The sequence below is a fragment of the Cognatilysobacter segetis genome, from assembly GCF_004359965.1.
GTDB classification, from domain to species: domain Bacteria; phylum Pseudomonadota; class Gammaproteobacteria; order Xanthomonadales; family Xanthomonadaceae; genus Cognatilysobacter; species Cognatilysobacter segetis.
Genome location: NZ_SMRQ01000025.1, coordinates 1 through 42,536, shown reverse-complemented (window position 1 = coordinate 42,536; position 42,536 = coordinate 1). Strand labels below are relative to the sequence as shown.

41 protein-coding genes and 1 pseudogene are annotated in these 42,536 nt (G+C 71.3%); 25 read left to right on the top strand and 17 right to left on the bottom strand.

Going from position 1 to position 42,536, the window contains the following annotated elements:
- Positions 1–1,080, bottom strand: a 1,080-nt coding sequence (locus E4F61_RS07275; RefSeq protein ID WP_133479011.1) for a YihY family inner membrane protein, incomplete at its 3' end; no start/stop codon positions are given.
- Positions 1,081–1,098: 18 nt separating this feature from the next.
- On the opposite strand from E4F61_RS07275, the gene wrbA reads away from it, so the two are divergent.
- From wrbA to E4F61_RS07260, 3 genes are read left to right on the top strand one after another with little or no spacing between them, the layout of a single operon-like run.
- Positions 1,099–1,758 carry an NAD(P)H:quinone oxidoreductase gene (wrbA, locus tag E4F61_RS07270; RefSeq protein WP_425480120.1) on the top strand — a complete coding sequence of 220 codons (660 nt, stop codon included), beginning with the start codon at positions 1,099–1,101 and terminating at the stop codon, positions 1,756–1,758.
- Positions 1,755–2,081 carry a DUF2069 domain-containing protein gene (locus E4F61_RS07265; protein WP_133479009.1) on the top strand — a complete coding sequence of 109 codons (327 nt, stop codon included), beginning with the start codon at positions 1,755–1,757 and terminating at the stop codon, positions 2,079–2,081. Before wrbA ends, E4F61_RS07265 begins: the two co-directional genes overlap by 4 nt.
- A 51-nt stretch (positions 2,082–2,132) precedes the next feature.
- On the top strand, positions 2,133–2,621 hold the full coding sequence (locus tag E4F61_RS07260; RefSeq protein ID WP_133479008.1) for an asparaginase domain-containing protein: 489 nt from the start codon (positions 2,133–2,135) through the stop codon (positions 2,619–2,621).
- A gap of 100 nt (positions 2,622–2,721) precedes the next feature.
- On the opposite strand, the gene E4F61_RS07255 is transcribed toward E4F61_RS07260, so the two are convergent.
- Both E4F61_RS07255 and sufT read right to left on the bottom strand, forming a co-directional pair.
- Positions 2,722–4,941 (bottom strand): M4 family metallopeptidase, encoded by a 2,220-nt coding sequence (locus E4F61_RS07255; protein ID WP_238382837.1) that lies wholly within the window; start codon positions 4,939–4,941, stop codon positions 2,722–2,724.
- A gap of 474 nt (positions 4,942–5,415) precedes the next feature.
- Positions 5,416–5,973 (bottom strand): putative Fe-S cluster assembly protein SufT, encoded by a 558-nt coding sequence (gene sufT / locus E4F61_RS07250; RefSeq protein ID WP_133479007.1) that lies wholly within the window; start codon positions 5,971–5,973, stop codon positions 5,416–5,418.
- 99 nt (positions 5,974–6,072) lie between these two features.
- Here sufT and E4F61_RS07245 point away from each other — a divergent pair, with 99 nt between their 5' ends.
- On the top strand, positions 6,073–6,507 hold the full coding sequence (locus E4F61_RS07245; RefSeq protein WP_133479006.1) for a hypothetical protein: 435 nt from the start codon (positions 6,073–6,075) through the stop codon (positions 6,505–6,507).
- Here E4F61_RS07245 and E4F61_RS07240 read toward each other — a convergent pair.
- Entirely contained in the window at positions 6,473–7,900 is a 1,428-nt protein-coding gene (locus E4F61_RS07240; protein ID WP_133479005.1) for an NAD(P)(+) transhydrogenase (Re/Si-specific) subunit beta, read from the bottom strand. The genes E4F61_RS07245 and E4F61_RS07240 overlap by 35 nt on opposite strands.
- The gene (locus E4F61_RS07235; protein WP_133479004.1) at positions 7,897–8,196 is read right to left on the bottom strand and encodes an NAD(P) transhydrogenase subunit alpha part 2; all 300 of its coding nucleotides are present in this window, start codon (positions 8,194–8,196) and stop codon (positions 7,897–7,899) included. Before E4F61_RS07235 ends, E4F61_RS07240 begins: the two co-directional genes overlap by 4 nt.
- 148 nt (positions 8,197–8,344) lie before the next feature.
- Between E4F61_RS07235 and E4F61_RS07230 the strand changes: the two genes are divergently transcribed.
- The 4 genes from E4F61_RS07230 to E4F61_RS07215 are packed head-to-tail and all read left to right on the top strand — an operon-like array spanning position 8,345 to position 10,109.
- Positions 8,345–8,755 carry a hypothetical protein gene (locus tag E4F61_RS07230; protein WP_133479003.1) on the top strand — a complete coding sequence of 137 codons (411 nt, stop codon included), beginning with the start codon at positions 8,345–8,347 and terminating at the stop codon, positions 8,753–8,755.
- Positions 8,752–9,309, top strand: coding sequence for an RNA polymerase sigma factor (locus tag E4F61_RS07225; protein WP_133479002.1), 558 nt, complete (start codon positions 8,752–8,754; stop codon positions 9,307–9,309). Before E4F61_RS07230 ends, E4F61_RS07225 begins: the two co-directional genes overlap by 4 nt.
- Complete coding sequence (locus tag E4F61_RS07220) at positions 9,306–9,689, top strand: hypothetical protein (RefSeq protein WP_133479001.1); 384 nt, start codon at positions 9,306–9,308, stop codon at positions 9,687–9,689. Before E4F61_RS07225 ends, E4F61_RS07220 begins: the two co-directional genes overlap by 4 nt.
- 3 nt (positions 9,690–9,692) lie before the next feature.
- Complete coding sequence (locus E4F61_RS07215) at positions 9,693–10,109, top strand: DUF3106 domain-containing protein (protein WP_133479000.1); 417 nt, start codon at positions 9,693–9,695, stop codon at positions 10,107–10,109.
- Between the two features lie 21 nt (positions 10,110–10,130).
- Here E4F61_RS07215 and E4F61_RS07210 read toward each other — a convergent pair whose 3' ends face one another.
- Positions 10,131–11,246 carry an NAD(P) transhydrogenase subunit alpha gene (locus E4F61_RS07210; protein WP_133478999.1) on the bottom strand — a complete coding sequence of 372 codons (1,116 nt, stop codon included), beginning with the start codon at positions 11,244–11,246 and terminating at the stop codon, positions 10,131–10,133.
- 225 nt (positions 11,247–11,471) lie between these two features.
- Entirely contained in the window at positions 11,472–13,829 is a 2,358-nt protein-coding gene (locus E4F61_RS07205) for a DUF1631 family protein (protein WP_162301440.1), read from the bottom strand.
- Between the two features lie 129 nt (positions 13,830–13,958).
- Between E4F61_RS07205 and E4F61_RS07200 the strand changes: the two genes are divergently transcribed.
- Genes E4F61_RS07200 through galE form a run of 4 tightly spaced genes read left to right on the top strand, consistent with a single transcriptional unit; the run spans position 13,959 to position 17,100 of the window.
- The gene (locus E4F61_RS07200; protein WP_162301439.1) at positions 13,959–14,537 is read left to right on the top strand and encodes a nitroreductase family protein; all 579 of its coding nucleotides are present in this window, start codon (positions 13,959–13,961) and stop codon (positions 14,535–14,537) included.
- The gene (locus E4F61_RS07195) at positions 14,537–15,478 is read left to right on the top strand and encodes a 5'-3' exonuclease (protein WP_162301438.1); all 942 of its coding nucleotides are present in this window, start codon (positions 14,537–14,539) and stop codon (positions 15,476–15,478) included. The genes E4F61_RS07200 and E4F61_RS07195 overlap by 1 nt, the downstream gene beginning before the upstream one ends.
- A 30-nt stretch (positions 15,479–15,508) precedes the next feature.
- Complete coding sequence (locus tag E4F61_RS07190; protein WP_133478995.1) at positions 15,509–16,096, top strand: NUDIX hydrolase; 588 nt, start codon at positions 15,509–15,511, stop codon at positions 16,094–16,096.
- A gap of 32 nt (positions 16,097–16,128) precedes the next feature.
- Positions 16,129–17,100, top strand: a complete 972-nt coding sequence (galE, locus tag E4F61_RS07185) for a UDP-glucose 4-epimerase GalE (protein WP_133478994.1) — start codon at positions 16,129–16,131, stop codon at positions 17,098–17,100.
- A 60-nt stretch (positions 17,101–17,160) separates the two neighbouring features.
- Here the strand turns inward: galE and pip are convergent, their stop codons facing one another.
- The 4 genes from pip to E4F61_RS07165 all read right to left on the bottom strand — a co-directional run bounded on the left by pip (position 17,161) and on the right by E4F61_RS07165 (position 23,131).
- Positions 17,161–18,105 carry a prolyl aminopeptidase gene (pip, locus tag E4F61_RS07180; RefSeq protein ID WP_133478993.1) on the bottom strand — a complete coding sequence of 315 codons (945 nt, stop codon included), beginning with the start codon at positions 18,103–18,105 and terminating at the stop codon, positions 17,161–17,163.
- A gap of 71 nt (positions 18,106–18,176) precedes the next feature.
- Positions 18,177–18,992, bottom strand: a complete 816-nt coding sequence (gene prmC, locus E4F61_RS07175) for a peptide chain release factor N(5)-glutamine methyltransferase (RefSeq protein WP_133478992.1) — start codon at positions 18,990–18,992, stop codon at positions 18,177–18,179.
- 26 nt (positions 18,993–19,018) lie between these two features.
- A complete protein-coding gene (locus E4F61_RS07170) occupies positions 19,019–20,239 on the bottom strand; it encodes a GGDEF domain-containing protein (protein WP_133478991.1) in 1,221 nt (406 codons plus the stop codon).
- Positions 20,240–20,446: 207 nt separating this feature from the next.
- Entirely contained in the window at positions 20,447–23,131 is a 2,685-nt protein-coding gene (locus tag E4F61_RS07165) for a M1 family metallopeptidase (protein WP_133478990.1), read from the bottom strand.
- Between the two features lie 203 nt (positions 23,132–23,334).
- Here E4F61_RS07165 and ahpC point away from each other — a divergent pair, with 203 nt between their 5' ends.
- The 4 genes and pseudogenes from ahpC to E4F61_RS07145 all read left to right on the top strand — a co-directional run bounded on the left by ahpC (position 23,335) and on the right by E4F61_RS07145 (position 27,236).
- Positions 23,335–23,898: an alkyl hydroperoxide reductase subunit C gene (ahpC, locus tag E4F61_RS07160; protein ID WP_133478989.1), complete on the top strand. Its 564-nt coding sequence runs from the start codon at positions 23,335–23,337 to the stop codon at positions 23,896–23,898.
- 130 nt (positions 23,899–24,028) lie between these two features.
- Positions 24,029–25,615: an alkyl hydroperoxide reductase subunit F gene (gene ahpF / locus E4F61_RS07155; RefSeq protein WP_133478988.1), complete on the top strand. Its 1,587-nt coding sequence runs from the start codon at positions 24,029–24,031 to the stop codon at positions 25,613–25,615.
- Positions 25,616–25,654: 39 nt separating this feature from the next.
- Positions 25,655–26,588 (top strand): annotated as a pseudogene (locus E4F61_RS07150) (LysR substrate-binding domain-containing protein).
- 6 nt (positions 26,589–26,594) lie between these two features.
- On the top strand, positions 26,595–27,236 hold the full coding sequence (locus tag E4F61_RS07145) for a hypothetical protein (protein WP_133478987.1): 642 nt from the start codon (positions 26,595–26,597) through the stop codon (positions 27,234–27,236).
- 4 nt (positions 27,237–27,240) lie between these two features.
- On the opposite strand, the gene msrA is transcribed toward E4F61_RS07145, so the two are convergent.
- Positions 27,241–27,900, bottom strand: a complete 660-nt coding sequence (gene msrA, locus E4F61_RS07140) for a peptide-methionine (S)-S-oxide reductase MsrA (protein ID WP_133479013.1) — start codon at positions 27,898–27,900, stop codon at positions 27,241–27,243.
- Positions 27,901–28,017: 117 nt separating this feature from the next.
- Entirely contained in the window at positions 28,018–28,281 is a 264-nt protein-coding gene (locus E4F61_RS07135; RefSeq protein WP_133478986.1) for a putative signal transducing protein, read from the bottom strand.
- A 71-nt stretch (positions 28,282–28,352) separates the two neighbouring features.
- Here E4F61_RS07135 and E4F61_RS07130 point away from each other — a divergent pair, with 71 nt between their 5' ends.
- From E4F61_RS07130 to E4F61_RS07110, 5 genes are all read left to right on the top strand, one after another.
- Positions 28,353–30,098: a glutamine--tRNA ligase/YqeY domain fusion protein gene (locus E4F61_RS07130; RefSeq protein ID WP_133478985.1), complete on the top strand. Its 1,746-nt coding sequence runs from the start codon at positions 28,353–28,355 to the stop codon at positions 30,096–30,098.
- 23 nt (positions 30,099–30,121) lie between these two features.
- Positions 30,122–30,625, top strand: a complete 504-nt coding sequence (locus tag E4F61_RS07125; protein WP_133478984.1) for a hypothetical protein — start codon at positions 30,122–30,124, stop codon at positions 30,623–30,625.
- Between the two features lie 5 nt (positions 30,626–30,630).
- On the top strand, positions 30,631–31,206 hold the full coding sequence (locus E4F61_RS07120) for a nucleoside deaminase (protein WP_133479012.1): 576 nt from the start codon (positions 30,631–30,633) through the stop codon (positions 31,204–31,206).
- Positions 31,206–32,306 carry a 23S rRNA (cytidine(2498)-2'-O)-methyltransferase RlmM gene (gene rlmM, locus E4F61_RS07115; RefSeq protein WP_133478983.1) on the top strand — a complete coding sequence of 367 codons (1,101 nt, stop codon included), beginning with the start codon at positions 31,206–31,208 and terminating at the stop codon, positions 32,304–32,306. Before E4F61_RS07120 ends, rlmM begins: the two co-directional genes overlap by 1 nt.
- A 114-nt stretch (positions 32,307–32,420) precedes the next feature.
- Positions 32,421–33,359, top strand: a complete 939-nt coding sequence (locus tag E4F61_RS07110; protein WP_133478982.1) for an EF-hand domain-containing protein — start codon at positions 32,421–32,423, stop codon at positions 33,357–33,359.
- An 89-nt stretch (positions 33,360–33,448) separates the two neighbouring features.
- Here the strand turns inward: E4F61_RS07110 and E4F61_RS07105 are convergent, their stop codons facing one another.
- Positions 33,449–34,621 (bottom strand): FAD-dependent oxidoreductase, encoded by a 1,173-nt coding sequence (locus tag E4F61_RS07105; protein WP_133478981.1) that lies wholly within the window; start codon positions 34,619–34,621, stop codon positions 33,449–33,451.
- Positions 34,618–35,865 (bottom strand): 2-octaprenyl-6-methoxyphenyl hydroxylase, encoded by a 1,248-nt coding sequence (ubiH, locus tag E4F61_RS07100; protein WP_133478980.1) that lies wholly within the window; start codon positions 35,863–35,865, stop codon positions 34,618–34,620. The genes E4F61_RS07105 and ubiH overlap by 4 nt, the downstream gene beginning before the upstream one ends.
- Positions 35,866–35,955: 90 nt before the next feature.
- Here ubiH and E4F61_RS07095 point away from each other — a divergent pair, with 90 nt between their 5' ends.
- From E4F61_RS07095 to E4F61_RS07085, 3 genes are all read left to right on the top strand, one after another.
- Positions 35,956–36,531: a hypothetical protein gene (locus E4F61_RS07095; RefSeq protein ID WP_133478979.1), complete on the top strand. Its 576-nt coding sequence runs from the start codon at positions 35,956–35,958 to the stop codon at positions 36,529–36,531.
- Positions 36,531–37,088 (top strand): cob(I)yrinic acid a,c-diamide adenosyltransferase, encoded by a 558-nt coding sequence (locus E4F61_RS07090; protein ID WP_133478978.1) that lies wholly within the window; start codon positions 36,531–36,533, stop codon positions 37,086–37,088. Before E4F61_RS07095 ends, E4F61_RS07090 begins: the two co-directional genes overlap by 1 nt.
- Before the next feature lie 135 nt (positions 37,089–37,223).
- On the top strand, positions 37,224–38,171 hold the full coding sequence (locus E4F61_RS07085; protein WP_133478977.1) for a histone deacetylase family protein: 948 nt from the start codon (positions 37,224–37,226) through the stop codon (positions 38,169–38,171).
- 484 nt (positions 38,172–38,655) lie between these two features.
- On the opposite strand, the gene E4F61_RS07080 is transcribed toward E4F61_RS07085, so the two are convergent.
- Together E4F61_RS07080 and E4F61_RS07075 are read right to left on the bottom strand one after the other, a co-directional pair.
- The gene (locus E4F61_RS07080; RefSeq protein ID WP_133478976.1) at positions 38,656–39,996 is read right to left on the bottom strand and encodes an aminopeptidase P N-terminal domain-containing protein; all 1,341 of its coding nucleotides are present in this window, start codon (positions 39,994–39,996) and stop codon (positions 38,656–38,658) included.
- Between the two features lie 73 nt (positions 39,997–40,069).
- Positions 40,070–40,618 carry a UPF0149 family protein gene (locus E4F61_RS07075; RefSeq protein ID WP_133478975.1) on the bottom strand — a complete coding sequence of 183 codons (549 nt, stop codon included), beginning with the start codon at positions 40,616–40,618 and terminating at the stop codon, positions 40,070–40,072.
- A 123-nt stretch (positions 40,619–40,741) separates the two neighbouring features.
- Here E4F61_RS07075 and E4F61_RS07070 point away from each other — a divergent pair.
- On the top strand, positions 40,742–42,536 hold a 1,795-nt coding region (locus E4F61_RS07070), incomplete at its 3' end, for a ligand-binding sensor domain-containing protein (RefSeq protein WP_202908967.1).

The following is a 42,536-nucleotide window of genomic DNA, read 5'->3' as shown; positions in this document are numbered from 1 at the left end:
GTCGCGCGCGAGCAGCCATTCGCCGTCCTCCGCCCGCCGCACCACGTTGATCACGCACAGTTGCGCCAGCATCTGCTGCACCAGCGCGTCGGTCAGCATCGGCTCGTTGCGCAGGATGTCGTCGGCATGCAGCCCCTTGCCGGAATGGCGCGCCTCGTCGAAGCGGGCGAGCAGGCGCAGCAGGCCGTACATCTCGTAGCCGTTGGGCAGTCGCTGGCTCACCGGCTGGTACCGGAAGGCCGAGAGCGAGGCGGCGAACGACGCGCCGAGCAGGATCGCCAGCCAGCCGACGTAGATCCACAGCATGAAGATCGGAATGATCGCCAGCTGCTGGTAGATGCGCGCATAGCTGTTGAAGCTGCCGAGGTAGACGCCCATGCCCCATTTCGCGGCCTCGAAGCCGAACGTGGCGAGCAGCGCGCCCGACACGGCATGCCGCCACTTGACCGTGCGGTGCGGCACGACGCGGTAGATCGTCGCGAAGGCGGCCACCTCGATCATGATCGGCGCGAGCTGCAGCATCGCCGACTCGACAACGTGCCCGGCGCGCGTCGCGAACAGTGCCAGTGCGAAGAACCGCGCCGACAGGGCCAGGCTCGCCGCGGCCAGCACCGCGCCGAGCGTCAGCACGGTCCAGTACACGAGGAAGCGCCCGAGCTTCGGGCGCGCGGCTTTCACCCGCCAGATGTTGTTGAAGGTCGTCTCGACGCTCGTCAGCGTGACCAGCACGGAGACGACCAGCGCGACCACGCCGGTGGCGGTCAGCTTGCCCTTGTTCGCCGCGGCGGTCTGCAGCAGGTAATCCTGGGCCGAGCGCGCCGCGCCCGGCACGTAGTTGGAGAAGATGTAGTCGGCGAGCTGGCTCGAGAGCGGGCGCATGGCCTCGAAGGCCGAGAGCACCCCGAACACGACCATCGACAGCGGCACCAGCGCGAACAGCGTGGTGAAGGACAGCGCGCCCGCGGCCTGGAACAGCTCGTCGTCGAGGAAGCGCCGGCCGAGGAACCGGAAGAAGGCGATCGCCCGCGCGCGGTCGCGAAGGCGCGGGCTCAGCAGGCTGATCAGGTAGGGCAATTCCATCGCGGGGCAGCCTACCCGATCGACCGGCAGGCCGGCGTCGGCGCGGGGGCGGGCTATCCTGTCGCGCCTTCCGCCGCGGTGACTGCGATGCCCGACGTCCTGATCGTCTACTACAGCCGCAACGGGTCGGTGGCGCGCCTGGCGCGTCACGTGGCACGCGGCGTGGAGGAAGTCGACGGCATGCAGGCGCGACTGCGCACCGTGCCCCCGGTGGCGCCCGTCACCGCGACCGCCGCGCCCCCGGTGCCCGACGAGGGCGCGCCCTACGTCAAGGCCCGCGACCTGGAGGAATGCGTTGGCCTGCTGATCGGCAGCCCGACGCGCTTCGGCAACATGGCCGCGCCGCTCAAGCACTGGATCGACGGCCTCGGCGGCGACTGGGCGAGCGGCACGCTGGTCGGCCGGCCCGCGGGCGTGTTCACGTCGTCGTCGACGATGCACGGCGGCCAGGAGTCGACGCTGCTCTCGATGATGCTGCCCCTGCTCCACCATGGCTGCGTGATCGCCGGCATCCCGTACACCGAGCCGCGCCTGAGCACCACGCGCAGCGGCGGCACCCCCTATGGCGCGAGCCACGTCGCCGGCGTGCGCGACGACGCGACCGTCGACGACGACGAGGCCTACCTGGCGCGGGCGCTCGGCCGGCGCGTGGCGATGCTCGCGGGGAAGCTGGCATGAGCGCGCGGCAGTGGCTGGTGATCGCGCTGCTCGCCCTCGTCGTGCTGTTCGGCGCGTGGTTCGTGCCGCGTGGCGAGACCGCGGCGTTCGTCGTGTTCGGGTTGCCCGCACTGGCCTTCGCGTTCGCCGCGCTCCGGCGGCGCCGCACGGCGGGCTTCTGGTCGGGCGTCTTCGCGTTGCTGTGGTTCAGCCACGGCGTGATGGTGGCCTGGACGCGCCCGGACGAGCGCGGCTTCGCACTGGCGGAGGTCGCGTTGTCGCTGGTCGTCGTGGCGGTGGCGAGCCTGCCCGGCCTGCGCGCCCGCTTCGGCCGCCGTCGCTGAGCCATACGGGGCGCGGCCTATAATCCGCGTCCCGACACGCTGGACCGCGCCATGGATTCGCTCTGCATCGTCACCACCGGCGGGACGATCGACAAGATCTACTTCGACGACAAGTCGGACTTCCAGGTCGGCGAACCGCAGATCGGGCGCATCCTCGAGGAACTCGGCGTCGCGTTCCGCTTCAACGTGATCCCGATCCTGCGCAAGGATTCGCTGCACATCACCGACGCCGACCGCGAGCTGCTGCGCGCGACCATCGCCGCGCAACCGGCGCGGCACGTGCTGGTGACGCACGGCACCGACAGCATGGTGCAGACGGCCAACGTGCTGGCCGCGCTGACGGACAAGACGATCGTGCTGACCGGTGCGCTGAACCCCGCGCGCTTCCGCGGCTCGGATGCCGAGTTCAACATCGGCACCGCCGTCGGCGCGGTGCAGTGCCTGCCGCCCGGCGTGTACATCGCCATGAACGGGCGCATCTGGAACCCGTCGAAGGTGCGCAAGAACGTCGAAGCCAACCGCTTCGAAGCGCTCGACTGACGGCGCCCGCCGGCATCGCCGCAACGAAGAAGACCCCGGCTCGCGCCGGGGTCTTTCGTTGTGCGGGAAGCGCGCCGGGCGGACCCGGCGCGCGCCACCATCAGTTGATGGTGCCCTTCAGCGTGACACCCGAGTACGCCGCGTAGGCGCGGACGTTCACGTAGTACGTACCCGCCGTCGGCGCATTGAACGTGCAGGTCTCGGCATTGCCGCTCAGGTACGGACGGCAGCTGTACGAGCTGGTCGTCGGCGCCGAGCCGAGCTTGACGTACATGTCCGCGTCGCCGGTACCGCCGGAGATCGTGAACACGACGCTCGTCTTGCCCGCCGGCACGCTCAGCGTGTAGTTCGCCGACACGCCGCCGGACGCGACCGACGGCAGCGTGACCGGCACGCCGCTGGTCAGCACGGTGCCGCCACCACCGCCACCGCCGGTGGTGTAGCTGCCCTTGAGCGTGACGCCCGAGTACGCGGCGTACGCATGCAGCAGCACGTAGTACGTGCCCGCGGCCGGCGCGGCGATCGTGCAGGTCTCGGCCGTGGCGCTGCCTTCGGACTTGCAGGTGTAGCTCGTGGTGGTCGGGTTGGAGCCGGCCTTGACGTAGAGGTCGACGTCGCCCGAACCGCCCGACGTGGTGAAGGTCAGGTTCGAGGCGCCCGACGGCACCACCAGCGAGTAGTACTTGTCGCTGCCCGCGGCGCCCGAAATGTTGCTGATCGGCGTGCCGTTGGTCATCGACGTCGTACCGCCACCGCCGCCACCACCCGCGCAGCTCACGCCGACGCCGCTGAAAGCCGCCGTGACGTCGGCCTTGTTCAGGCCCAGGTCGGTCGCGGCCGTCTCGACGCCGCAGGCGCCGGAGTTGAACGTGCTGCTGGCCGTCCAGTACAGCGCGTTGGCGCGGGCGAACACCTTGAACGCCGTCGGCACGCTCCAGCCCGCCGTCTTCGACAGGGTGCAGAAGGCCTTGTTGTAGACGCCCGACGAGTTGTGCACGTCCATGCTGCTGGTGTAGTTCGCAGCGTTGTCGATCGACGCGCCATCGGCGGTCGGGTTGCACATGTAGCGCAGCGCGCCGGTCGACTTGAAGATCTCGGTGCCGACGTTGAGGTCGGCCGAACCCTTCCAGTAGTACTCGGTCGCCTCGCCGCCCATGTCGGAGAAGGCTTCGTTCATGCCGCCCGACTGGCCGGAGTAGGTCAGGTTCGAGTGCTGCTCGGTGAAGCCGTGCGAAACCTCGTGGCCGGCGACGTCGGCGCTGACCAGCGGATAGAACGTGCTGGCGCCGTCGCCGAACGACATCGTCGAGCCGTCCCAGAACGCGTTCTCGTAGCTCGACGAGTAGTGCACGCGCATGACCAGCTGGAAGCTCAGCGCGTTGTAGCCGGTGTACGCCGGGTACATGTTGGTGATCACGCCACCGAAGTAGTGCGCGTCGTTGATCGGCGAGTACGCGCCGTTGATGGCCTTGTAGGTGTTGCGCGGGCAGGTGTACGAGAACGCGGTGGTGCCGCTGGTGCCCCCGTTGAGGTTCACCGACTTCACGTTGGCGTTGTTCATCGTGCAGGTGCTGCCCGATTGCGTGACGTCGAGGTAGCCATAGCGGCCGCCCGAACCCCACTCGTACTGGCCGGTCTTGGCGTTGCCGCCCGGGCCGGTGCCGACCGCGGCGGTCGTCAGGCCTTCCCACTTCTTCAGCACCGTGCCGGTATCGGCATCAACGATGACGAACGGACGCGACGGCGCGCCGCCGTTGGCGTTGTCGGCGACGAACGACGTGACGTAGGCGCGGTGCGCGTGGCCCGCGTCGTCGACGTAGATCATCAGGTCCGACTTCTCGTTGCGCGTCTGCTTCGTGGTCAGGCTCTGGCCGAGGCCGACGCGCTTGCCGATGGCGAGCGCCTGGTCGCGCGAGAACTTCACCGCGCCCGCCGGCACTTCGGCGGCCAGGCCGTCGACCTTGCGGCCGAACATGTGCTTGATCGCGCCGCCCTTCTCGCTGACGACGATGCTCTCGCCGAACACCGGCACGCCGCGGAAGGTCTGCTGGTAGCGGTAGTGGGCAGTGCCGTCGCGGTCCTGCACGAAACCGATCTGGTTCAGCGCGGACAGCGAGTCGATGCCCAGCAGCTCGGCATGGCGCTCCTTGGCGACGGCGGCGACGCCGAGGGTCGCGGTCGCGGCCTGGTACTGCTGGCCGAGCTTGGCGACCGACACCTTGTGGAGGTCGGTACGGGTCGCGGCGCCCGCGCTGCCGGCGGCAAGCGCGACGACGAGCGGGGACAGCGCCATCAGATACAACGAACGGGAGTTCGACATCGGGACGAGATCCTTGAGGGAGGTGCGCCGGGTTGACGGCGAAGCGCCGGGGCTCTGGCGTTCTGGGAGCAACCCGGTCGGGGACGGGCGCGATCCATCCGCGCCCGACACCGACGTTGCAACCGCCGGCGCCGGATCGCACGCGATCGTCGAAAAAAATTTGGCCGGTCCGACCAGTGGTTTACGTTACGTAAACTTAGTCGTTGATTTTCAAGGACTTTCGGTCCGCGCTCCGCGTTGGGCGCCGTCCGGGACGATGGTCGGCTTACTGCAGCGCAGCAAGGAATTGCGTCAAAACCGTGTCCGGAAGCTCACTATTTACGCGTTAGGCCCGTCCAGCCGACGACCGCGCGTCGGCGCAGCGCGGTGGAAACGGGTCGGAGAGTCGTGCGCGAAGGCGGAGCGGGCCGGGGGCGGGCCTGGCGGGCGCGCGCAATCCAGGCATGGCGGCCGCGCCGCGAAGCGGCCGCGGGATCAGAGCATCCCGGTTTCGAGCCGGGCGACCTCGGACATCATCGAGCGGTTCCACGGCGGGTCGAAGACAAGCTCGACGTCCGCCTCGGCCACGGTCGGGATCAGCTCGACCTTGTCGCGCACGTCGGCCACGAGCACGTCGCCCATGCCGCATCCGGGCGCGGTGAGCGTCATCTCGATGTCGACGCGCCGCTCGCCCGGCCGCTCGGGATGGGGCAGCACGTCGACGCGGTAGACGAGCCCCAGCTCGACCACGTTGATCGGGATCTCCGGATCGAAACAGGTGCGCAGCTGCTGCCAGACGAGCTTCTCGACCGCCGCATCGTCCGCGCCTTCCGGCAGTTCGAGCGGCGCCGGCGGCTCCTTGCCGATCGCGTCGGCGTCGCGGCCCGCGATCCGGAACAGGTTGCCCTCGACGAAGACGGTGAAGCTGCCGCCCAGCGCCTGCGTGATGTAGCCGACGCTGCCGGCCGGCAGGGTGACGTCCTCGCCCTGCGGCACGAGCACGGCGGCGCAATCGCGCTCGAAGCGGACGGGTTCGCTGGATCGGGAATACATCGGCTGGAAGGCACCTCGTAACTCGGACCATTCTAGTCCAGTTTCATGGCCCGACCCTGTCCGGCAGCTATCCTGTGCGGCCGCTCGATGGATGCGCCCATGCCCCCTGCCCGACCCGCGCTCGCCTGGCTGCTGCTGCCCGTGGTCGTCGCCGGCTTCGCGGCGATCTGGACGCTCGCGGCGCTGTATTCGGGCCACCAGTGCTCGTTCATGGCGGTGGTCGGCGCGGTCGACGTGCTGTGGGTGCTGTCACTGGCGCCCGCGCTGCGCACCGGGCCGCGCGCGGCGGTGGCCACGGTCTCGACGCTGGTGCTGGTGCTGCTGGCCAACTGGGCGATCATCGCGATCAACGTCGGCGCGCCCCTCGGAACGGCGCCGCTGGAATCGATGGCCAAGCTGGGCCCGCACCACGCGCTGACGCTGGCGGGCCTCGCGAACAGCTGGGTGGATGCCATCTGGATCGCGCTCGCCGTCGGCGCCGCGATCGGCGGGCCCGTGATCAGTGCCCGCCGTCGAGTGCTTTCAGCTCGCTGACCAGCGCCGCCGCCATCTCGGCACCGTCGCCGAACAGCATCCGCGTGTTGTCGGCATAGAAGAGCGCGTTCTCGATGCCGGCGAAGCCGGTGCCGCGGCCGCGCTTGATGACCACCACGTTCTTCGCGTCGACGACGTCCAGGATCGGCATGCCGTAGATCGGGCTCGCCGGGTCGGTCTTGGCCACCGGGTTCACCACGTCGTTCGCCCCGATGACCAGCGCGACGTCGGTGTTCTTGAACTCCGGATTGATGTCGTCCATGTCGGCGATGAGGTCGTACGGCACGCCGGCTTCGGCGAGCAGCACGTTCATGTGGCCCGGCATGCGGCCCGCGACGGGATGGATGGCGAACTTCACCTTGACGCCGCGATCCATGAGCTTCTGCGTCAGCTCCCAGATCTTGTGCTGCGCCTGCGCGACGGCCATGCCGTAGCCCGGCACGATCACGACGCGCTCGGCATAGCCCATCAGCGCCGCGACATCGCCGGCTTCGATGGGCTTCTGGCTGCCGGTGATCTCCTTGGCTTCGCCGCCACCGCCGAACGAACCGAACAGCACGCCACTGATCGGGCGATTCATCGCCTTCGCCATCAGCCGCGTGAGCAACATGCCGGCGGCGCCGACCATGGTGCCGGCGATGATCAGCGCCTCGTTACCGAGCACGTAGCCTTCGAACGCCACCGCGAGGCCGGTGAACGCGTTGAACAGCGAGATCACGACCGGCATGTCGGCGCCGCCGATCGGCAGCGTCATCAGCACGCCGACCAGCAACGCGCCGACGAAGAACGCGACGATCGGCACCAGTCCGTACGAGGTACCGTCGACGTTGTGCCCGAGCCACAGGATCGCGAGCACGCCCGCGGCGAGCGTCGCGAGGAACAGCAGCGCGTTGAACGCCTGCTGGCCCGGGAACGTGTAGCGCTTGTCCATGCGCCCGTCGAGCTTCGCCCAGGCGACGACCGAGCCGGACAGCGAGATCGCGCCGATCAGCGCGCCGATCACCGCCAGCGCCACGGCCGTGCGCGACCCGGCCGGCTCGCCGGCATCGAGCCGCAGCAGCTCCACCGCGCCGATCGCCGCGGCCGAACCGCCGCCCATGCCGTTGTAGAGCGCGACCATCTGCGGCATGTCGGTGATGGCGACCTTCTTGCCGGACACCCACGCCGCGGCCGTGCCGATGACCAGCGCCAACACGATCAACGGCAGGTTGTGCAGCCCGGGCAGCAGGAACGTGGCAGCCGTCGCGATGAGCATGCCCGCGCCCGCCCAGCGGATCCCGCTGCGCGCGGTGACGGGCGAGGCCATGCGCTGCAGGCCCAGCAGGAACAGCGTGGCGGCGACCAGGTAGCTGACGGCGGCGACCAGCACGCGCGCATCGACCGCGCCGCTCACGCCTTCTTCTCCGGCTTCTTCGAGGCCTTGAACATGTCGAGCATCCGCTCGGTCACGACGTAGCCGCCCGCGGCGTTGCCCGCGCCCAGCAGCACGGCCACGAAGCCGATCGCCTTTTCGAGCGTCGTGTCGGCGTGCCCGAGCACCACGATCGCGCCGATCAGCACGATGCCGTGGATGAAGTTGCTGCCCGACATCAGCGGGGTGTGCAGGATCACCGGCACCCGCGAGATGATCACGTGGCCCGCGATCGCCGCGAGCATGAAGATGTACAGCGCCACCATCCCGTCCGCCATGCTCCCCTCCGTCATGCCCGTGGGGTCATCATAACGACGGCTGAACCCGGCGGTATCCGCGTCAACCGGGGCGGTTCCGGCGCGTTCCCTACCGTGCTGCGCAGTGCATCCCGGGACGCCGGGTCACCTCGACCAAGGAGAGACCGCCATGACCCGCCTCATCGCCTACGCACTGCCCGCCCTTCTTGCCCTGCTGCCGATGGCGCAGGCCCAGGCCGCGACCGACCGCGGCGACCGCGTCGAACACCGCCTGGATCGCCGCGGCGACCGCATCGACCGTCGCCTCGATGCGCGGGGCGCGCATCTGGACCGCCACTTCGACCGCAAGGGCGACCGCATCGAGCACCGCTTCGACGCGCGCGCCGCCCGCGCCGATGCCGCCGGCCACGAGCGCCTGGCCGACCGCCTGCGCCGCGACGGCGACCGGGCCGATGCCCGCTTCGACCGCAAGGGCGACCGCCTCGAGCAGCGATACGACCGCCGCGGCGATCGCATCGATGCGCGCCTGGACCGCAAGGGCGATCGTTTCGACCGCCGCTGGGATCGCCGCCACGGATGAATGCCTCGATGGCGCAGGCCCTGGCGACGCCGGGCGGGACCGATGAGCCGCAGACGCTCGATGCGTTCCTCGCATCCGTCTCGGCCCGTGCGTTCCGCTTCGCCGAACTGGGCCTGCGCCACCGCGAGGACGCACTCGACGCCGTGCAGGACGCGATGGTGAAGATGCTGGGCTACCAGCAGCGTCCGGCTTCGGAATGGACGCCGCTGTTCTGGAGCGTGCTGCGCAGCCGGATCATCGATCTGCAGCGCCGCCGCACGTTCCGCCTGAAGTGGCTGGCGCCACCGCCGGCGGACGACGAGGGACCGGTGGACTGGGCGGATCCGGGGCCGGATCCGTCGCGAACGCACGACTCGCGCGAGTCGTACGAGCGTCTCGCCATGGCCCTGCAGCGGTTGCCCGCGCGCCAGCGCGAGGCGTTCACGTTGCGGGTGCTGGAGGAACTGGACGTCGGCACGACCGCGCAGGTGATGGGCTGCAGCGAAGGCTCGGTCAAGACACATCTCTCGCGGGCGCGCGACGCCCTGCAGAAGCAACTGGAGGATTTCCGATGAGCCACGACGACGGATTCGATGCGCGCCTGCGCGGCGTCCATGCGCAGTCGCTGGACCAGCTGTCGCCACGCGTGCAGGCGCAGCTCGCGCAGCGCCGCCGCGCGGCGCTCCAGGGCGCCGCGCCGCGCCGGTCCCACGGGCTGCTGCCATGGGCCGGCATGGCCACGGCCGGGCTCGCGCTCGCGCTGGTCGTGCAACTGAGGCCACCGGCGTCGGCGCCGTCCGTGCAGACGCACGTGGCGACGTCCGCACGCCCGGCCGCGGCGGTCGATACGCGCATGGCGGCGCGCACCGATGTCGACGCGATCGCCCCCGACCTGTCCGAAGACCCCGAGTTCTACCTGTGGCTGGGCGACGTACGCCCGCCCAATGCGGAGTGACCCATGAAGTACCTGATGCCCCTCGCCTTCGCGTCCCTGCTCGCCGTCGCCGCGCCGTCGCAGGCGCAGTCCACGTCGGCGCTGCCCGACTGGGACCGCCTCACGCCCGCGCAACGCGAGCTGCTGATCGCGCCGATCCGCGATCGCTGGAACGCCAACCCCGCTTCGCGCGAACGCATGCTGTCGCACGCCACGCGCTGGAAGGCGATGACGCCCGAGCAGCGCGCCCAGGCGCGCCGTGGCATGTCGCGCTGGCAGGGCATGTCGCCGGCCGAGCGCGCGAAGGCGCAGGACGCGTTCAAGCGCTTCCGGCAGATGTCGCCCGAGGAGAAGAAGGCCATGCGCGAGAAGCTGCGGACGATGACGCCCGACCAGCGCCGCGAGTGGCTGAAATCGCAGTCCGTGCCCGCCGGTCGCTGACGCGCGCGGCGTCGCGGCCGCTCACGCGGCCGCGGCGGCCTCCACCGGCGCGCGCTCGGGCCACACGGTGCGCGCGAGCAGCTCGTCGCTCCAGTCGAACGTCAGCGCGCCCTGGTCGAGGAACAGGCTGACGAAGTTGAGCACGTTGCGCGCGTACATCTCGCTCGCGTGCACCGCGCCCATGCTGGCGAGGCCGAGCGGGCCGGCCACGGTGACGCCGCCAACGTCGACCGTCTCGCCCGGCACCGTCGCCTCGCAGTTGCCGCCGCTCTCGGCCGGCAGGTCGAGGATGACGCTGCCCGGCTTCATCCCGGCGACCATCGCCGACGTCACGATCTTCGGCGCCGGCCGGCCCGGCACCGCGGCCGTGCACACCACCACGTCGACCGAGCCGAGATGCGCGCCGAGGCGCTTCTGCTGCTCGGCGCGCTCGTCGTCGGTGAGTGCGCGCGCGTAGCCGCCCTCGCCCGCCGCACTGACACCGAGGTCGAGGACCCTGCCGCCCAGCGATTCGATCTGCTCGCGCGTTTCCGGGCGCACGTCGAACCCCTCGACCTGCGCACCCAGGCGCTTGGCGGTCGCGATGGCCTGCAGGCCCGCCACGCCGGCGCCGATCACCAGTACCTTCGCGGGTCGGATCGTGCCGGCCGCGGTCGTGAGCATCGGGAAGAAGCGCGGCGCCAGCGTGGCTGCGATCAGCACGGCCTTGTAGCCCGCCATGCCCGCCTGCGAACTCAGCACGTCCATCGACTGCGCGCGCGTGGTGCGCGGCAGGCGTTCGAGCGGGAAGGCGACGAGGCCGCGGTCGCGGATGCGCGCGGCGCGCGAGTCCGACGCCTGCGGCGCCAGCAGGCCGACCACGACCGCGCCCGGCTTCAGCGCGTCCAGCACGTCGTCCGGAGGCGATTGCACCGCCAGAAGCACGTCGCTGCCGGCGATGATGCCGGCGGGCGGCTGCGACGTCGCGCCGGCTTCCGCATAGGCGGCGTCGAGGAATCCCGCAGCCGCGCCGGCACCGGGCTCGACGACCACGCGTGCGCCGCGCGCCACCAGCTTCCGTACCGTCTCGGGCGTGGCGGCCACGCGCCGTTCGCCGGGCGCGCGCTCGCGCAGGATGCCGACCGTCACTGCCGTCATGCGAATGCTCCGTTAGGGCGTCGTCGCATCCTATGCCATGCCGCCGGGCGTGGGCGGCGCGCGATCCAGCGTCCGGTCGACGGCCCGATGGATCGCAGCGCGGTCGGAGGGCGATCGCGAACGGGCTTCGCGGGCGGCGTCGACGCACGCCGCGCCACGTGCGCCGGTTGCCAGAACGGAAAAGCCCCGCCGGAGCGGGGCTTTGTCTGCGACTCGACCAAGGCGTCAGCCCGCGCTGCGGATCTGCACCTTCAGTTGCTCCATCGCCGCCTCGAAAGGCGACTGCCCGGCCGCGATCACCAGCCGGCCATCGGCCGCCAGCACCGCCAGTTCCTCGACGCTCGCGGCGAGCACGCGCATGCCGCGACGGTTCACGAGCAGCAGGCGCGAGGTGAGCGGGCTCACCCACGCGACCTTCGCCGACACCGGCTCGCCCTGCGCGTCGGAGAGGCGCAGCCATGCGCCGACTTCGAGCGCGCGGATCTTCGCCACCCAGTGCGGATCGGCGTGCAGCGTGTCGGTGCCGCCGGCGAGCCAGAGGCGGCTCTCCTGTTCGGGCTCGTCGCGGACCGGCGGCGGCATCGGCCGCACGCGGCGCGAGGCATCCGGATCGGCCAGGCCGCGCACGATGCCCGCGAGCCCGTGGCTGGCCGCGGTGGCGTCGAGGCCCGACGAGGCGAGGCATTCGGTCAGCGGTTCCTCAAGCGCGAGCAGTTGGCGCACCAGCGCATCGCCCTGGGCGCGCGCCGCCAGACCGTCGGCGTCGGCGAGCGCATCGCCCATCGCGATCGCCTCGCGGAAACGCACCGAGTCCTCGCCGTCGCGCAGCAGCGTCTGCACCAGGTGGTGGCGCCACGGCGTGACCAGGAAATCGCCGACCGCCTGCGTGAGCGGCGTCTGCGCCAGTCGTCGCTGCAGCACGACGTCGGCGCGCATGCGCGCCTGACCGAGGCGCTCGCGGCCGTAGCTGGCCTTCGCCGCGCGCTGCTCCTGCAGCTCGACGCGGCGACGCTGCTGCGACAGCAGGTCCTCGAGTTCGGCGTAGGCCATCTCGAAGACCGACAGGTCCTCGTTGAACTCGGCCACGATGCGCTGCGACACGGCGGACGCACGTTCCAGAAGCTCGCGCTCCTGCGGCGTGCTGCCGTTGTTGTCCTCGCAGGCCTCGGTCAGCGCGTCGAGCAGGCGACGCGCCGGGTGCGAGCGTTCGACGAACATCGAATCGTCGGCGATGGCCACCTTCAGGTAAGGCAGCACGAGCCGAGCGTAGACGCGGCGGGCGCGGTCCTGCAGCGCGTGCGTGCGGAACAGCGACTCGAACAGGAGCGCGACCATGTCGACCGCGTCCTCGTCGTCCGCCGACAGCGCGGTGTATTCGGGATGCATGCCGAGGCGGCGCGCGCCTTCGGCGAGGTAGCCGCGGATCGCCTCGGAGAGCTTGCCGGTGGACCCGAGCGCGCGCGCGAAGATGTCCGGCGGCTCGGCCTGCAGGACCGACGCGATGCTGCTGAGTTCACGCGGCTGGAATTCGCGCAGCGTCGGCGACCCGCCATAGCCACCGCCGGCACCGGCCCCGAGCGGCGCACCGCCCATGCCGCCCGGCATGCCAGCGGCGCTGCCCGGATAACCGGGCATACCGAACGGCAGGCCGACCGGTGCTTGGGACAGCGAGCGCACGCCCCCGTGCTGGCGTTCCATCCGCCACAGGCGGAGCTGCTCGCGCAGCGGCTCGAGCTCGGTGGAATGCCGCTGCAGGCCATCGCCGATCGAACGGGCGAGCGGTGCCTGAGGCGGATAGTTCGGCGCCTGGGGCGCGAAGGACTGCGGCGCGAACGGCTGCGGCGCGGCGTACGCCGGAGCGACCGGCGGCGGCGCCTGCAGATACGGCGTCTCGATGACCGGCGGCGCAGCGGGCGCGGGCGCGGGCTCTTCGCGGTCGAACTTCGCGATCGCGGCCGGCGACCACGCACTCACGCCGTAACCGGCGCGGTTGAGCACGGCGCCGAGGTTCGGATAGAGCGCATCGAGCAACGGCACGAGCTGCTGCTGGAACTGGCGGAACAGCAGCCGTCCGAGCGGCTCGGACACGCCGGCGTTGCCGATCGCACCGATCAGCGTCGCGCAGAGGCGGCTCGGCGACACCGGGTTCGGCCCCGCGGGCACGCGCATGGCGAGCGCGAGCTCCTCCATCTGCGTGCGCATCGCCTGCAGCTGCGTTTGGTAACGCTTGTCCAGGATCTCGGTGAGCGCCTGGGCCTGCAGGTGCAGGTCGATCATTTCCTCATCGATCAGCCCGAGCGTCACGCCGGCGCGGATGAACGGGTTGCGGAATTCGTCGAAGCCCTGCGCGATCTGCTGCCGGAACGTCATCGTGTCGGACGCGCTGCGGGCGCGCAGCACGTTCAGGCCGGCGAGCTCGTGGTACGCGTCGGGGCCGGCTTCCGCGAGTTCGCGCTCGGCGCCGATGTACAGCACGGTCGGAAACGTTCCGAGCCGCTCCACCGCGAGCCGCTTCAGGGCCTCGAGCACGCGCGACGGATCCAGGCGCGAGTCGTTTCCTTCATCGGGGAACTGGCTGATCACGGTGCGGCTCCTGCAGTGTCGCTGCTGACGCAGGTTCGACTGGAAAGGCAGCATAGTGGCAATGTGCGTCACTTCCTGCCTTTTCGCATCGATCTGTGAGCCATGTCCCAAGCGACTGAAACGGGGCCGATGAACGGCCGAAACACCGCGCTGGACGTGCTCGATGCACGACGTTCGGTACCTGCCATGCAGTTGTGTGAACCCGGTCCCGATCCGGAGCAGCTGCTGCGGATGCTCCGCTCGGCGGTGCGTGTTCCCGATCACGGAAAGCGGGTGCCCTGGCGCTTCATCCGCATCGCGGGCGAGGCCCGCGCCGCGCTTGGCGACCGCCTGGCCGCGCGCAGCCGCGAGCGCGACCCGCAGGCCAGCGATGCCGCCGTCGAGAAGGATCGCCAGCGCTTCCAGCACGCTCCGCTGGTGCTCACGGTGGTGGCGGACCAGGGCGAGGATCCGAAGATCCCGGCCAGTGAGCGTCTGCTCAGCGCGGGCTGCGTATGCTTCGCGCTGCTCCAGGCCGCGCAGGCCCTTGGTTTCGGCGCCACCTGGCTGACCGGCTGGGCCGCCTACGATCCCGAGATCCGCCGCCTGCTGGGCGTGGCCGACGACGAGGTCGTGGCCGGCTTCATCCACATCGGATCGATGCGCCAGTCCGTGCCCGAGCGCGACCGGCCCGATCCCTCGCTGCTGCTGACCGACTGGATTCCCTGATGACCGACGCGTCGACGACGCCCCGCACCGTCTACCTCGTCGACGCGAGCGTGTACGTGTTCCGTGCCTGGCACTCGATGCCCAACGAGTTCACCGACGCCGAGGGCTGGCCGACTAATGCCGTCCACGGCTTCGCGCGCTTCCTGCTGGAGCTGCTGGAGCGCACGTCGCCCGAGCACATCGTGGTGGCGTTCGACGACGCGCTCGACACCTGCTTCCGCAACCGGCTATACCCCGCCTACAAGGCCAATCGCGACCCGGCGCCGGACGACCTCAAGCGCCAGTTCGCCGCCTGCCGCGAGCTCTGCGTCGCGATGGGCATGACCGTGCTCGCGCATACCGATTACGAGGCCGACGACCTGATCGGCAGCGCGCTGCATGCCGCCCGCGCGCACGGCTTCCGCGGCGTGATCGTGTCGGCCGACAAGGATCTCTCGCAGCTGCTGGGCGATCACGACGAGCAGTGGGACTACGCGCGCGGCCAGCGCTGGGGCGCGGCCGGCGTGCCGGCACGCCACGGCGTGCGGGCCGACCAGATCGCCGACTACCTCGCGCTCACCGGCGACGCGATCGACAACATCCCGGGCGTGCCCGGCATCGGGGCCAAGACGGCCGCCGCGCTGCTCGCGCATTTCGGCACGCTCGACGACGTGCTGCGGCGCGTCGAGGAAGTCCCTTACGTGTCGTCGATCCGCGGCGCCGCGCGTGCCGCGCAGCAGCTGCGCACGCATCGCGAGCAGGCGCTGCTGTGCCGCGAGCTCGCGACGATCGTGCTGCATGCGCCCTGCGAAGGCGCCGACGTGCATTTCCGTCGCGGCGAGCCGCGCCGCCAGCCGCTGCTGGATCTCTGCGAGCGGCTGCGCTTCGGGCCGCTCACGCGACGTCGCATCCACGCCGCCTGCGGAATCGATTTCATGCCCGCCGCATCCGCCGCGGTCTAGCATGGCGACCGGATCCGCCGCCCGCCGCCCATGACCGACGATCGCCACGCACCGCTCACCACGCTCCACGAAGGCAAGTGGCTCCGGCTCGTGCAGCGCGGCCGCTGGGAGTACGCGGAGCGCGTGCACGGCCAGGGCATGGCGGTGATCATCATCGCGGCCACGCCCGACGACGAGGTGCTGTTCGTCGAGCAGTTCCGCGTCCCGTTGGGCCGCAGGACCATCGAGATGCCGGCCGGACTCGTCGGCGACGAGCGCGACGACGACACCCTGGCCGAGGCCGCGCGGCGCGAACTGGTCGAGGAGACCGGCTGGGAAGCGTCGAAGGTGGACGTGTTGCTGGTCGGGCCGACGTCGTCGGGCATGAGCAGCGAGCGCATCGCGTTCGTGCGCGCCACCGGCCTGCGCCGCGTCGGCGAAGGCGGCGGCACCGAGGACGAGCAGATCACAGTGCACCACGTGCCGCGCGCCGAAGCGCCGGCCTGGCTGATGCGCAAGCACGCGGAAGGCTACGAGGTCGACCTCAAGCTCTGGGGCGGGTTGTGGATGCTCGATCGCGAGCCCGACGGCCGACCCATCGACGCATCTTCGCAACGGGCTGACGACGCCGCCGCCTAGAATCGCGCTCCCCACACGGAAGCGACTCCTCCATGCACATCCTGGTCTGCGGCGGCGCCGGTTACGTCGGCTCGCATGCCTGCCTCGCGCTTGCGCGCGCCGGCCACGACGTCACCGTGCTCGACAACATGCTCACCGGCCACCGCGAGGCGGTGCGCTGGGGCCGGCTGGTCGACGCCGACATCCTCAGGCCTGAAACGCTGGACGCCGCATTCGATCGCAAGGTCGACGCCGTCATGCACTTCTGCGCGCGCTCACTGGTCGGCGAATCCGTCACCGACCCCTACGCCTACTACCAGAACAATGTCACGGGCACGATCAACATGCTGGAGGCGATGAAACGCCACGGCGTCGACCGCCTGGTGTTCTCGTCGACCGCCGCGGTGTTCGGCAACCCCGTCACCGACGTGATCGACGAGGACCACCCGAAGAATCCGATCAATCCGTATGGCGCGTCGAAGCTGATGGTGGAGCGGATCCTTGCCGACGCGGCCAACGCCTACGGCCTGCGCTCGGTCGCGCTGCGCTATTTCAACGCGGCCGGCGCGGCCGCCGACGAAGGCATCGGCGAATCGCATGAGCCGGAGACGCACCTCATCCCGAATGCGCTCAAGGCGGCGGCCGGCGAAGGCGCGGGCCTCAAGGTGTTCGGCAACGACTACCCCCCGCCCGACGGCACCTGCGTGCGCGACTACGTGCACGTGCTCGACCTCGCCGATGCGCACCTGCGCGCGCTGGACTGGATGGACCGCGAGTCCGGCGCGCACCGCTTCAACCTCGGCAACGGCAACGGATTCTCCGTGCTGGAAGTGATCGAGGCCGCGCGCAAGGTATCCGGCCGCGACATTCCCTACGAAGTCGCCGCCCGTCGCGCGGGCGATCCGCCGGTGCTCGTGGCCTCGAGCGGCCTCGCGCGCGAGAAGCTGGGCTGGACGCCGAAGTTCGACCGGATCGAGCCGATCATCGAAACCGCCTGGGCCTGGCACCGCGCGCCGGCCTACTGAGCCGGCCCGCGCGAAAAAAAGGCGAGCCGCGGCTCGCCTTTTTCGTTCCTTACGCCCGCATCAGCCCGCGAAGCGATCCGCCGCGCTCACCAGTGCGTCGATGTTCTCGACCTCGAAGGCCGAGTGGCCCGAGGCCGGAGAGATCACCAGCTCCGCCTGCGGGAGCGCCTGCTTGAGGTCCCAGGCGTTCTGCACCGGGCAGACCACGTCGTAGCGGCCGTGCACGATGAAGGTCGGGATGTGCGCGATGCGCGGGGCATCGCGCAACAACTGGTCATCGACCTCGAAGAAGCCTCCGTGCACGAAGTAGTGGTTCTCGATGCGTGCGAACGCGAGCGCGAACTCCGGCTCGTCATGCGCGGCGGTGAACGCCGGGTCGTAGTGCAGGAACGAGGTCGCGCCTTCCCAGACGCTCCAGGCGCGCGCAGCGGCCAGCCGCGTGGGCGCATCGTCGCTGGTCAGGCGGCGATGGAAGGCGCCGATCAGGTCGTGGCGCTCGCCCGGCGGGATCGCCGCGAGGTACTGCTGCCAGGCTTCGGGGAACAGCCGCGACGCGCCTTCCTGGTAGAACCATTCGAGCTCCCAGCGGCGCAGCATAAAGATGCCGCGGAGCACGAGTTCGGTGACGCGGTGCGGATGCGTCTGCGCGTAGGCGAGCGCGAGCGTGGAACCCCACGAGCCGCCGAATACCTGCCAGCGCTCGATGCCGAGCTTCTCGCGAAGCGTTTCGATGTCGGCGACGAGGTGCCACGTCGTGTTGTCGACGAGGTCGGCATGCGGCGTCGAGCGGCCGGATCCGCGCTGGTCGAATAGCACGATGCGGTACTTCGACGGGTCATGGAACTGCCGCATCTTCGGACTGCACCCGCCGCCGGGGCCCCCGTGCAGGATCACCACCGGCTTGCCGTCCGGATTGCCGCACTGTTCCCAGTAGAGCGTGTGGCGGTCGTCGACCTGCAGCATGCCGCTGTCGAACGGTTCGATCTCGGGATAGAGGCTGCGCATGGGCGACGGTCTTTGTGCGGGGAAACGGGAAGTCTAGGCCGGCGGTCGGCCGAGCCGCACCGTCCCGTTGGTCATGGTGCGCGACCGAGCGTGACGCGATCGCGATCCTCGAGGTCGCGCGCGGTCGACACGTCGCGCAGGCCGGCGCCCGCCAGCAGCGCGCGCACGGCTTCGCCCTGGTCGAAGCCATGCTCGACGAGCAGCCAACCGCCGCGCCGAAGGTGCGCGCGCGCGCCGGCTGCGAGGATGCGGATGGCGTCCAGCCCGTCCACGCCGGACGCGAGCGCCGTCGGCGGCTCGTGGCGCAGGTCGCCGCGCGCGAGGTGCGGATCGCCTTCGGCGATGTAGGGCGGGTTGCTGGCGATCAGGTCGAACTGCGCACCCGCCAGCGGCGCGTACCAGTCGCCCAGCAGGAACCTCACGCGGTCGAGGCCGAGTCGCGCGGCATTGCAGCGGGCGACGCTGAGCGCATCGGCGCTGGCGTCGGTGGCGACCACGCGCGCGGCCGGCCGTTCCTTCGCTACCGCCAGCGCGATCGCGCCGCTGCCGGTGCCGAGGTCGGCGACGTCGACGGCGCCCGGCGGCAGCCGCTCGAGCACGAGTTCCACCAGAAGTTCGGTTTCCGGCCGCGGGATCAGGGTGGCGGGGCCGACGTCGAGATCGAACGTCCAGAAACCGCGCCGCCCGACGAGGTAGGCCACCGGCTCGCCCGCCACGCGCCGATCGACGAGCCGGCGGAATTCGGCCTGCAGCGCGTCGTCGGCGGTGTCGTCGCCGTGCGCGAACAGCCAGGCCGGTGAGTGGCCGAGCACGTGCGCGAGCAGCAGCTCGGCCTCGCCGCCGTCCAGTCGGGCGCGTGCCTCGCGCAGCAGCGCGTCGATCCGCATGCGGCGGCTCCGGCGGGAAGGGATCGCTATGGTAGATCGAGCGCTTCGGCCACGTTCGGCGCGCGCGCGTCCGGCGCCGGCGGCGACATCGCGAACACGCGGTCGCGCCCTTCGTCCTTCGCGCGGTAGAGCGCGGTGTCGGCGCGGCGCATCGCCATCTCCCAGTCCTCGCGGCCACGCGCCAGTTCGGTCACGCCGAAGCTCGCCGTGACCTGTCGGCCGATCGCCGGAACGGGCGCGTCCGACACCGCCAGCCGCAGCCGCTCGGCGACGGCCACGGCGTCGTCGAGCAGGGTGGACGGCAACAGGATGAGGAACTCCTCGCCGCCGAGGCGGAACGCGGTGTCGACATCGCGCAGCGCGAGCGCGATGCGCGCGGCGGTCTCGCAGATGACGTCGTCGCCGGCCCCGTGGCCGTAGGTGTCGTTGACGGCCTTGAATCCGTCGATGTCGAGCATGACCAGCGACAGCGGCGTGCCGTAGCGCTCGCAACGCGCCTGCTCGCGCGCCGCATGCTCGAACAGCGAGCGGCGGTTGAACAGGCCGGTCAGCGGGTCGCGGTGCACCAGTCGGCGCAGCTCCACTTCCTTGCCGCGGAACATCAGCAATGCCAGCGCCAGCGTGAGCACGTAGACGAACACCAGGCTGACGAGGAAGAACAGGATCTGGAAGGGATCGTTGACGAACGAGGTCGTCAGCCCGTGGGTCACCGCGCTGTAGACGAAGCGCAGCGCCAGGAACGCCCCGTTGAAGAAAAACACGCAGGCGGCCAGGCGCTGGAACTGGCGTTCGCCGCGCGCCCGCCACAGCGTGACGCCCGAAGCGAAGTCGAGCGCAAGGTAGAACCCGGACAGCACCAGCACGCGCGTACGCAGGTCGGCGGTCATGTCCAGCCAGACGTTGCCGACCACCATCAGCGCGGCGGAGACGGCGAGCAGCGGGACGAGGTGCGTGGGTCGCCCGAGGTGCGCGCGCACGCCGGCCAGCAGCAGGACGTGCATCGTCGTGATCAGCGCGTTGGCGACGGTTAGCGCGACCGGCGCCGACACGCCCATGCCCACGGTCAGGAACAGGTGCCCGAGCTGGTAGCCGAGCCCGAAGGTCAGCCCCGCGAGGCCCCAGTAGGCGAGCGCCACGCTGCGCATGCCGGCCAGGCGGATGCCCGCCATCGTCGCGGCGAGCAGGAAGCCCGCCAGCCCGGTGACGAACGCCAGCGTCGCGGTGTCCAGTTGGCGGATGAGCTCCATCGTCGGCCCCGAAGTCCGTCCTGCGCCATGCAAATCCCGCGCCGCCGACCGGCGGGATCGCGTGGTCGGGACCGGCAAGGGGCACGGCGGGCGACACGGTAACGCCCGGGTGACGCCGCGGGTCAGCAGGACGACGAGCGGTCGACCCGGGGTGCCCGGAAACGACGACGGGCGGCCGGAGCCGCCCGTCGCAGGCCTTCGACCGCGTCAGCGCGCGACGAAGTCGAGCGGCATCCCGGCGCGGGCCTTCTGCTGGGCGGCGCAGAGCCGGATGGCCTCCACCGTCTGCTCGAGCTCGCGCGGACCGCCTTCCACCTTTTCCATCCGCGGCTCGAACTTCGCCACCAGCGCGTCGGCCTCGGCATCGCTGCACATGCCCGCCGCGTAGACGCCGACCAGCGCGGCGCCCGCCGGGGCGAGGCGCGCCTCGAGCTCGGCGAAATGGGCGTCCGTCCAGGCACGCAGTGCGGTGCGCCCCGCCGCGTTGTCGAGCTGGCCGCCCACCGCCGGGAAGATCTCGTTCCGGCGCAGCAGGCCCTTCTCGAACACCAGCGCACGCGAACGCTCGTCGAGCGCCGGGTTGTGCGTGGCGCTCATCGCGGCCAGCAGCTCGCTGCGCAGGATGGCGTCCTGGCTGGCGCGGAACTGCTTCTCGGCCACGTCGAACGCGGCGGCGCCGCCTTCCTGCAGGGCCACGACGAGCGCGGTGTCGCGCAGGTCCTTGGCCACGGCGTCGGCATGCAGCTGGCCGTCGCTGTCCAGGCCGAGCACCTGGCGGCCGACGCGGTTCATCTCCTTGCGGACCGCCGGATCCTTCAGCTCGGTCGCGAAGAAGTCGACGAGCGAGCTGCGCAGCAGCGCGTCGTCATCCGATTCGCCCGCCTTCGGAGCGAGGCCCAGCGACGTCAGCCGCGGGCGGTAGATCGCCGCGACCTTCGAATGGAACGCGTCGCGCGCCTTCTCGTCGGACAGCAGGTGTTCGCTCATCCAGCCCGTCGCGCCCATGCCGGCGGTGGCGGTCTGGCGAACGTTGGCGCTCGCGAACCGCGGCAGTGCCGCGAGCAGCTGCGACGGCGTCACGGTACCGGCGCCGTAGGCGGCGGTCACGGAGTCGGCGGCCATGCGCTGCTCGCGCTCGTCGAGCGAGGCGAAGGCGTCGTTGAGCGAGGCCTGCAGCTTCGGCGACAGCGCGAAGCGGTAGTAGCCCGCGCCGTAGCCGTTGGGCATCACCCACGTCGGGCAGCTCGTGGCCTGGGCGAGCTCAACGCGCGATCTGGCGCCGGTGACCAGCGACTTCTGCTCGCGCACGGTCGTGCCGTCGGCGTAGCGGATCGTCATCGGAATGCCCCAGGCCTGGTCGGCCTTGGCGGTCGAGCCGATCGGCACGTAGCGCTGCTGCGTGATGTCCAGCGCCGGCACCTTGCCCGAGCAGTCCAGGTTCACCGTCACGTACGGCACGCCCGGCTGGTCGATGAAGCTGAAGAACGCCTTCGACACCGCGGCCGGATCGTCGCTCTGCGCGGCGACGGCGTTGATGAGGTCCGCGCTGGTGGCGTTGCCGCGCGCGTGCGCCTTCAGGTAGTTGCGGATGCCCTGGCGGAACTTCTCCTCGCCGATGTAGCGCTCGAACATCGCGAGCGTGGCGCCGCCCTTCTGGTAGGTGATGCCGTCGAACGCGGATTCCACGTCGCGGTAGTCGCGGATCGGCTCGTGGATGCGGCGCGTGGAGGCGAGGCTGTCGGCGCCCATCGCGCCGATCGCGCCTTCCAGCAGGCCGCGGTCGGTATGCGCCTGCGGCTGCACCTGCCCGTGGATCTTGTTGCCCATCCAGGTGGCGAAGCCTTCGTTGAGCCAGAGGTCGTCCCACCAGCGCATGGTGACGAGATCGCCGAACCACTGGTGCGCGAGCTCGTGCGCGCTGGTGCCGAAGAACGACTGGCGGCGGCCGACCGACGAGGTCTCGTCGGGGAACATCAGCGAATCGCGGTACGCGATCAGGCCCGGGTTCTCCATCGCGCCCGCCCAGAAATCCGGCGCCGCGAGGTTGTCGAGCTTGTCGAACGGATAGGGGATGCCGAAGTAGTTCTCCAGCGCGGTGACGATCTCGGGCGTGTGCGCCAGCGAGTACTTCATGCGGCCGCCCTGCCCGTTCGCCGCCACGCCGCGCAGGCGGATCGGCGCCGTGCGCGACCCGTTCGGCGCGATGGCCGGTCCGGTGACGACGTCCCACGGCCCCACCGCGAACGCGACGAGATAGCTGGGGATCGCCTCGGTGCGGTTGAACGTGACCTTCTTCCAGCCGCCCGGCAGGTTCTCGGTCTTGTCCTCCATCGCATTGGCGACGGCGACGTCGTCCTGCGGCACCACCAGGGTGATTTCCCACGGCTGCTTGAAGCTGGGCTCGTCGAACGACGGGAACGCCGTGCGCGCGCCGAGCGGTTCCATCTGCGTCATGACGTAATCGCGGCCGTCGGGCTTGACCTTGTAGGCGCCCTGCAGCTGGCCGTAGGGCGCGTCGAAGGCGATGTCGAAGCTCGCCTTGCCGGCCGGCAGCGGCGTCCTGGACACCAGCTTGAGCACGCCGGACGGGTCGACCTCGCTCACCGTCAGCGGGATCTTCCTGCGGCCCACGGTCGCCTGCGCGCTGCGGATGGTCAGCCCGCGGCCGTGCATCCACACCGTGTCGGTCGGTTCGGCGACGTCCGCGTCGATGCGCGTGGTGCCGGACATGCCGGCCTGCTTCGGGTCGATCTTCAGCTCGAGCCGGACCAGCGACGGCACGACCGTGCGCGGCAGCGGGCCGGTGGGAACGGGCGTGTCGGCGGCCTGCGCGGCGCCGGCGGCGGCCAGCGAAAGCGCGAGGGCGAGGACATGGCGGCGCGGTCGGATCATCTGGGGTTCCCCTGGGCGAATCCCCGAGCCTAAGCGGCGGGGGCGATTCCGTACGTATGTCGAAAGTCCCGGATGGCCACGCCAACTGCCCCTTCTTTGATAAGCAGCAGCTATGAATATGATCGCGGCAATCGATTTGATGGATTCGCCCGGTCGGACTAGGATGCTCCCCTGTTCATTTCCTCCCCCAACAGGAGCACGCGATGTCGCTGATCAACACCCCGGTCAAGCCGTTCAAGGCGAACGCCTTCCACAACGGCAAGTTCATCGAGGTCTCGGACAAGAGCCTGCACGGCCACTGGTCCGTGATCGTGTTCATGCCGGCCGCGTTCACCTTCAACTGCCCGACGGAAGTCGAGGACGCCGCCGACAACTACGCCGAGTTCCAGGCCAACGGCGCCGAGGTCTACATCGTCACCACCGACACCCACTTCTCGCACAAGGTCTGGCACGAGACGTCGCCGGCCGTGGGCAAGGCGAAGTTCCCGCTGGTCGGCGACCCGACGCATGCGCTGACCAAGGCGTTCGACGTGCACATCGACGAGGAAGGCCTGGCGCTGCGCGGCACGTTCATCGTCAACCCGGAAGGCGTGATCAAGGCGTACGAGATCCACGACAACGCGATCGCGCGCGACATGAAGGAAGCGCTGCGCAAGCTCAAGGCCGCCAAGTACGTCGCCGAACACCCCGGCGAGGTCTGCCCGGCCAAGTGGCAGCAGGGCGCGCACACGATCAAGCCGTCGCTGGACCTCGTCGGCAAGATCTGACCCACCGCGGGCCCGGGCGCTTGCACGCCCGGGCCACGCGTCGACGCGGATGCTTTCGCGAGGCCTCGCGCGGCGAGGCCTTCCGCAAGCACCTGAACCTGATTCCACATCCCCCGTGGAGGGCCGCGCCATGCTCGACGACAGCCTCAAGTCCCAACTTTCCGCGTACCTCGAGCGGCTCCAGCAGCCGATCCGGCTGGAGGCCTCGCTGGACGATTCCGACGCCTCGCGCGAGCTCGAAGGCCTGCTGCGCGACATCGCCGCACTCAACGACAAGGTGACCTACGAGCGCACCGACGACGACGCCCGCCGGCCGTCGTTCGGGATCGTGCGTGCCGGCACCGACATCGACGTGCGCTTCGCGGGCATCCCGCTCGGCCACGAGTTCACCTCGCTGGTGCTCGCGCTGCTGTGGGTCGGCGGCCATCCGCCGAAGGTCGAGGACGAGGTGGTCGCGCAGGTGCGCGCGCTGGAAGGCGAGTACCGCTTCGAGACCTACATGTCGCTGTCCTGCCAGAGCTGCCCGGACACGGTGCAGGCGCTCAACCTCATGAGCGTGCTGAACCCGAACATCAAGCACGTGGCGATCGACGGCGCGCTCTTCCAGGACGAGGTCGAGGCGCGCGGGATCATGTCGGTGCCGACGATCCACCTCAACGGCCAGCCGTTCGACCAGGGCCGCATGACGGTCGAGCAGATCGTCGCGAAGCTCGACACCGGCGCGGCATCGCGTGCGGCGGCCTCGCTCGCGATGAAGGAAACGTTCGACGTGCTCGTCGTCGGCGGCGGCCCGGCCGGCGCGGCCGCGGCGATCTACGCCGCGCGCAAGGGCATCCGCACGGGCGTGGTCGCCGAGCGTTTCGGTGGCCAGGTGCTGGACACCATGGCGATCGAGAACTTCATCTCGGTGCCGTACACCGAAGGCCCCAAGCTCGCCGCCGCGCTCGAGCAGCACGTGCGCGAGTACGAGGTCGACGTGATGGGCCTGCAACGCGCGACCAAGCTGCACGCCGCGGGCGCGGACGGGCTGGTCGGCGTCGAGCTGGAAAGCGGCGCGACGCTGCGCGCGAAGAGCGTGATCCTCTCGACCGGCGCGCGCTGGCGCCAGATGGGCGTGCCCGGCGAGGAGCAGTACCGCAACAAGGGCGTCGCCTACTGCCCGCACTGCGACGGCCCGCTGTTCAAGGGCAAGCGCGTGGCGGTGATCGGCGGCGGCAACTCCGGCGTCGAGGCGGCGATCGATCTCGCCGGCATCGTCGCGCACGTCACGCTGATCGAATTCGATACGAAGCTGCGCGCCGACGAGGTGCTGCAGCGCAAGCTGCGCAGCCTGCCGAACGTCGAGGTCGTGGTGAACGGCCAGACCACCGAGGTGCTGGGCGACGGCGCGAAGGTGACCGGGCTCGTGCTCAAGGACCGCGCGTCGAGCGCCTTGCGCACCATCGAGCTGGAAGGCGTGTTCGTGCAGATCGGCCTGCTGCCCAATACCGAATGGCTGAAGGGCGCGGTCGCGCTCAGCCCGCGCGGGGAGATCGTCATCGACGACCGCGGCGCGACGAACCTGCCGGGCGTGTTCGCAGCCGGCGACGCGACCACCGTGCCGTACAAGCAGATCGTCATCGCGATGGGTGCGGGCTCGACCGCGGCGCTGAGCGCGTTCGACCACCTGATCCGCACGTCCGCACCCGCGGAAAACGCGCAGGTCGCCGCGGCCTGACGCATGGCGGCCCCTCACGGCGGGCCCTACCATCGACGCATGAACCTGCGTGACCTGAAATACCTCGTCGCCCTCGCCGAGCACCGCCATTTCGGGCGTGCGGCGGCGGCGAGCTTCGTCAGCCAGCCCACGCTGTCTACGCAGATCCGCAAGCTCGAGGACGAGCTCGGCGTGACGCTCATCGAGCGCGCGCCGCGCCGCGTCATGCTCACGCCGATCGGCATCGAGATCGCCGAGCGCGCGCGGCGTGATCGCCGGGGTCGACGCAATGTCGGAACTGGCACGCCGCAGCCGCGACCCCGAGGCCGGCAGTGTCCGGCTCGGCCTGTTCCCCACGCTCGGCCCCTACCTGCTGCCGCACGTGCTGCCGAAGGTGCGCGAGCGTTTCCCGCGCCTGGAGCTGCTGCTCGTCGAGGAGAAGACGGACGTCGTCCTGCAGCGCCTGCGCGACGGCCGGCTGGACGTCGGCATCCTCGCGCTGCCGGTGCACGACGACCAACTGCGCATCGAACCGCTGTTCGACGAGCCGTTCGTGCTCGCGGTGCCGCAGGGTCATCCGATGGCGTCGAAGGCCCCGCTCGCCGAGGACGACCTGCGCGACGCCGACCTGCTGCTGCTCGAGGAAGGCCACTGCCTGCGCGACCAGGCCCTCGACGTCTGCCGCCTCGCCGGTGCGGGCGAGCGCGAGGGTTTCCGCGCGACCTCGCTGGAGACGCTGCGCCAGATGGTCGCGGCGGGCGTCGGCATGACACTACTGCCCATGCTCGCCGTGCAGCCGCCGGTGCCGGCCTCGCCCGACATCGCGCTGGTGCCGTTCGCGGGCGAGGCACCGCACCGTCGCATCGCGATGGTCTGGCGTCGTAGCTCGGCGATGGACGCGTTTCTCGTGCAGCTCGCGGCCGTGTTCCGACAGATTCCGCCGCACCTGCTCGCGCCGCCGTCGGCGGTGCCGGCCCGGCGACGCAAGGGCTGACGCCGGGTGCGTCGCGGCGTCGTCGCGTTGCTGCTGCTGGTGGCGCTCGTCGGCTGGTGGCGATCGCCGCTCGGGCCGCGCCGCGCGCGCGTGGCCGAGCCCGCCCCCGGCGCGACGGTGAACTGCCCGATGCCGCCCGCGGTACCGGCGTTCGGCGCGCCGCTGCAGAGTGCGGTGCCGTCGGCGCTCGCGCCGTTCCGGCTCCGGCCGGCCACGTTGCAGCCGCTTGCGGGTTTCAGCATCGACGCCCGCGTGCTGGCGCGCCGGGACTACGAGAGCGGCCGCGAGAGCGACCTCTCCCCCACCGACCTCGCGCTCGGCTGGGGGCGCATGCGCGACGAGGCCGTGCTGTCGCGGCTGGAGATCTCGCAGTCGGGCCGCTGGTACCTGTACCGCTGGAGCGACGCGCCGCCGATCCCCGTCGGCGAGATCGTCCGCTCCAGCGCCAACGTGCACGTGATTCCCGCGAGCACGAACGTCGCCCGCGCGCTCGCGATGGTGCGCGAAGGCGATCGCGTGCGCATCGACGGCTGGCTGGTGGAGGCCGACGCACCGGACGGCTGGGCCTGGCGCAGCTCGACCGCGCGCGACGACAGCGGCGAGGGCGCCTGCGAAATCGTCTACGCGTGCTCGCTGCGGACACTGTGAGGCCTCAGGCCGCGTCGACGCCCGCACCCACCGGACAGCTCACCCCGGTGCCGCCGAGGCCGCAGTAGCCGTTCGGAATCTTCGACAGGTACTGCTGGTGGTCGTCCTCGGCGTAGTAGAACGTCGGCGCCGGGTAGCGGATCTCCGTCGTGATCTCACCGAGGCCCGCGTCCCGCAGGCGCGCCTGGTAGGCATCGCGGCTCGCGGTCGCGGCGTCGTACTGCGCCTGCGTCGTGCAGTAGATCGCGGAGCGGTACTGGGTGCCGACGTCGTTGCCCTGGCGCATGCCCTGCGTGGGGTCGTGGCCCTCCCAGAACGCCTTCAGCAGCGCGGCGAACGTCACCTTCGCGGGGTCGTACACGACGAGCACCGCTTCCGTATGGCCGGTCTGGCCGCTGCAGACCTCGCGGTAGGTCGGGTTGGGCGTGTCGCCGCCCGCGTACCCCACGGCCGTGGTGTGCACGCCCGGCATCGTCCAGAACAGCCGCTCGGCTCCCCAGAAGCAACCTAGGCCGAACTGCACCTGCTCGAAGCCGGCGAAATCGCCCTGCAGCGGCCGGCCGTGGACGTGGTGCGCGTTGCGGACGGGCATCGGCGTTTCGCGCCCCGGCAGCGCCTCGCCCGCGCGCGGCATGCGCTGCTTGTAGGCACCGATTCCCAACAACTTCTCGAGCATGACGGACTCCTCGGCCGCGACGGCCGGCATGGTCACGATGGCATCCGACCCGCGAATGCCGCGTCGGATGCATGGGGATACGTCGCCGGCGCGGCGACGGATGCCTCAGGCGGGAGCGAGTCCGGCGTCCCAGCCGGCCTCACCGTCGGGCTCGGGCGGCTGGCCGAATTCCAGAGCGCGCACGACGGCGTCCGCCACGGGCCAGGCGGTGTCCGGCACGCAGACCTGCAGCATGCCGTGCACGGGCAACTCGCCGATGCCGCCCGTCAGGGCCTCGCCCCGGATGAATACCGGGATGCCGGCGTCCTCCAGCGCATGCCGGACGAGGTGCGCGTCGATGAGGTTCGCGGCGTCGTAGACCGGTTTCATGGGCGTTCCGGAGCGGCCGGCACGGCCTTCTTCGCTAAACTGCGGGCTTCCCCACGTGGTTGCAAGCCCGAATGTCCAGTACGCCCGAGAACGCCGCGGTTGCTGCCGGGGTCAAGAACGACTTCATCCGCCAGATCGTGCGCGAGGACCTCGCGGGCGGGAAGCACCGGGCGATCCGCACGCGCTTCCCGCCCGAGCCCAACGGCTACCTGCACATCGGCCACGCGAAGGCGATCTGCCTGGACTTCGGCATCGCGGCCGAGTTCGGCGGCAGCTGCAACCTGCGCCTGGACGACACGAACCCGGCAAAGGAAGACCCCGAGTACGTGCGCGCCATCCAGGACGACGTGCGCTGGCTCGGCTTCGAGTGGCATGCGCTGCGGCATGCGTCGGACTACTTCGAGGTGTTCTACCTCGCGGCGGAGAAGCTCATCGCGCAGGGCGATGCGTACGTCGACGACCTCACCGCCGAGCAGGTGCGCGAATACCGCGGCTCGCTGACCGAGCCGGGCCGCCCCTCGCCGTTCCGCGATCGCAGCGTCGAGGAGAACCTCGACCTGTTCCGCCGCATGCGCGCCGGCGAGTTCGCCGACGGCGCGCGCACGCTGCGCGCGAAGATCGACATGGCCAGCGGCAACATCAACCTGCGCGATCCGGCGCTGTACCGCATCAAGCACGTCGAGCACCAGAACACCGGCAACGCGTGGTGCATCTATCCGATGTACGACTTCGCGCATTCGCTCAGCGATGCGATTGAAGGCATCACGCATTCGCTGTGCACGCTGGAGTTCGAGGACCACCGCCCGCTGTACGACTGGTGCGTGGACAAGGTCGACCTCGTCGACCATCCGGAGCTGCTGAAGCCGCTGCTCGACAAGGGCTTCCCGCGCGAGGCCGCTAAGCCGCGCCAGATCGAGTTCTCGCGCCTGAACTTCAACTACCTGGTGATGAGCAAGCGCAAGCTGCTCGCGATGGTGAGCGACGGCCTGGTCGACGGCTGGGACGATCCGCGCATGCCGACGCTGCAGGGCATCCGCCGCCGTGGCTACACGCCGGGCGCGCTGAAGCTGATGGTCGACCGCGTCGGCATCTCCAAGCAGAACTCGCTGCTCGACATCTCGATCCTCGAAGGCGCGCTGCGCGACGACCTCGACGCGAGCGCGCAGCGCCGCATGGGCGTCGTCGATCCGCTGAAGCTCGTCATCACCAACCTTCCGGACGGGCACGAGGAATCACTGACGTTCTCGAACCATCCGAAGGACGAAGCCGCGGGCGAACGCACAGTGCCGTTCTCGAACGTGCTGTGGATCGAACGCGAGGATTTCGAGGAAGTGCCGCCCAAGGGCTTCAAGCGCCTCACCGTCGGCGGCGACGTGCGCCTGCGTGGCGCGGGCATCGTGCGCTGCGACGAGGTGATCAAGGATGCCGACGGACGCGTGGTCGAAGTGCGCTGCACGCTCGATCCCGAATCGCGCCCCGGCATGGAAGGCGCGAACCGCAAGGTCAAGGGCACGATCCACTGGGTCAGCGCGAAGCATGCCATCGAAGCGGAGATCCGCCTGTACGACCGGCTGTTCACCGTGCCGAACCCCGACACCGACGAGGACGGCAAGACGTACCGCGACTACATGAACCCCGAGTCGCGTCGCGTGGTGACGGGCTACGTGGAGCCGTCGGCCGCGCAGGCCGCGCCCGAGACCAGCTTCCAGTTCGAGCGCATCGGCTACTTCGTCGCCGACCGCTACGACCATTCGGCGGCGCGCCCGGTGTTCAACCGCAGCGTCACGCTGCGCGACACCTGGGCGGGCAAGGCTTGAGTGCCCCCACCCGGAGAACGCCCATGCGTGCCCTCGTCCTTGCCGCGCTGATCGCCGCCACCGCGCTCACAGGCTGCGCGCGTTCGCCGTCGGTGACGGAACCGCAGGCCACCGTCGCGTCGTCGCTGGCATCCGCACCGGCCCGCGCCGATGCGACGTCGAACGAGGCCACGCCGCCCGCGGATGCACGCCCCGCGCCGGCGCCGCCCATCGGCATTCCCGGCCGCACCAAGCCCGCGCCGCCGATGAGCAAGCCGCTGCCGCCGCAGGTGCTGCCCGCGCGGCCCGACCTGCCGAGGCTCGACATGAGCTGCCGCAGCGACGCCGATTGCGTCGTCAAGAACGTCGGCAGCTGCTGCGGCGCCAAGCCCGCCTGCGTCAACAAGGGCGCGAAGGTCGACCCCGCCGCCGTGCAGGCCGACTGCGCCGCGCGCGGGCTGTCGTCCGTCTGCGGTTTCGAGGACGTCCAGTCCTGCACCTGCGCCGCCGGCACCTGCCGCAGCGCCTCCAACGCGGTCACGCAATGACGATGATGCTGTACGCCCAGGTCCACCTCACGCTGCCGGCGTGGGTGCACGAGGCGGTCGATACGACGCGCGCCTACACCGGCGACGATGCCAAGGTCGCGCTGGCCGTCGACCTGTCGCGGCGCAATGTGGAAGCCGCCTCGGGCGGCCCGTTTGGCGCCGCGGTATTCGGGCCGGATGACCGCATCATCGCCGTCGGCGTGAACCGCGTGCTGCCGCACGCGTGCTCGGTCGCGCATGCGGAGACGATGGCCTACATGCTCGCGCAGCAGCGCACGCAACGGCCGCGGCTCAACGAGGTCGCGCCGGGCGAACGCATCGGCCCGATCACGCTGGCGACCTCCGCCCAGCCGTGCTGCCAGTGCTACGGCGCGACGGTCTGGGCCGGCATCGACCGCCTGCTGATCGGCGCGCGCAGCGAGGACGTCGAGGCGCTCACCGAATTCGACGAGGGCCCGCTGCCGGCGGACTGGATCGGCGAACTCGAGCGACGCGGCATCGCCGTGGTGCGCGACGTCCAGCGCGAGGCCGCCTGCGACGTGCTGCGCATGTATTCGTCGGCCGGCGGCAGCCGCTACTGATGGCCGCGACCGGCGCGATCGCGCAGCCCGCCCTGCTCGCATACTGCCGCGCCGGCTTCGAGCCCGAACTCGCCGCAGAGCTCGCCGAGCGCGCGGGCGCGGCCGGTTTCGCCGGCTACCCGCGCACCGACCGCGGCAGCGGCTTCGTGCGCTACGTCTGCGAGGACGCCGATGCGCTCTCGCAGGCATTGCCGCTGCGCGACATCATCTTCGCGCGGCAGAAGCTCGTCGCCTTCGCGGAATTGCCGACGCTCGGCGCGACGGTGGGCGCGAAGCCCGACCGCGTCGGCGCGATCGTCGACGCGATGGCGCACGCCCTCGGCACGCCCGCGCTGCGCTTCGGCGAAGTGCACGTCGAGCACGCCGACAGCGACGAGGGTCGCCCGCTCGCGGGCCTCGCGCGCGCGCTCGGCAACGCACTGCGTCCCGCGCTGCGCGAGGCCGGCTGGCTGACGCACATCGATTCGCCCGCACGGCCGCGCCTGCACGTGCTGCTCGAGACAGGCGACCGTGCGCACCTCGCGATCGCCGATCCCGTCGATTCGAGTCCGTTCCCGATGGGCATCCCGCGCCTGCGCGCGAACCCGCAGGCGCCGAGCCGCTCCGCACTCAAGCTCGAGGAGGCGCTGCTCACGCTGCTCGACAGGGACGAACGCGAGGCGTGGTTCAAGGAGAACATGCACGCCGCCGACCTCGGCGCCGCACCGGGCGGCTGGAGCTGGGTGCTGATGCGCCAGGGCGTGCGCGTGATCAGCATCGACAACGGTCCGCTCGCGCAGCACCTGCTCGACAGCGGGCGCGTGGAGCACCTGCGCGCCGACGGCTTCGTCTGGCATCCCAAGCGCACGCTCGACTGGATGGTCTGCGACATGGTCGAGCAGCCGCGGCGCGTGGCCGAGCGCATGGCCACGTGGCTGCGCGAAGGTTGGTGCCGCCGCACGATCTTCAACCTCAAGCTGCCGATGAAGAAGCGCTGGGACGAAACCGCGCAGTGCTTGGCGCTGTTCGAGCAGCAGGTGGGCAAGCCGGTGGAATGGCGCGCCAAGCAGCTGTACCACGACCGCGAAGAGATCACTGTCTTCGCGCATGCACGCGCCTGACACAAGGCTGTCCGCAGGCTGACGCGCCGTCGCGGTGAATCCGCCGCTTCGACGCGCGATTCATCGCGAGGTCGCCAGCATCCCGTCGATTCCCCCGACGTGGAAGGTACGAGCATGAGCATCCTGCGAACCAGCACATTGGCCGTGGCCCTGATCGCCGCCGCCGGCATCAGCACGTCCGCGTTCGCGCAGCGCGTCGAGCAGAGCCGCGCCCGCGTACAGGCCGAGGCCGCCACCGCACGCGCCAACGATGCGATCAAGGACGCCCGCGCCGCATCGAAGGATGCCAAGCGCGCGGCGAAGACGGCCGCCAAGACGGGCGATGCGGCCGCCGCCGAAACCGCGCGCGCCGCATCCGTGGCCGCCGAAGACGCGAAGAACGACGCCGTGGAGGCCGCGCACGAGGCGACCGGCCTGGCGAGCGGCACGGCCAACAGCGCGGCCGCACGCGACACCGCGATGCAATCGACCGCCGCCGCCACCGCCAGCGACCAGGCACGCGAGCGCGCCAATGCCAACAGCCGCGTGGCGGTCGACGCCGCGACCCCGCCGCCGCCGCCGATGGAAGCGACGGTCCCCGCCTCGACGAACGCCTCCGAGAATGCGGGCGTCGCCACGCAGTACCCCGGCGCGATGGCCGACCAGCGCCACATGACCGGAGCCGGCCGCTTCCACATCGACACCAACGTGCTCGACGTGAACCACGACGGCTTCCTCAGCCGCGAGGAAGCAGCGGCGAACATCACGCTCAACACCGACTTCGCGACGGTGGACGCCAACAGCGACGGCCGCATCGCCACCGACGAGCTGCGCGCATGGATCCAGAGCGGCGGCCTGGCCAAGAACTCGCGCCCGCTCGGCGATGCGCTCGCCGGCGTGGGCTCGGCCACGGCGTTCCAGATGCTCGACCTCGACGGCGACGGCATGCTGACGTCGAAGGAAGCGGCGACGCAGGCACGCCTCGGCGCGAGCTTCCGCAGCCTCGACCGCAACCGCGACGGCAAGCTTTCTCAGGCCGAGTACGACGCCTGGAGCGGCAGCCGCAAGCCGTAAGACGTTCTTCCCTTGGATCGGGACGACGGTGCCCCGCTTCGGCGGGGCATTTTCGTGGCGGAACGCTGGGCTGAGGTGTAGCGCCGGGACTAGAGCCCGGCGGCCTCACGCCAGAGCGCGTGCTGCAGCGGCGGCAGGCGGCCGGCGAGCCCGAGCGCGATGCCGCGCAGCAGCGTGGGGGCCACGGCGTCGTTCGAGAACAACCGATTGATCGCCTCGAACGAATACGCGGCGCGCGCGGTGGCGCTGCGCCGCTCGCGCGCCCAGCGCGCCAGTCGCGCCGCCGCCGGATCCGCACCGCGGCCCGGGCGCGGCAATGCGGCGCGCAGCGCGGCGACATCGCGCAGGCCGAGGTTCACGCCCTGCCCGGCCAGCGGATGCACCGCGTGCGCGGCGTCGCCCACCAGCACCAGCCGACCGGCGTGGCAGGTCGACGCGAGCCGGCGTCGCAGCGGGACCACGACGCGCGCCGACGCGGGGCGCACCTTGCCCAGCCGTCCGCCGGACGCGTCGCCGAGCGCGATGGCGAACGCATCGTCGTCGAGTGCGCGCAGTCGCGCGGCTTCCTCCGTCGGCAGCGTCCAGACGATGGAGGCGCGGTGCGCGTCCACGGGAAGGAACGCGAGCGGGCCGGTCGGCAGGAAGCGCTGGTAGCACGTCGCGTGCAGCGCGCGCTCGGTGTCGACGTAGGCCACCAACCCGCCCTGCGCGTAGTCGTGGGTCGGCGCGTCGATGCCGGCCAGCGCGCGCAACGTCGAGTTCGCGCCGTCCGCCGCGACCACCAGGCGCGCCGCCAGGCGTCGCCCGTCGTCCAGCCGAAGCGACGCATGGGCGTCGTCCTGTTCGAGCGCCTCGACGCCGGCCGGCACGTGCAACGCGATCGACTCGCGGCGCACCGCCACCCAGAGGCGGTCCACCAGCAGGCCGTTCTCGACGATCCAGCCCAGCTCGCGGCGCGCGAAGCGATCGGCATCGAAGGACAACGCGCCGCCGCCCGCCGCATCCCAGACCTCCATGCGTCGATAGGCCGGCGCGCGCGCATGGCGCACCGATTCGCCGACGTCGAGTGTGTCGAGCACTGCCATCGCGTCGGGCGCAAGCGCGTAGACGCGCAGGTCGGGGGCCTCGGCCGACCACGGCGCGGGCTCCCGTGACTCGACGAGGGCGACGCTCCAGCCGTCGCGCGCGAACGCGAGTGCCGCGGCGGCACCGACCACGCCGCCGCCGACGACCGCGACGTCCACCGCATCGCGACGGCTCATGCGCGGCGCGCCTCGTCGACGCCGCGGCAGAGCGCCGGCACGTCGCCGCGATAGCCCATCGCGCCTCCGACCAGCCAGGCCTGCAGCCACGAGGGATGGTCGAGCGACAACAGCGCGAGCGACCGCAACGGGCGCATCAGCGCGCCGCGCGCGGTGCCGATGCGCAGCAGGCGGTCGGAGAAGTCGACCGTGCGGCGGCGATCCTCGGCGCGGCGCGCGGCATAGCGCTGCAGCAGGGCATCGTCGCCGATCGCATCGCGGCCGCCGGCCTGCATCGCCGCGGCGATCTCCTCGGCGAGCGTCAGCGCATCGCGCAGACCCAGGTTGAAGCCCTGCGCGCCCAGCGGATGGATCGTCTGCGCGGCATTGCCGACCAGCACGGCGCGCGGCGCCGTGATCGCGCGCGCGATGACGCGGCGTCCCGGGTAGCGGCTGCGCGCGCCCACCTGCAGCAGTCGGCCATGGCGCCAGCCGAGCCGCGCCTGCAACCGCGCGAGGAACGCGTCGTCGTCGAGCGCGGCGACGGCCTCGGCATCGCCGTCGGCCACGCCATGCACGAGTCCGAAATGACGATCGGCGCGCGGCAGCAGCGCGGTCGGGCCGGCGTCGGTCAGGCGCTCGTAGGCGGTGCCGTCAGGCGCGCGCTCGGTGCGCAGGCGGGCGACGAACAGCGTGTGGCCGTAATCGGTGGCGTCGGTTCCGATGCCGAGACCATCGCGCAGCGCGCTGGCCGTGCCGTCGGCGCCGACGACGAGCGGGGCCGACAGCGTGTGCCGTTCGCCCGCGGCCTCGACCGTGACATGACGCAGCCCCACGCCCGGCGCCGTGGCGACCAGGCGCGCGGGGCGGTAGCGGGTGAGGCGCGGCACGCGGTCCAGCCGCGCCTCGAGCGCACGTCCGAAATCGCGCGCGACGACCACCTGGCCGAACGCGGGCCGGCCGTAGCGGGCCGCCTCCAGTCGCGCCTGGCCGAAATCGCCCTCGCGCGTCACCACGATGCGTCGGATCGGCCCGCCGTGCGCCTGCAGCGACTGCATGACGCCCAGCGCGCTCAGCGCATTCACGGTGGCTTCGGCGAACGACAGCGAACGCTCGTCGAACACCGGCGGCAGTTCGCCGGCCGGCGCGGCATCGACCAGCGCGATGTCCAGGCCCAGCGGCTCGAGCGCGAGGGCGAGGCTGGCGCCGACGAGGCCGCCTCCGACGATGACGAGGTCGTGCGTGCGCGGGGCATCGGCGTTCATCGCCTCATGATACGGCCTGCTCCCGCGCGCTCCGCTAGAATGCGGCCCTCGCCGGCCGCCACGCCGGCCCCGTTTGCCGGAGCCCCACCGATGACCGCCACTGCCCAGCGCACCCTGATCCTCACGTTGCTCGCCGCGCTGATGGCGGCGACGCGCATCAACCATTTCGCGCCGGTGCCGGACGCCTCGTGGGCGGTGTTCTTCCTCGGCGGCCTCTACCTGTCGACATGGACCCGCTGGGCGTTCCCGCTGCTGATGGTGCTCGCGGTCGGCGTCGACTACCTCGTGATCAGCCGCAGCGGCGTGTCGTTCTGGCAGCACTACTGCGTGTCGGCCGCGTACTGGTTCCTCGTGCCCGCCTATTTCTCGATGTGGGCCGGCGGCATGTGGCTGCGCCGCGGCGGCATCGCCAACGACGTGCGCACGCTCGGCCGCGCCGCCGTCGCGCTCGTCGCGTCGGTCGCCGTCTGCCAGCTGATCGCGCAGGGCAGCTTCTACTGGGTCTCGGCCTCGGTGTCGGCGCCCAGCGTCGCCGGCTGGTGGCAGAACTACACGCAGTGGCTGCTGCCCTACATGCAGACGGCCGCGATGTACGTTGCCGGCGCCGCCTTGGTGCACGTCGCGGCGACGAGCCTCGCCCGCGGCCGCGCGCTCGCCGCGCGCTGATGGGCAACCGCCTCTCGAAGATCTACACGCGCACCGGCGACGACGGCTCGACCGGGCTCGGCGACGGCACGCGCACCGGCAAGGATTCGCCGCGCGTCGATGCCTACGGCACCGTCGACGAGGCCAATTCGTGCATCGGCGTGGTGCTCGCGACGCCCGGCCTCGCCGACGAGGTCGCGCACCTGCTGACGTCGATCCAGCACCAGCTGTTCGACCTCGGCGGCGAGCTGTGCATTCCCGGGCATGCCGCGATCTTCGACGCCGACGTCGAGCGCCTGGAAAACGAGCTCGACCGCTTCAACGAGCCGCTGCCGCCGCTGAAGGATTTCATCCTGCCGGGCGGTGGCGAGGCCGCAGCGCGCTGCCACGTCGCCCGTACCGTGGTGCGACGCGCCGAACGCGAATGCGTGGCGCTGTCGCGCGTGGAAACCGTGCGCCCGGAAGCGGTGCGCTACCTCAATCGCCTCTCCGACCTGCTGTTCGTGCTGGCGCGCGTGCTGGCGCGTTCGAGCGGGCATGGCGAAGTGATCTGGAACCACCAGCGCCGCCACGGGTGAGGGTATCCGTCGCGTCCTAGGGCGCAGCGCGCGGTGCCGCGAAGGCCACGTCGTTCGCCGGCATGGCGCGGACGTGCCGACTCCGCCGGGCCGCGCATGGCGGACCGCCGCGCGCCTATCTGGGACAATCGGCCGATGACCGACGCGCTCCCGCTCCTGCTGCTCACCCACCCCGCCTGCGCCGCGCACGTACCGCCGCCCGGCCATGCCGAGCGTCCCGAGCGCCTCGCGGCAGTCGTCGACTCGATCCGCGACACCTACCCCGACCTGCCCTGGGCCGCAGCGCCGCTCGCCACGCGTGAGCACCTCGCCCGCGTGCACGACGACGCGCTGATCCGGCAGGTGCTCGACACGCCGGTCGCCGAAGGCACGGTGCAGCTCGATCCGGACACCTTCCTCTCGCCCGGCGCCGCCGAGGCTGCGCTGCGCTGTGCGGGTGCCGGCATCGCGGCGGTCGACGCGGTGCTGTCGGGCCAGGCGCGGCGCGTGTTCTGCGCGGTGCGACCGCCGGGCCACCATGCGACGCGCGATACCGCGATGGGGTTCTGCTTCTTCGATTCGATCGCCGTCGCCGCCGCGCATGCGCTCGACGCGTACGGGCTGTCGCGCGTGGCCATCGTCGATTTCGACGTGCACCACGGCAACGGCACGCAGGCGATCTTCGAGCAGGATGCGCGCGTGGTGTTCTGCAGCTCGCACCAGCTGCCGCTGTATCCCGAGACGGGCCATGCGGACGAGCGCGGCATCGGCAACATCTTCAATGCACCGCTGCCGCCGGGTACCAGCAGCGAAGGCTTCCGGCGCGCATGGAGCGAGAGCCTGCTGCCCGCCGTCGACGCGTTCGCGCCGCAGCTGCTGCTGATCTCCGCGGGCTTCGACGCGCACCAGCGTGATCCGCTCGCCCAGCTCGAACTGGAAGCCGTCGACTATCTCTGGCTCACCGGCCAATTGCGCGAACTGTCGCGCCGACACTGCGAAGGCCGCATCGTGTCGATGCTGGAAGGCGGCTATGACCTGCAGGCCCTGGCCGAAAGCGCCGCGGCGCATGTCGGCGCGCTGGTGGCGGACGGCGCGAGCTGGTGAGGCGACGCGGAGCGCGCGGGTAGCCCCAAACGGTGCACGGACGGTTCGCCAACGACATTGTCGTTTGAAACGCCGGTCCGCATCCGCCACAGCCCGGTCAACGACGTTCGGCGCGACGCTTCATGGCGCTTCTGCGGACGCGGACCCGGGTTGAGCAACGCCAGGCGAACCCTCGCGCCCACGCCCGGAATTTCGCGCAGCCCTCCATCGCTCGAAATTGCCGCTGCGCCCCGGATCAACCGTGGGATTCGAAGGGCGGCGCAGGATAGGCGCCGTCCGCACCTGATCCACGAAGGCGCATGTGCGGATCGTTGCGAAGGTTGCCCTCGCCTGCGGTGATACGATCGGGGAAGGCACGTTCTCGTGGTGACTTTTCCTTGTGCCAGCAAAGAAAAGCGGCTCGGGCGCGGCAGTGCACGAAGCGCTCTGGTGTCCGACATGCGCCCGTGCAGAACGCGGGTAGGTGCCCGGCGATCGGACGCGCTCAGCGCGCCATGAACGCCTCGATCTCGTCGGCCGACCGCGCCAGCGCCCCGGTCAGAACCCGCGGCGCGTCCTTGGTCACCAGCACGTCGTCCTCGATGCGGATGCCGATCCCGCGCCACTTCGCGTCGACGCTGCGATCGTCGGCGTCGACGTAGAGCCCCGGCTCGATCGTGAACACCATTCCGGGTTCCAGCACGCGCGACTGCCCGTCCACGCGGTAGTCGCCGACGTCGTGCACGTCGAGCCCAAGCCAGTGGCCGGTCTTGTGCCGGTAGAAACGCCTGTAGCTGCCGTCGGCGACCACCTTCTCGAGCTTGCCCTTCAGCAGGCCGAGCCGCAGCAGGCCGTCGGCGAGCGTGTGCACCGCCGCCTCGTGCATCGCGTCCCAAGCCTCGCCCGGCCGCGCCCTGGCGAGCGCCGCGGCCTGCGCCGCGCAGACCAGATCGTGCAGCTCACGCTGCGGCGCGGTGAAGCGCCCGCTGACCGGGAACGTGCGCGTGATGTCGGCCGCGTAGCCCTGCACTTCGGCGCCCGCGTCGATCAGCACCAGCTCGCCGTCGCGCGCCGTCGCGGCGTTGGCGTTGTAGTGCAGCACGCAGGCGTTCGCGCCCGTCCCGACGATCGAGTTGTACGCCGGTACCGCCGCATGGCGACGAAACACGTATTCGATCTCTGCCTGCAGCTGGTACTCGGTGATGCCCGGCATCGCGGCGCGCATCGCCGCCTCGTGCGCGGCGACGCTGACGTCGGCGGCCTTCTGCATGAGCTTGAGTTCGCCGGCGTCCTTGAACAGGCGCAGTTCGTCGAGCAGGTGACCGAGTTCTAGGAACTCGTGCGGCGGCTGCGCGCCGCTGCGCACCTGCGCGCGCACGCGGTTGAGCCAGCCGATCAGCTTGAGGTCGAACTCGGCATCGCGACCGAAGTGGTAATAGACGCGCGACCGGCCCTCGAGCAGCCCCGGCAGGATGTCGTCGAGGTCGGTGATGGGATAGGCATCGTCGACGCCCAGCACGTCCACGGCGCCTTCCGGGCCGAGGCGCGGCCCGTCCCAGCCTTCGCGCTCGGGATCGCGCTCGCGGCAGAACAGGATGGACTCGCCATGTGCGCGGCCGGGAATGAGCGCCAGCACGGCCTCGGGCTCCGGAAAGCCCGACAGGTAAAGCAGGTCGGAGTCCTGCCGATACGGAAAGTGCGTGTCGCGGCTGCGTACGCGTTCGGCGGCGGCGGGCACGATCACGATCGCGTCCTCGCCGGCCATGCGCATCAGCTGTCGACGCCGCCGTGCATGCGGGGAACGTGCCGTGGCGGGACTGCGGGATTCGGAGGACGATCGGGCCATCGTGGCGATGTTACGACCTGACGGCGTCGACGCAGGACCCGCGCCATGCCGCGGGCCACGGCCGGCCGCGGGCTCAGTTCAGCCGCTGGCGATGCTGCCGGGCGAGCACGCAATCGCCGTGCAGCAACAGCGCGGCGACGCGCACGAACTCCTCGATCTCCACCAGCGCTTCCTCGTCCTCCTCGTCGCCGTCTTCCTGCGGCTGCGCGGCGGCCAGCTTGGCGAGGTCGGCCAGCGCTTCGCGGCTCTCCTCCGACAGCGTTGTGGCCTCGCCCGCGGCGAGACCGAACGCGCCGACGAAGCCGCGGCACCAGTCGAACACCGCGCCGCTGCGCTCGACCAGCGGCGCGTCGCCCTCGGGCAGCAGCAGCTCGAACTCGAAGCTGCGGTCGGCGAGTTGCGCGGCGGTGGCTTCGCGCAGGCGATCGAGCGGCGAACCCGGCTTCGGCGCGGGCAGATCGGCGTCGGCGAGCACCGGCGCGAGCCAGCCCGGTGCGTCGCTGCCGCCGCCCGCGAGCCAGCCGCACAGCGCGCCGTGCAGTTCGAAGGGCGTCGTCGCGAGGCCCAGGCGCACGGCCTCGGCATCGATGTCGGCGACGGTGGGCAGGTCGGTATCGGCCACGGGAACACGCTGCGGATTTCGGGGCGGGCGAGTGTACCAACGCCTCCGCCAACGGCCCGCGCCGCGGTTGTGACGCCTCCGGGGCGCTGCCTACACTGCAGGCCGCTTACCGCGGCGGCTCCCGTGCGCGCTCCTTCTCTCTTCCGCCTGCGGATCGTCCTGGCCGCGTTGCTCGCCGTGGCGTCGGTCGCGCCGGCGGCGGCGGCCACGCGCGAGTACTACTTCCAGCCGGTCGGCAGCGACCGCGGGCTGACGCAGAGCTCGGTCGGGGCGATCGCGCAGGACGGCCTCGGCTTCGTCTGGGTCGGCACGCAGGGCGGCCTGCACCGTTACGACGGCGAGCGCTACCGCGCGTTCCGGCACGATCCCGAGGCGCCCGCCAGCCTGCCCGACAGCTTCGTCACCGCGCTCGCGGTGGATGGCGCGCGTGCGCTCTGGGTCGGCACCTACTCGCAGTACGTCGCACGGCTCGACCTTCGCACCGGCGCGATCCGCCGCTACCTCGGGGCGACGCCCGACCGGCGCGCCGATCGCCAGGTGCTGGCGCTGCTCGCCGAGCCGGGCACGGTCTGGGTGGGCACGGTCGCGGGCGTGGACCGGCTCGATCCGGCGACCGGCCAACGCCGCCGCATCTTCGCGACGACGTCGCCCCAGCCGACGGGCGCGCCCGGCGCGCAGCTCCTGCGCGACCGCGCGGGCCGTCTCTGGTACGCCACGGGCGGCGGCCTCTACCGCCTCGACACCGCCACGCCGATGCGCGTCGGCCCCGCGCGGGCCGCGTACGCGCTGCGCGAGGACCGGCGCGGCCGGCTGTGGCTGGGCGGCGTCGACGGGCTGGAGGAAGTCCGCGACGGTCGCCGCATCCCGGTCTGGCCGGGCGACGCGCCGGGCCGGCCGTTGCAGATCCGATCGATCGTCGAAGCCCCCGACGGCGCGCTGTGGCTGGCCACGTTCCCGCAGGGCGTGCGTCGCTTCGACCCCGCCACGGGCGCCGTCCGGGCACTGCACGAAGACCGCTCGGTCCCCGGCCGGCTGCTCGAGGACAGCATCAATACGCTGTTCGTCGACCGTGGCGGCATGCTCTGGCTGGGCGGCCAGTTCCGCGGCGCGTCCGTCGGCGACCCGCGCGGCGCGCGCTTCGCTTATGTCACGAACGTCGACGTCCGCGACGGCACCGCGGCCGACGACAGCGTCCGCTCGGTGGCCGGTTCGCCCGGCACGCTGTGGATGGGAACCGACGGCGGGCGCCTGCTGCGCTACGACCTCGCCGGGCACCGTTTCGAGGACCTCACCGCCGCGATGCCGCTGCCGCGCGGGCGCGTCGCCGCGTTCCTGACGTGGACCGACGGCGGCTTCCGGCTGGCGACCGACACGGGCCTGCTGGCGCTCGACCCGGCGAGCCGGCGCGTACGGCGGGTCGAGCTGCCGGGCGACGTCCGTCCGGTGCTGCGATCGATCGCGCGCGCGGCCGACGGCGCGCTCTGGCTCGGAACGTCCGGCGACGGCGCGTACCGGCTCGCCGCGGACGGCCGCACGCTGACACACCTCGAAGCCGGCGAGGGCGCGCGCCTGTCGCATCCGAACGTGCATGCGCTGCTCGTCGACCGGCGCGGCGCCGTCTGGTTCGGCACCGGCGACGGGCTCGACCGGCTCGACCCGGCCACCGGCCGCCTGCGTCATTTCCGCCACGGCGCCGACGACCGCGACTCGCTGCCCGGCAACGTCGTGCGCGCGCTGCTCGAGGACGCCGCGGGCCGGATCTGGGTCGGCACGCATGCGGGCCTGGCCGAGGCGGCGCCCGCGCCGGGCGGCGGCGTGTCGTTCCGGCCGCTGCCGCACGCGAGCCTGGCGGACCGCCGCGCTTCCACGGTGTTCTCGCTCGGCGAGGCGCCGCGCGGCACGCTCTGGGCCGGCACCG

Coding starts and splice junctions, on each gene's coding strand:
- E4F61_RS07265 (WP_133479009.1), top strand. CDS start 1,755: ATGAGCGCGCGGCAGTGGCTGGTGATCGCGCTGCTCGCCCTCGTCGTG.
- E4F61_RS07260 (WP_133479008.1), top strand. CDS start 2,133: ATGGATTCGCTCTGCATCGTCACCACCGGCGGGACGATCGACAAGATC.
- E4F61_RS07255 (WP_238382837.1), bottom strand. CDS start 4,941: ATGTCGAACTCCCGTTCGTTGTATCTGATGGCGCTGTCCCCGCTCGTC.
- sufT (WP_133479007.1), bottom strand. CDS start 5,973: ATGTATTCCCGATCCAGCGAACCCGTCCGCTTCGAGCGCGATTGCGCC.
- E4F61_RS07245 (WP_133479006.1), top strand. CDS start 6,073: ATGCCCCCTGCCCGACCCGCGCTCGCCTGGCTGCTGCTGCCCGTGGTC.
- E4F61_RS07235 (WP_133479004.1), bottom strand. CDS start 8,196: ATGGCGGACGGGATGGTGGCGCTGTACATCTTCATGCTCGCGGCGATC.
- E4F61_RS07230 (WP_133479003.1), top strand. CDS start 8,345: ATGACCCGCCTCATCGCCTACGCACTGCCCGCCCTTCTTGCCCTGCTG.
- E4F61_RS07225 (WP_133479002.1), top strand. CDS start 8,752: ATGAATGCCTCGATGGCGCAGGCCCTGGCGACGCCGGGCGGGACCGAT.
- E4F61_RS07220 (WP_133479001.1), top strand. CDS start 9,306: ATGAGCCACGACGACGGATTCGATGCGCGCCTGCGCGGCGTCCATGCG.
- E4F61_RS07215 (WP_133479000.1), top strand. CDS start 9,693: ATGAAGTACCTGATGCCCCTCGCCTTCGCGTCCCTGCTCGCCGTCGCC.
- E4F61_RS07210 (WP_133478999.1), bottom strand. CDS start 11,246: ATGACGGCAGTGACGGTCGGCATCCTGCGCGAGCGCGCGCCCGGCGAA.
- E4F61_RS07200 (WP_162301439.1), top strand. CDS start 13,959: ATGAACGGCCGAAACACCGCGCTGGACGTGCTCGATGCACGACGTTCG.
- E4F61_RS07195 (WP_162301438.1), top strand. CDS start 14,537: ATGACCGACGCGTCGACGACGCCCCGCACCGTCTACCTCGTCGACGCG.
- E4F61_RS07190 (WP_133478995.1), top strand. CDS start 15,509: ATGACCGACGATCGCCACGCACCGCTCACCACGCTCCACGAAGGCAAG.
- galE (WP_133478994.1), top strand. CDS start 16,129: ATGCACATCCTGGTCTGCGGCGGCGCCGGTTACGTCGGCTCGCATGCC.
- pip (WP_133478993.1), bottom strand. CDS start 18,105: ATGCGCAGCCTCTATCCCGAGATCGAACCGTTCGACAGCGGCATGCTG.
- prmC (WP_133478992.1), bottom strand. CDS start 18,992: ATGCGGATCGACGCGCTGCTGCGCGAGGCACGCGCCCGACTGGACGGC.
- E4F61_RS07170 (WP_133478991.1), bottom strand. CDS start 20,239: ATGGAGCTCATCCGCCAACTGGACACCGCGACGCTGGCGTTCGTCACC.
- E4F61_RS07165 (WP_133478990.1), bottom strand. CDS start 23,131: ATGATCCGACCGCGCCGCCATGTCCTCGCCCTCGCGCTTTCGCTGGCC.
- ahpC (WP_133478989.1), top strand. CDS start 23,335: ATGTCGCTGATCAACACCCCGGTCAAGCCGTTCAAGGCGAACGCCTTC.
- ahpF (WP_133478988.1), top strand. CDS start 24,029: ATGCTCGACGACAGCCTCAAGTCCCAACTTTCCGCGTACCTCGAGCGG.
- E4F61_RS07135 (WP_133478986.1), bottom strand. CDS start 28,281: ATGAAACCGGTCTACGACGCCGCGAACCTCATCGACGCGCACCTCGTC.
- E4F61_RS07130 (WP_133478985.1), top strand. CDS start 28,353: ATGTCCAGTACGCCCGAGAACGCCGCGGTTGCTGCCGGGGTCAAGAAC.
- E4F61_RS07125 (WP_133478984.1), top strand. CDS start 30,122: ATGCGTGCCCTCGTCCTTGCCGCGCTGATCGCCGCCACCGCGCTCACA.
- E4F61_RS07120 (WP_133479012.1), top strand. CDS start 30,631: ATGCTGTACGCCCAGGTCCACCTCACGCTGCCGGCGTGGGTGCACGAG.
- rlmM (WP_133478983.1), top strand. CDS start 31,206: ATGGCCGCGACCGGCGCGATCGCGCAGCCCGCCCTGCTCGCATACTGC.
- E4F61_RS07110 (WP_133478982.1), top strand. CDS start 32,421: ATGAGCATCCTGCGAACCAGCACATTGGCCGTGGCCCTGATCGCCGCC.
- E4F61_RS07105 (WP_133478981.1), bottom strand. CDS start 34,621: ATGAGCCGTCGCGATGCGGTGGACGTCGCGGTCGTCGGCGGCGGCGTG.
- ubiH (WP_133478980.1), bottom strand. CDS start 35,865: ATGAACGCCGATGCCCCGCGCACGCACGACCTCGTCATCGTCGGAGGC.
- E4F61_RS07095 (WP_133478979.1), top strand. CDS start 35,956: ATGACCGCCACTGCCCAGCGCACCCTGATCCTCACGTTGCTCGCCGCG.
- E4F61_RS07090 (WP_133478978.1), top strand. CDS start 36,531: ATGGGCAACCGCCTCTCGAAGATCTACACGCGCACCGGCGACGACGGC.
- E4F61_RS07085 (WP_133478977.1), top strand. CDS start 37,224: ATGACCGACGCGCTCCCGCTCCTGCTGCTCACCCACCCCGCCTGCGCC.
- E4F61_RS07080 (WP_133478976.1), bottom strand. CDS start 39,996: ATGGCCCGATCGTCCTCCGAATCCCGCAGTCCCGCCACGGCACGTTCC.